General features: G+C 64.9%; 51 protein-coding genes, 4 tRNA genes and 2 pseudogenes (2 of these 57 running past the window's edge). 25 read left to right on the top strand and 32 right to left on the bottom strand.

The genetic code is table 11. The features are described from left to right. A protein-coding gene (locus THIVI_RS06650; protein WP_014777855.1) for a patatin-like phospholipase family protein crosses the window boundary here: on the bottom strand, positions 1–147 show its start. 912 nt of this gene lie to the left of the window's left edge; 147 of the gene's 1,059 nt are visible here — the first part of the coding sequence; its start codon is at positions 145–147; its stop codon lies beyond the left edge, outside the window. 438 nt (positions 148–585) lie between these two features. Between THIVI_RS06650 and THIVI_RS06645 the strand changes: the two genes are divergently transcribed. Further along, on the top strand, positions 586–1,887 hold the full coding sequence (locus THIVI_RS06645; RefSeq protein ID WP_014777854.1) for a DUF1576 domain-containing protein: 1,302 nt from the start codon (positions 586–588) through the stop codon (positions 1,885–1,887). 176 nt (positions 1,888–2,063) lie between these two features. On the opposite strand, the gene pstS is transcribed toward THIVI_RS06645, so the two are convergent. Further along, a complete protein-coding gene (gene pstS / locus THIVI_RS06640; protein WP_014777853.1) occupies positions 2,064–3,095 on the bottom strand; it encodes a phosphate ABC transporter substrate-binding protein PstS in 1,032 nt (343 codons plus the stop codon). A gap of 391 nt (positions 3,096–3,486) precedes the next feature. On the opposite strand from pstS, the gene THIVI_RS06635 reads away from it, so the two are divergent. Beyond that, on the top strand, positions 3,487–4,740 hold the full coding sequence (locus THIVI_RS06635) for a cation:proton antiporter (RefSeq protein WP_014777852.1): 1,254 nt from the start codon (positions 3,487–3,489) through the stop codon (positions 4,738–4,740). Between the two features lie 377 nt (positions 4,741–5,117). Beyond that, positions 5,118–5,690 (top strand): hypothetical protein, encoded by a 573-nt coding sequence (locus tag THIVI_RS24510; protein ID WP_014777851.1) that lies wholly within the window; start codon positions 5,118–5,120, stop codon positions 5,688–5,690. A gap of 68 nt (positions 5,691–5,758) precedes the next feature. On the opposite strand, the gene THIVI_RS06625 is transcribed toward THIVI_RS24510, so the two are convergent. From THIVI_RS06625 to THIVI_RS26285, 7 genes and pseudogenes are all read right to left on the bottom strand, one after another. After that, positions 5,759–6,193, bottom strand: a complete 435-nt coding sequence (locus THIVI_RS06625; protein ID WP_014777850.1) for a YcgN family cysteine cluster protein — start codon at positions 6,191–6,193, stop codon at positions 5,759–5,761. 2 nt (positions 6,194–6,195) lie between these two features. Next, positions 6,196–7,014, bottom strand: coding sequence for an undecaprenyl-diphosphate phosphatase (locus THIVI_RS06620; RefSeq protein ID WP_014777849.1), 819 nt, complete (start codon positions 7,012–7,014; stop codon positions 6,196–6,198). Between the two features lie 332 nt (positions 7,015–7,346). Continuing rightward, positions 7,347–8,048 (bottom strand): EAL domain-containing protein, encoded by a 702-nt coding sequence (locus tag THIVI_RS06615; RefSeq protein ID WP_014777848.1) that lies wholly within the window; start codon positions 8,046–8,048, stop codon positions 7,347–7,349. Continuing rightward, the gene (locus THIVI_RS06610) at positions 8,035–8,616 is read right to left on the bottom strand and encodes a PAS domain-containing protein (RefSeq protein WP_157174382.1); all 582 of its coding nucleotides are present in this window, start codon (positions 8,614–8,616) and stop codon (positions 8,035–8,037) included. The genes THIVI_RS06615 and THIVI_RS06610 overlap by 14 nt, the downstream gene beginning before the upstream one ends. 88 nt (positions 8,617–8,704) lie before the next feature. Next, positions 8,705–10,192 (bottom strand): cryptochrome/photolyase family protein, encoded by a 1,488-nt coding sequence (locus tag THIVI_RS06605; protein ID WP_014777846.1) that lies wholly within the window; start codon positions 10,190–10,192, stop codon positions 8,705–8,707. 268 nt (positions 10,193–10,460) lie between these two features. Then, positions 10,461–10,562, bottom strand: coding sequence for a hypothetical protein (locus tag THIVI_RS26290; protein ID WP_425358606.1), 102 nt, complete (start codon positions 10,560–10,562; stop codon positions 10,461–10,463). Further along, positions 10,523–10,606, bottom strand: a pseudogene (locus tag THIVI_RS26285) (hypothetical protein); the annotation flags it as partial. The gene THIVI_RS26290 and the pseudogene THIVI_RS26285, both read right to left, overlap by 40 nt. Between THIVI_RS26285 and ppsR the strand changes: the two are divergent. The 10 genes from ppsR to THIVI_RS06555 all read left to right on the top strand — a co-directional run bounded on the left by ppsR (position 10,605) and on the right by THIVI_RS06555 (position 16,921). Beyond that, positions 10,605–11,447, top strand: coding sequence for a posphoenolpyruvate synthetase regulatory kinase/phosphorylase PpsR (gene ppsR, locus THIVI_RS06600; protein ID WP_014777845.1), 843 nt, complete (start codon positions 10,605–10,607; stop codon positions 11,445–11,447). The pseudogene THIVI_RS26285 and the gene ppsR sit on opposite strands and share 2 nt — an antisense overlap. Positions 11,448–11,567: 120 nt before the next feature. Then, entirely contained in the window at positions 11,568–12,671 is a 1,104-nt protein-coding gene (locus THIVI_RS06595; protein ID WP_014777844.1) for a Re/Si-specific NAD(P)(+) transhydrogenase subunit alpha, read from the top strand. A gap of 134 nt (positions 12,672–12,805) precedes the next feature. Continuing rightward, positions 12,806–13,102, top strand: coding sequence for a proton-translocating transhydrogenase family protein (locus THIVI_RS06590; RefSeq protein WP_014777843.1), 297 nt, complete (start codon positions 12,806–12,808; stop codon positions 13,100–13,102). Between the two features lie 12 nt (positions 13,103–13,114). Continuing rightward, positions 13,115–14,515, top strand: a complete 1,401-nt coding sequence (locus THIVI_RS06585; protein WP_014777842.1) for an NAD(P)(+) transhydrogenase (Re/Si-specific) subunit beta — start codon at positions 13,115–13,117, stop codon at positions 14,513–14,515. Positions 14,516–14,701: 186 nt separating this feature from the next. Further along, positions 14,702–15,127 (top strand): coiled-coil domain-containing protein, encoded by a 426-nt coding sequence (locus THIVI_RS06580; protein WP_041447373.1) that lies wholly within the window; start codon positions 14,702–14,704, stop codon positions 15,125–15,127. Positions 15,128–15,143: 16 nt separating this feature from the next. Next, on the top strand, positions 15,144–16,394 hold the full coding sequence (locus THIVI_RS06575; RefSeq protein WP_014777840.1) for an AI-2E family transporter: 1,251 nt from the start codon (positions 15,144–15,146) through the stop codon (positions 16,392–16,394). A gap of 68 nt (positions 16,395–16,462) precedes the next feature. Next, positions 16,463–16,539: transfer RNA gene (locus THIVI_RS06570), tRNA-Pro, on the top strand. A gap of 61 nt (positions 16,540–16,600) precedes the next feature. Continuing rightward, positions 16,601–16,677 (top strand) — tRNA-Arg (locus THIVI_RS06565). Between the two features lie 25 nt (positions 16,678–16,702). Next, positions 16,703–16,778 (top strand) — tRNA-His (locus THIVI_RS06560). Positions 16,779–16,845: 67 nt separating this feature from the next. Then, positions 16,846–16,921, top strand: a tRNA-Lys gene (locus THIVI_RS06555). A 229-nt stretch (positions 16,922–17,150) separates the two neighbouring features. On the opposite strand, the gene THIVI_RS06550 is transcribed toward THIVI_RS06555, so the two are convergent. The 15 genes and pseudogenes from THIVI_RS06550 to THIVI_RS06480 all read right to left on the bottom strand — a co-directional run bounded on the left by THIVI_RS06550 (position 17,151) and on the right by THIVI_RS06480 (position 31,059). After that, entirely contained in the window at positions 17,151–17,372 is a 222-nt protein-coding gene (locus tag THIVI_RS06550) for a hypothetical protein (RefSeq protein ID WP_014777839.1), read from the bottom strand. A gap of 21 nt (positions 17,373–17,393) precedes the next feature. Next, on the bottom strand, positions 17,394–17,711 hold the full coding sequence (locus THIVI_RS06545; RefSeq protein ID WP_041446860.1) for a hypothetical protein: 318 nt from the start codon (positions 17,709–17,711) through the stop codon (positions 17,394–17,396). 3 nt (positions 17,712–17,714) lie between these two features. Beyond that, positions 17,715–18,230, bottom strand: coding sequence for a hypothetical protein (locus THIVI_RS06540; RefSeq protein ID WP_041446859.1), 516 nt, complete (start codon positions 18,228–18,230; stop codon positions 17,715–17,717). A gap of 4 nt (positions 18,231–18,234) precedes the next feature. Beyond that, a complete protein-coding gene (locus tag THIVI_RS06535) occupies positions 18,235–20,088 on the bottom strand; it encodes a hypothetical protein (protein ID WP_014777838.1) in 1,854 nt (617 codons plus the stop codon). Next, positions 20,081–20,464, bottom strand: a complete 384-nt coding sequence (locus tag THIVI_RS06530; protein WP_014777837.1) for a hypothetical protein — start codon at positions 20,462–20,464, stop codon at positions 20,081–20,083. The genes THIVI_RS06535 and THIVI_RS06530 overlap by 8 nt, the downstream gene beginning before the upstream one ends. Before the next feature lie 12 nt (positions 20,465–20,476). Next, complete coding sequence (locus tag THIVI_RS06525; protein ID WP_014777836.1) at positions 20,477–21,421, bottom strand: hypothetical protein; 945 nt, start codon at positions 21,419–21,421, stop codon at positions 20,477–20,479. Beyond that, complete coding sequence (locus tag THIVI_RS06520) at positions 21,421–22,422, bottom strand: hypothetical protein (protein WP_014777835.1); 1,002 nt, start codon at positions 22,420–22,422, stop codon at positions 21,421–21,423. Before THIVI_RS06520 ends, THIVI_RS06525 begins: the two co-directional genes overlap by 1 nt. A 13-nt stretch (positions 22,423–22,435) precedes the next feature. Then, on the bottom strand, positions 22,436–22,813 hold the full coding sequence (locus THIVI_RS22595; RefSeq protein ID WP_014777834.1) for a hypothetical protein: 378 nt from the start codon (positions 22,811–22,813) through the stop codon (positions 22,436–22,438). After that, entirely contained in the window at positions 22,810–23,715 is a 906-nt protein-coding gene (locus THIVI_RS22590; protein ID WP_014777833.1) for a CAP domain-containing protein, read from the bottom strand. Before THIVI_RS22590 ends, THIVI_RS22595 begins: the two co-directional genes overlap by 4 nt. A 145-nt stretch (positions 23,716–23,860) precedes the next feature. After that, a complete protein-coding gene (locus THIVI_RS06505; RefSeq protein WP_014777832.1) occupies positions 23,861–24,826 on the bottom strand; it encodes an ExeA family protein in 966 nt (321 codons plus the stop codon). Between the two features lie 5 nt (positions 24,827–24,831). Beyond that, entirely contained in the window at positions 24,832–26,469 is a 1,638-nt protein-coding gene (locus tag THIVI_RS06500; protein ID WP_014776774.1) for an IS481 family transposase, read from the bottom strand. A gap of 25 nt (positions 26,470–26,494) precedes the next feature. Next, a complete protein-coding gene (locus tag THIVI_RS06495) occupies positions 26,495–27,097 on the bottom strand; it encodes a recombinase family protein (protein ID WP_014776775.1) in 603 nt (200 codons plus the stop codon). Positions 27,098–27,608: 511 nt separating this feature from the next. Then, positions 27,609–28,283, bottom strand: a pseudogene (locus THIVI_RS06490) (ABC transporter ATP-binding protein); the annotation flags it as partial. Beyond that, entirely contained in the window at positions 28,267–29,934 is a 1,668-nt protein-coding gene (locus tag THIVI_RS06485; RefSeq protein ID WP_014777830.1) for an ABC transporter permease, read from the bottom strand. The pseudogene THIVI_RS06490 and the gene THIVI_RS06485, both read right to left, overlap by 17 nt. A gap of 75 nt (positions 29,935–30,009) precedes the next feature. Further along, the gene (locus THIVI_RS06480; RefSeq protein ID WP_014777829.1) at positions 30,010–31,059 is read right to left on the bottom strand and encodes a Fe(3+) ABC transporter substrate-binding protein; all 1,050 of its coding nucleotides are present in this window, start codon (positions 31,057–31,059) and stop codon (positions 30,010–30,012) included. A gap of 180 nt (positions 31,060–31,239) precedes the next feature. Between THIVI_RS06480 and THIVI_RS06475 the strand changes: the two genes are divergently transcribed. The 5 genes from THIVI_RS06475 to THIVI_RS06455 all read left to right on the top strand — a co-directional run bounded on the left by THIVI_RS06475 (position 31,240) and on the right by THIVI_RS06455 (position 35,187). Further along, entirely contained in the window at positions 31,240–32,031 is a 792-nt protein-coding gene (locus THIVI_RS06475) for a hypothetical protein (RefSeq protein WP_014777828.1), read from the top strand. Next, positions 32,028–32,396: a magnetosome protein MamC family protein gene (locus tag THIVI_RS06470; RefSeq protein WP_014777827.1), complete on the top strand. Its 369-nt coding sequence runs from the start codon at positions 32,028–32,030 to the stop codon at positions 32,394–32,396. The genes THIVI_RS06475 and THIVI_RS06470 overlap by 4 nt, the downstream gene beginning before the upstream one ends. Continuing rightward, positions 32,393–32,554, top strand: coding sequence for a hypothetical protein (locus THIVI_RS06465; RefSeq protein ID WP_014777826.1), 162 nt, complete (start codon positions 32,393–32,395; stop codon positions 32,552–32,554). The genes THIVI_RS06470 and THIVI_RS06465 overlap by 4 nt, the downstream gene beginning before the upstream one ends. 25 nt (positions 32,555–32,579) lie before the next feature. Next, a complete protein-coding gene (locus THIVI_RS06460; RefSeq protein ID WP_014777825.1) occupies positions 32,580–32,954 on the top strand; it encodes a hypothetical protein in 375 nt (124 codons plus the stop codon). 127 nt (positions 32,955–33,081) lie between these two features. Beyond that, complete coding sequence (locus tag THIVI_RS06455; RefSeq protein WP_014777824.1) at positions 33,082–35,187, top strand: heavy metal translocating P-type ATPase; 2,106 nt, start codon at positions 33,082–33,084, stop codon at positions 35,185–35,187. Between the two features lie 150 nt (positions 35,188–35,337). Here THIVI_RS06455 and THIVI_RS22585 read toward each other — a convergent pair whose 3' ends face one another. From THIVI_RS22585 to THIVI_RS06430, 5 genes are all read right to left on the bottom strand, one after another. Further along, complete coding sequence (locus THIVI_RS22585; RefSeq protein ID WP_014777823.1) at positions 35,338–36,402, bottom strand: HD-GYP domain-containing protein; 1,065 nt, start codon at positions 36,400–36,402, stop codon at positions 35,338–35,340. A 231-nt stretch (positions 36,403–36,633) separates the two neighbouring features. Then, positions 36,634–36,891: a nucleotidyl cyclase domain-containing protein gene (locus tag THIVI_RS06445; RefSeq protein WP_342610610.1), complete on the bottom strand. Its 258-nt coding sequence runs from the start codon at positions 36,889–36,891 to the stop codon at positions 36,634–36,636. Positions 36,892–37,118: 227 nt separating this feature from the next. Further along, complete coding sequence (moaA, locus tag THIVI_RS06440) at positions 37,119–38,105, bottom strand: GTP 3',8-cyclase MoaA (RefSeq protein WP_014777822.1); 987 nt, start codon at positions 38,103–38,105, stop codon at positions 37,119–37,121. Between the two features lie 16 nt (positions 38,106–38,121). Continuing rightward, on the bottom strand, positions 38,122–39,015 hold the full coding sequence (gene asd, locus THIVI_RS06435; RefSeq protein ID WP_014777821.1) for an archaetidylserine decarboxylase: 894 nt from the start codon (positions 39,013–39,015) through the stop codon (positions 38,122–38,124). 12 nt (positions 39,016–39,027) lie between these two features. Beyond that, on the bottom strand, positions 39,028–39,630 hold the full coding sequence (locus THIVI_RS06430; RefSeq protein ID WP_014777820.1) for a hypothetical protein: 603 nt from the start codon (positions 39,628–39,630) through the stop codon (positions 39,028–39,030). A gap of 182 nt (positions 39,631–39,812) precedes the next feature. Between THIVI_RS06430 and msrB the strand changes: the two genes are divergently transcribed. From msrB to THIVI_RS06405, 5 genes are all read left to right on the top strand, one after another. Continuing rightward, complete coding sequence (gene msrB / locus THIVI_RS06425; protein ID WP_014777819.1) at positions 39,813–40,220, top strand: peptide-methionine (R)-S-oxide reductase MsrB; 408 nt, start codon at positions 39,813–39,815, stop codon at positions 40,218–40,220. Positions 40,221–40,483: 263 nt separating this feature from the next. Next, on the top strand, positions 40,484–41,494 hold the full coding sequence (sohB, locus tag THIVI_RS06420) for a protease SohB (protein ID WP_014777818.1): 1,011 nt from the start codon (positions 40,484–40,486) through the stop codon (positions 41,492–41,494). Positions 41,495–41,983: 489 nt separating this feature from the next. Then, positions 41,984–44,137 carry an alpha-amylase family glycosyl hydrolase gene (locus THIVI_RS06415; protein ID WP_014777817.1) on the top strand — a complete coding sequence of 718 codons (2,154 nt, stop codon included), beginning with the start codon at positions 41,984–41,986 and terminating at the stop codon, positions 44,135–44,137. 45 nt (positions 44,138–44,182) lie between these two features. Further along, a complete protein-coding gene (locus THIVI_RS06410; RefSeq protein ID WP_014777816.1) occupies positions 44,183–48,001 on the top strand; it encodes a DUF1631 family protein in 3,819 nt (1,272 codons plus the stop codon). Positions 48,002–48,022: 21 nt separating this feature from the next. After that, complete coding sequence (locus THIVI_RS06405) at positions 48,023–48,907, top strand: alpha/beta fold hydrolase (protein WP_014777815.1); 885 nt, start codon at positions 48,023–48,025, stop codon at positions 48,905–48,907. Between the two features lie 21 nt (positions 48,908–48,928). Here the strand turns inward: THIVI_RS06405 and THIVI_RS22580 are convergent, their stop codons facing one another. The 3 genes from THIVI_RS22580 to THIVI_RS06390 are packed head-to-tail and all read right to left on the bottom strand — an operon-like array spanning position 48,929 to position 54,596. Next, positions 48,929–52,261 carry an EAL domain-containing protein gene (locus THIVI_RS22580; protein WP_014777814.1) on the bottom strand — a complete coding sequence of 1,111 codons (3,333 nt, stop codon included), beginning with the start codon at positions 52,259–52,261 and terminating at the stop codon, positions 48,929–48,931. Positions 52,262–52,265: 4 nt separating this feature from the next. Continuing rightward, positions 52,266–53,099 carry a response regulator gene (locus THIVI_RS24500; protein ID WP_014777813.1) on the bottom strand — a complete coding sequence of 278 codons (834 nt, stop codon included), beginning with the start codon at positions 53,097–53,099 and terminating at the stop codon, positions 52,266–52,268. Between the two features lie 3 nt (positions 53,100–53,102). Beyond that, positions 53,103–54,596 (bottom strand): PAS domain S-box protein, encoded by a 1,494-nt coding sequence (locus THIVI_RS06390; RefSeq protein ID WP_014777812.1) that lies wholly within the window; start codon positions 54,594–54,596, stop codon positions 53,103–53,105. Positions 54,597–54,818: 222 nt separating this feature from the next. On the opposite strand from THIVI_RS06390, the gene THIVI_RS06385 reads away from it, so the two are divergent. Then, positions 54,819–55,706 (top strand): HDOD domain-containing protein, encoded by an 888-nt coding sequence (locus tag THIVI_RS06385; RefSeq protein ID WP_014777811.1) that lies wholly within the window; start codon positions 54,819–54,821, stop codon positions 55,704–55,706. A 3-nt stretch (positions 55,707–55,709) separates the two neighbouring features. Continuing rightward, positions 55,710–56,903 carry the 5' portion of a TOL_0244 family TonB-dependent receptor gene (locus tag THIVI_RS26025; RefSeq protein ID WP_157174379.1) on the top strand. Its footprint extends 864 nt past the window's final position, so only the first 1,194 of its 2,058 coding nucleotides appear in the window; its start codon is at positions 55,710–55,712; its stop codon lies off the right edge, out of view.

The raw sequence follows: 56,903 nt of genomic DNA, 5'->3' as shown, positions 1-56,903 counted from the left end.
CCGCAGCCAGGGTTCTTCGAGGAGGCGGTCGAGCACGCCCCAGGCAAAGGCGCCATGGGCACCGCCGCCCTGCAGGGCAAAATCCACATGGACGGGTGCACGGTCCACGCTGGACACCGAGTTTGAATCTGGGGTGAAAGCGGCCATCCTGCCTCCTGAAACCTGTTGGGTACGGGTCGGTTAACGGATCCGCTCGGACAAGCCGCGGCCTGATCGGCGAGGGATTGGGGCATGTTTCTGGGAAAACACCTTACCACAGAGGGCCTGCGTGCCAAGCTTCTGGCCTTCTATATGGCCGTTGAAAACGGCGGAGCATCGTGGGCTGTGTGGGCACCTAGACTTACTCGCGTTGCCTATTCTAGGTTTCAAGTGTGACAATTCAGGAACCCCTGAGAGGCAGGGGGCGTCGGCGCAGGCTGGGGGGCTCGCCGATGCGGATCGGCGCTGCGGCGTACAGCAGGACTCGCTAGTCCGGGGTTCATGGTCAACGCCGATCAGATCTACCTTGCCCGAGGTATCATCGCCACGCGCGCTTGCTCGCCAAGAGCTGGATCCTCATCCCGCAGCCCCCCCACGGTCATCTCAATGCCATCGACAGAGACGCCTGACGACGCGACGCATGGGCCGACCCGGCCAGCACGAGAGACCTCGGACCGGCTGATCCTTCTCGTGATCAGCGGCTATGCCGCCCTGTTCGTCGTTTTCGGTTTTCTCGTCTCCAGTCCCACCGAGATCGGCGAGGGGTTGGTCGCGATCACGACGTCGCGCGACACCCTGTTGAGCGATTATTTCGGCGTCGGCGGGGTGGGCGCCGGGTTCGTCAATGCGGGCCTGCTGACCCTGAGTGGGTGTCTGGTCTACTCCCTCGTGGGAGCGAGGATCACTGGTGCGGCGGTGGCCGCGCTCTTCCTCCTGTTAGGATTTGGTCTGTTCGGCAAGAACCTGCTCAATATCTGGTTCATCGTCCTCGGCGTTGCCTTGTACGCGCGTTTCAAGGGACAGCCATTCGCGACCCACATCAATGCCGCGTTTTTCGGCGTGGCGCTGGCGCCGGTCACCTCGGAGATCCTCTTCAGCTCCCTCTTGCCGGTTGGGATCGCCGTGCCCCTCGGCATCGGAACCGGAGTCCTGATCGGCTTCATCCTGCCGCCGGTGGCGGCTCAGGTGTTCAAGGCCCATATGGGCTTCGCGCTCTATAACATGGGGTTTGCCGCCGGCCTGGTCGGGGTCTTGATCGTTGCCTTGTTCAAATCTTATGGGTTCGTACCGGACCCCGTGCTCGTCTGGACATCCGGGAACAATGCTCTGCTGGGAGGTTTCCTCGGGATTGTGTTGGCAACGATGCTGGCGATCGGAATCCTACTGGATCGAGAGGCGCCGTCCGGACTTCAGCGGATCATGCGCGAATCTGGCCAGGCGCCGAGCGATTTCATCGCCATCGGCGGATTCGGCGCGACCTTGGTCAATATGGCGCTGAGCGGGGCGATCGGGTTGGCCTATGTGCTGGCCGTGGGCGGTGACCTGAACGGCCCGGTGATCGGGGCCATTCTATCGATCATGGGGTTCGCGGCGTTCGGCAAGCACCCCAACAATTTCGTGCCGATCATCATCGGCGTCTTTCTCGGCTCGCTGGCAAAACCCTGGCACTTGGCTGATCCATCGATCCTGCTCGTCGCGCTCTTCGGCACCAACCTGGCGCCGATCGCCGGCCGCTTCGGTTGGGGCTGGGGCATCGCCGCAGGTTTCTTGCATTCGTCCACGGCGCTCAGCGTCGGTGTGGTGCACGGCGGTCTGAATCTATACAACAACGGCTTCGCGGCCGGGATCGTCGCCGCCGTCCTGGTCCCAATCATCGTCGCGATACAGTCCGACAGGGCGCGGGTCTAGCCGTCGCTTCGCCAGCCATCCGGCACCTCGGGACGGCCCGCCGATGACGGCCACCGACTGCCGCGGCCCGTCTTGTGATGGCGGCGAAGTGTGGCTCGCCCGAGGCTCAAGGACTCCCTCTGCCAAAGGGAGTTTTGATGGCTAAACGCCGTGACAGTCGGTGCCTCGGACCTGTACTAGCGTATATTGGGAATCTCTGCCTGAACACGTTCGACGACAGTCTTCGGCATCGGGATATAGCCGAGGTCGGAGGCCATATCCTGACCGTCCGCGAGCGCCCAGGTGACGAAGTCGCGCAAGGCGGCACTGATCCGCTCGTTGCCGTGCTCGCGGAAGAACAGCATCCAGGTGAAGGTGACGATCGGATAGGCGGCCGGATCGGCGGGGTCGGTCACCCAGATGCGCAGATCCTTGCCGGAGAGGTCGGCGCCAGCCAGGGCTGCTTGACCGGACGCGTCACTGGGCGCGACGAACTGCCCGGCGGCATTCTCCAGCATCGCCACCTGGGCGCCGGTCGAGGTGGCAAAGAAGTACTCGATGTAGCCGATCGAGCCCTCGGTCTGGTTGACGGTGGCGGTGACGCCATCGTTGCGCGGGGCACCGATGATGTTCGGCTGGTTCGGCCAGGGCACCGAGGTGCCGGTCCCGACCCGGGTGCGGAAGGACTCGTTGATCGCGCTCAGATGTTGGGTGAAGACGAAGGTGGTGCCGGAGGAGTCGGAGCGACGCACGACCCGGATCGTCCGGTCGGGGATGGACGCGCCCGGATTGGCGGCGACGATCCGCGGATCGCTCCAGTTCGTGATCTCACCGGAGAAGATCAGCGGGTAGACGGCACGCGGCAGGCGCAGGTTGTCGACACCGGGCAGGTTATAGGCCAGCACGATCTCGCCGGCCGTCATTGGCAGGATCAGGGCGCCGCCGCGCACCTGGGCGATCTCCTCGTCGGTCATCGCGGCGTCACTAGCGCCAAAATCGAAGGTGCGATTGATGAAGTTGCGCACACCGGTGCCGCTGCCGACCGACTGGTAGTTGATCCGCACGCCGGCGGTTTCCCGGTTGAAGTGACGAAACCAGGCCGAATAGAGCGGGAACGGGAAACTCGCCCCGCCGCCGGTGATTCGGACCTGCTGGGCCTGGGCCGGCAGGCTGAGCAGTAAGGTGAGGGCCACGGCGAACGCGGCGACGCCAATACGGTGCGTGTGCATGCGGTGTGCTCCTGAGTGAAGTTAAGGGTTGGGACGGGATCGGACGCGACGCCCGAAGCGTCGCGTCAGGATCATCCCACAGCACAGTGACAGGGCCGTGAACCCGGTCAACCCAAATCGATCTCCGGGATGCGATCCGGCGTTTCGAGGAACGAGGAAGGATAACGAATGGTTTCACGCAAGCGCCGCGACCTCCAAACTGGATCAGGATCTCTGCCAAGATATTGATATTTTAGGCATGCATACGATGAGCAGCATTAGATTTCGTGAGGATAATTATAAAATAGCGCTGGTACTGGCAGTGGCAGATCCGCGATCATCGATGCGCCGCGTGGGTGAACCTGCTATCCCTCACGACCGACCGAACTATCAACCTGGAGGATTCCACAACATGCGCCTGTTCGACATCCTGGCCCTGCTGATCGGACTTTCCGCCGTCTTCAGTTGGCTGAACGATCGCTTCCTGAAGCTCCCGAACGCGATTGGCCTGATGCTCGTCGCCCTGGTCTTTTCGCTGCTGCTCCAGTTGCCGCTGCCCTTCGCGCCGGGGCTGGGGATGCAGGTCGCGCACATGATGGAAAGCATCGACCTGACCGAGGCGTTTCTCCATGGGATGCTCGGTTTCCTGCTGTTCGCGGGCGCGCTGCATGTGGATCTGAGCGAACTCGCCCGACAGAAATGGGCCGTCATCACGCTGGCTTCCGCCAGTGTCCTTGGCGCCACCCTGCTGATCGGCATCGGCAGCTATCTGCTGTTTCTGGCCCTTGGGATTCCGGTGCCCTTTCTCTACTGTCTGGTCTTTGGCGCCTTGATCTCGCCCACCGATCCCGTCGCCGTGCTCGGCATCCTCAAGAGCGCCGGGGCGCCCAAGGCGTTGGAGATGAAGATCACGGGAGAATCGTTGTTCAACGACGGGGTCGCGGTGGTCTTGTTCATGGCGCTGCTGACCCTCGCCGCTGGCGAAACGACGCTGGCCTTCGGCGAGACGCTGTTCCTGCTGATCAAGGAGATCCTCGGCGGTCTCCTGTTCGGGTTCGTGCTCGGCTGGATCGCGCTCCAGATGATCCGGCACACGGAGAACTATCAGGTCGAGATCATGGTGACTCTGGCGCTGGCCATGAGCGGTTACGCGATTGCCGCCCACGCCCATGTCTCCGCGCCGATCGCGATCGTGATCGCCGGTCTCATCATCGGCAACCACGGACGCGCCACCGCCGTCACCGAAGCGACCCGGCATCGGCTGGACGATTTCTGGGAACTGGTGGACGAAGTCTTGAACGCTGTCCTCTTCGTCCTGATCGGGCTGGAGGTGCTGGTCATCGAGGTGACCGGCGATCTGCTCCTCGCGGGCGTGCTCGCCATTCCGCTGGTGCTCATCGCCCGGCTCGTCAGTGTCGGCCTGCCGATTCATCTGATGCGCCGCTCGCGCAGTTTCGAGCCTGGAGTCGTGCCGATCCTGACCTGGGGCGGGTTGCGCGGTGGCATCTCGGTGGCGCTGGTTCTGTCGTTACCGAAAGGTCCGGTTGCTGACATTCTGTTGACCGTGACCTATATCGTCGTGGTCTTCTCCGTCCTGGTGCAAGGTCTCACGCTCGGACCCCTAGTGCGCGCGGTCGCCGCGCGGACCCAGCGCGAAAGCGTCTGAGCCCCTCGAACCGATCCAGCCTGCGCCGGGGGCGTCGGGCGGGTTCCGATATCGCACGCCATGCCGGCCCGATGATGCGAAAGCGACCTGACCGGTAAGACTGTATCTAGGCGCTATACAATCTTGACAAAATTAGATTGGTAACGTAGTGTTTACTCTGGCGCATAGTCGAACGGCAAGGTGTCAAGTCCGTTTAATCTCTATTCTGCAGTGGCTTCCCGAGGCTTGGGGGTAACGACTGTAGGGACTGTGCGTACAGATGAGTGTCAGGTATGGCTGTTTCTACGGGCTACGCTTCCGAGAGCGTCCAGTAGAGTGTTTCTTGAGAGCGAGATAAGGTTTCCCCGAATCCAAAATCGATACGGAGCGAACATAACATGTCTAGCAACCTGTGTTTTGACTCGGCGCGCGCCGTCCTGAGACTGAGCCTCGGACTCGCGATTCTCTGTGTGTCAGCCCCAAGTGTCCATGCCGGGACGGCTGGACCCGACTTCGTCTATACCATTTCGCCCTGCCGCGTCCTCGATACGCGCTTCGCCTCCGGGGTATTCGCTGGGAAGCTCAATCCCAGCGAGCAGCTTAGTATTCGCGTCAGCAACACGGCTGGCACTATCGTTCTTCAGGGTGGTAATCCTTCGGGTTGTCTTGACATTCCGAATGATGCAACCGGGGTTTTTATTAACGTCATCGCGGTCGAGGCCAGCGGAGCGGCGAACAACGATCTCGGCATCCAACCTTCGGGATCCTCTGTTTCGGGTACAGCCATAAACTATAACCCTGGCACATTCGCACTTAACAATGGCCTTCTCGTCGGAACCTGTTACGGGCAATTTTTGTACGGCTTTCCACCGTCCCCGAGCAATTGCACCTCGGATCTAACCCTTACAAACGGGGCGGGAGCATCGGCGCATATCGTGATCGATGTCACCGGATTCACTAGGAATTTCTGACGCCTATCTGTCTCCAGTCATCCATTAAGACTTGGTGCGCGATGGCGTACGCATCGCGTACCGTTCCGCTAGCGAATCCAGTCGATAAGATTCATCAGCGGATTTTCGCCCGACTCGGGGCCGATCACGCGTCCCTGGATACTCTGGCCGGCCTCGACGACCGTTTCCGGATCGCCGGTGATGAGCGGATGCCAGTCCGGCAGCGGCTTGCCCTCGGCGAGCAATCGGTAGGCGCAGGTCTCGGGCAGCCAGGCGGGCTTTTTCAGCACCTCTGGAATCAGGGTGATGCAATCCGGCATCTGGCGGGCGCGGTTCGGGTAGTCGCGACAGCGACAGGTCTCCAGATCCAGCAGGGCGCAGGCAATCCGCGAGTAGACGATCTGTCCAGTGTCCTCGTCTTCGAATTTCTCCAGACAGCATTTGGCGCAGCCATCGCAGAGCGCGTCCCACTGCTCCGCGGTCATCGCCTTCAGAGGGATGGTTTCCCAGAATCGTTCGGACATCCTCACCACTCCACCAGTCCGGTATAGGCTGTGATCAGCACCAGCAGGCCGAACCCGATGCGATACCAGGCGAAGACCTCGAAGCTGTGGTTGGAGACATAGCGCAGCAGGGTCTTGACGGTGAGCGCGGCGGCGACAAAGGCGGCGGCGAAGCCGACGGCGAACACCGACAGATCGTCCATCACCAGCAGGTCGCGGGCCTTGTACACATCGTAGACGGTCGCGGCCAGCATGGTCGGGATGGCGAGGAAGAAGGACAGTTCGGTCGCCGCGCGCCGCGACAGTCCGAACACGAGGCCGCCCATGATGGTGGCCCCGGCGCGCGAGACGCCTGGAAACATCGCGAGCGTCTGGGCGAAGCCGACCTTGAGCGCCTCGCGCCAAGTGATGTCGTCGACCGACTCGAAGCGCACTTTGCGCGGGCGGCGCTCCACGTAAAGGATGATGAGTCCGCCGACGATCAGCGCGCCCGCGACCGTGAGCGGATTGAAGAGATAGGTCTTGATGGCGTGATGGAAGAACACGCCAAGCACCAGGGCCGGTAGGAAGGCGATCAGGATATTGATCGCAAATCGCCGTTCCGGTTCGCGGTTCCACATCCCGAGCGTTACCTGCACGATGCGTTTGCGGTAGAACCAGCACACCGCCAGGATGGCGGCAAGCTGGATGACGATCTTGAACACCTTGCTCTGCTCGTCGGTGTAATCGAGCAGGCTGCCGACGATGATCAGATGTCCGGTCGAGGAGACCGGAAGAAATTCGGTCAGACCCTCGACGATGCCGAGGATGAGTGCTTTTAATAAGAGTGGCCAATCCAGCATGTTTGGTTCCTAGTGGAGCGCGGCGCATTCCGCGGCAGGCTGATCGCGGGTTCGGGGCCGCGACACTAGCATCTTCGAGGGATCCAGTGAAGCGGGCGCGGTACCCGGCCGCACTTTGCATTTTGGCGTAGGAGCCGCGCTTGCGGGCGACGAGTGGGCAAACCTAAAAGCGTTTGGCGGATCATGTCGCCTGCAAGCGAGTTGGGGAATCGGCTCGGCGAGTTTGTCGCGCATCTGGTCGCGCCGGCCGTGGTGCGTCTGTTTCGTGCCCAGTTCGAGGGTCTCGCCACGAACGACTGGAAATACGGTTTCAGGAGATGTCGAGTACGGCGCTACTCATCGCCTGAATCGCTCGCCAGAATTCGTCCCTGCGTCCATGCCGGCAGTTTCTCTGGCGGCATTGGTCGGGCATAGAAATACCCCTGGCCGAAATTGCAGCCCTCGGCGAGAAGCAGGGCGCCCTGGTCCGGCGTCTCGATGCCCTCCGCCAGTACCTCCAGTCCGAGCGTGGCCCCCAGGGTGAGGATGGCTCGTACGATGTCGAGGTCGCGCCGGCTGGCGCCGATGTCGCGCACGAAGGAGCGATCGATTTTGAGCTGGTCCACCGGGAGTTGTTTCAGCCGGGATAGCGACGAGTAGCCGGTGCCGAAGTCATCGATGGCAAGACTGATCCCGTCGGCTTTGAGTCGCTCCAATTCCTCGATGATGTGGTGGGCGCCGTGTTCCATGGCGACGCCCTCCGTGATCTCCAGCCCCAGATGTCCGGCGGGCAGGCCGGTCTCGGCGAGAATCCGTTGCGTGACGCGATGCAGGTCGCCGCGATGGACTTGCGAGTGGGCGATGTTGACATAGACTCGCCCAAACGCGATGCCCGCGTCGAGCCACTCCCGCGCCTGCGCGCAGGCACTGCGTAGCGCCCATTCGCCGATGGCCACGAGACTGCCGCCTTCCTCGGCGATCTCGATAAAATACCCCGGCAGCAGGAATCCCAACTCGGGATGCTCCCAGCGGACCAGGGCCTCAAGCCCGCTCAACTCCCCGGTGTCGAGCCGGAATCAGATCCTCGATGCGTCGTCCAATGGCTTCTTCACGGCGGTAGCCATAGATGCGTTCGTTGGCGTCGTGCCAGAAGGTGACGCGGCGTTCCTCGTCATACCCCTGCACCGAGATCGCGGGCAGTTGCTCCAGAATGCCGCGAAAACGCGCCTCGCTCTCGTGCAGAGCGGCCTCCGCGCGCAGGCGCTCGCTGGGGTCGTTCAGTGCGATCAGCAACAACTCGTTATGGCCCACCGCCAGCCAGCGCGTGCGGATCTCCAGGGTGTTGCCGTTGTGCACCGTCACGAAATCGATCCCCTTCCCGGCGTCCTCGCGCAATGTCTCGCGCGGGACTCGCAAGGACCAGTCCGCGGGCCAGAGGGGCAGGGAGTCGACCGGCTCGCCGAGTAGACTGTCCTCGTCGGTCGCGAGCAAGGCGCAAGCGGTGGCATTGGCCAGGAGGATTCGACCGTCGCGGGCGTCCGCCGCGAGCAGTCCCTCGCGACTCGCGTCCAGCAGGCCGCGCAAGAGCCGCGAACGCGCGTCGAGCGCCGCGGAAGTCGTCACATCCATCCTGATCCGAGACTGCTTCATCGCTGCGATCCTTTAGGCTGCGTGGACGGTCGTGCTCCGTCGAGACGGGGGAAGCGTCTGTCTACTCGAACTCCGTGACCGGTGGATTTGGCCGGTTTCCCTTGATAGTGCCCCAGGCAGCGAGCGCCTCCTGGCGAGAGGTGGCAAGGTCCACGATAGGTAGAGGATAGTGACATCCCAGCCGGATGTCAGCCGCCATCAGAATGGGCGGTGGCGCTGTCCAGGGCTGATGGATGTATTGGTTCGGTAGACGCGCCAGCTCGGGGCACCAGCGGCGAACATAGCCGCCATCCGGATCGAAGCGCTCGCCCTGACGCACCGGATTGAAGACGCGGAAATAGGGGGCCGCGTCGGCGCCGCAACCGGCGGTCCACTGCCAGCCCTGCGTGTTGCTTGCCAGATCCGCGTCCACCAGCGTGTCCCAGAACCAGCGCGCGCCCACCTGCCAGGGGAGCCGCAGATTCTTGGTCAGCAGGGAGGCCGCGACCATCCGCACCCGATTGTGCATCCAGCCCGTGTGCCAGAGCTCGCGCATCCCAGCGTCGACCAGCGGGATGCCCGTTCGGCCGCGCTGCCAGGCGTCGAGCCGTTCCGCCACGCCTTCGGTGCGCCAGGGGAAGTCGGCGAAACGCGGGTCTAGGGGCTCGACGGGTGTTCGGGGGAAATGGTAAAGCAGGTGATAGGAGAACTCGCGCCAGCCGAGTTCGCGCACGAAGGATTCGGCGGGGTCGGCGGCGGGGTCGCCGAAGCGATCAAGAATCATGGCAAGCAGGCGACGCGGGCTGATCTCGCCGAAGTGCAGATGCGGGGAAAGTCGGGAGGTGCCGGGCGCGTCGGGCCGATCGCGCGCTACGCTATAGGCTCCGATGCGGGCATCGAGAAAGGCAGTGGCGCGCGCCAGCGCGGCGGACTCGCCGGGCGTCCAGGTCGCGCGCAAGCCCTGATCCCAGGGAATCGTCGGCAACAGGCCCAGATCGTCCACCGTCAGGCCGTCAACCGGCGCGAATCCGGCGGGGAGCGACTCCGGAGCCGGATCGGGTCGGATGCCGGACAGTTCGCGGACGCAGGCGCGCCAGAAGGCGCTGAAGACCCGGTAGGGTTGGCCGGTTTTGCTGGCCGAACGGGTTTGCGATGCGATCTCCCAGGGCTCGAAGAGCAGGGTCGAGCGATGACTTTCGCAACGCAGACCATCGGAGCGCAGCGCCTGTTTGATGTGGGTATCGCGTTCGCGCGTGGCCGGATCGTAGAGACGGTTCCAGGATACCCCGGTCGCGCCGGTGGCCGCGACGATGCGCCGTAGTTCGGTCAGGCTGTCCCCGCGCGCGATCCAGAGACGGCTGCCGAAGCGTTGCAGCGATGCGTCGAGCGCGAGCAGGCTGCCATGCAGCCACCAGCGGCTGGCCGCGCCTGGCGTCCAGGGCGCTTCCTCGTCGGGCGCGTGGATGTAGACCGGCACGATCGGCGCGCCAGTCGTCAGGGCGTGGATGAGTGCCGGATTGTCGTCGAGACGCAGATCGCGGCGGAACCAGAGGAGTGTGATTCGAGACATGGTTCAGAGAGTCGAAGCGCGCTTTTCGAGGCTTTGGTGCATCATGATGCTTGGACTTTGGGAAGATCGGTAGCGACAGCGAGGTCGCTGGATGGTACGGCAGGCTATCCACCCGGCGTAAGCCCGTTCCAACTCCCTCAGATCCAACCAGCCCCATCCTTTATCGACATCAGCCGCGCGGGTTTATCCCGTTCAACCTCCTGGGAATCAACAAAAACAACGGTTTCGCGGCAAGGAACATTGATCGGTAGACCGTTTCCCGACACACTCACTGACCACTGACCACTGACCACTGACCACTGACCACTGACCACTGACCACTGACCACTGACCACTGACCACTGACCACTGACCACTGACCACTGACCACTGACCACTGACCACTGACCACTGACCACTGACCACTGACCCCATGAACCGAACCGTTTTTTTCGTCTCCGAAAGCACCGGCATCACCGCCGAGACGCTTGGCCACAGTCTGCTCTCCCAGTTCGATACCATCGACTTCGAGCAGGTCTACATGCCCTACATCGACACCGACCTGCGCGCCAGGGCGCTGACCCAGCGCATGCAAGAGGCCGCCGACCGCGACGGGGCGCGGCCGATCGTCTTCGCGACCATGCTCAATAACGAAATCCGCGAGATCCTAAAGGGCGGCAACTGCTTCTACATGGAGTTGTTCGAGGGCTTCGTCGAGCCGCTCTCCGCCGAATTGGGCGTGCCACCAAGCCGCAAGGCGGGCCAGAGCCACGCCATCACCAAGCCGAGCTTCTACACCAAGCGGATCGAGGCCATCAATTTCGCGATGGCCAACGACGACGGGATTCGTCCGGACAACTTCCACCGCGCCGATGTGGTGCTGACCGGGGTGTCGCGTTCCGGCAAGACACCGACCTGTCTCTATTTGGCGATGCACTATGGTCTGCGTTCGGCCAACTATCCCATTACCGAGGAAGACTTCGAGCGCGGCGACGTGCCCCAACTGGTCTGGGATTGCCGTCACAAGCTGTTCGCGTTGACCATCGATCCGCAGCGACTGCAACTCATCCGGGAGGAGCGCCGCCCCGGCAGCCCCTACGCCTCCATGGCGCGCTGCCAGGATGACATCCGGATGGCACAGCAGATCTACAAGCGGTTGCAGGTGCCGGTGCTCAATACCACCACGCAGTCCATCGAAGAGATCGCGTCCCACATCATCAAGATCCTGAAAGATAACCTCGACGGCTGGTCGGAACCGCTCGCCGAGCATCCCTAAACCAGACCGATCCATGGACGCCGACATTGATCGGCGGTTGCGGGGATCGGGATCGGCCATGATAATGCGCCGATTTCGCCGCCCTCCGGGTGGCGACACCGAAATAGAAGGCGATCCAACATGAAGATCGGTATCCCACTGGAGACGCGGTCCGGAGAGACGCGCGTCGCGTCCACGCCGGAGATCGTCAAAAAGCTGGCCGGCAAGGGCTTCGAGATCCTGGTCGAGTCCGGCGCCGGCGCGCGCGCCGGTTATCCGGACGCGGACTACGCGCAGGCTGGCGCGCAGCTCACCGACCGCGCCGGGGCCTATGATGTCGACCTGCTGCTGAAGGTGCGGCGTCCTGACGCTGAAGACGTGGAGGCAATGCGTCCGGGCGGGCTGTTGATTAGCCTGCTGGAGACCTGCGGCGAGGATCCGCTGCTGTCAGCCATGCTGGCGAAAGGTATGCGTGTGCTTGGAATGGAACGCATGCCGCGCACCTCGCGCGCCCAATCGATGGATGCGCTCTCCTCCCAAAGCAACCTCGCCGGTTATCGCGCGGTGATCGAGGCGGCGGCGCGCTACGGCCGCTTCTTTCCCATGATGATGACCTCGGCGGGTTCGGCCAAGCCGGCGCGCGTGGCGGTGCTAGGCGCGGGCGTCGCGGGTTTGCAGGCGATCGCGACCGCGCGCCGTCTGGGCGCCGATGTCCATGCCTATGACGTGCGACCCGAGACCCGCGAGCAGATCCTGTCGCTCGGCGCCAAGCCGATCGTGCTGGATCTGGGCGAAAGCGGAGCGGGGGAGGGCGGTTACGCCCGTGAGTTGTCGGACGAGGCCAAGGCGCGTCAACAATCCGCGCTCGGCGACGAACTGGCGAAGGCGCATGTCATTATTACCACCGCGCTCATTCCCTGCCGACCGGCGCCGGTGCTGGTCACCGAGGAAGTCGTCGCGCGTCTGCGTCCCGGCTCGGTGATCGTTGATCTAGCGGCGGCCAGCGGCGGCAACTGTCCGCTGACCGTGGCGGACGAGATCGTCGAGCGCCACGGCGTGACCATCGTGGGCATCACCAATTTCCCCGCCCTGGTGCCGGCGGACGCGAGCGCCTTCTATGCGCGCAACCTGTTCAACCTGATCGAAATCATGGTCCAGCCGGGCGCGTCCGGGCCGGAACTGAAGGATCTGACTCAGGATGACATCACCGCCGCTATGCTGGTCTCGGCGCGGTCGGGTGGGTAGAGCGAGAGCGAAACCCACCATTCGGCGTTCTGACACGATTGAGTGTGTGGTCAAGCTCCGTCGGTGCTGGATTCGATGGGTTTCGCTGCGCTCTACCCATCCTACGATACTGACTATTTTCTAGGAGTTTCACCATGCCCGAGGCACTCGACCCCTCGATCGTCGCCCTTTATGTTTTCGTTCTTGCCTGCTTCATCGGTTACTGGGTGGTCTGGGGCGTCACGCCCTCGCTGCACACCCCGCTGGTGGCCCTGACCAATGCCATTTCCGGCATCGTCCTGATCGGCGCCCTGCTGGTCGCGGGCGATCCGGAATCCGGGATCCTGATCCAGTTCATCGGCTTCATTGCCGTGCTGCTGGCCTCGATCAATGTCTTTGGCGGCTTTCTGGTGACCCACCGGATGCTGTCCATGTTCAAGAAGAAAAAGTAAGGACGGATCGCGATGGATTTCACGGTTAATCATCAGGCGCTGGCCTATCTGGTCTCGGCGATTCTCTTCATTTTCGGTCTGAAGGGTCTGACCCATCCGGCAACCGCGCGGCGCGGGAATGTCTACGCCATGCTCGGCATGCTGATCGCTATCGTGGCGACCCTGCTCGGGCGCGAGGTTCAGTCCTACGGCTTCATCGTCGCCGGTATCGCCGGGGGCGCCGTGATCGGCACCATCGTGGCGATGCGCATTCAGATGACCGCCATGCCGCAATTGGTCGCGGCCTTGCACAGCTTCGTCGGTCTGGCTGCGGTGCTGGTCGGCATCGGCACCTTCCTGCACAAGCAGGATGCCGGTCTGCTCAACGCGGTGCTGATGGGCGAGATTTCCGCGGGCGTCGTCATCGGCGCCATCACCTTCACCGGCTCCATCATCGCCTTCGGCAAGCTGCAAGGTCTGCTCAGCGGCGCACCGGTCAAGTTCAGGGGACAACACCTGCTCAATGCCCTCATCGCGCTGGCGGTTGTCGGACTCGCGGTGCATTTCGCGATGACCGGGAGCCTGCTGTCACTGCTGCTAATGACCCTGCTCGCCTTCACCCTCGGCGTGACGCTCATCATCCCGATCGGCGGCGCCGACATGCCGGTCATCATCTCGATGCTCAACAGCTATTCGGGCTGGGCGGCGGCGGCGACCGGCTTCACGCTCCACAACGATCTGCTGATCATCGTCGGCGCACTGGTCGGCTGCTCTGGCGCGATCCTCTCCTTCATCATGTGCAAGGCGATGAACCGCTCGATCCTGAACGTAATCTTCGGCGGCTTCGGCTCCAGCAGCGGGTCAGGTGACAGCGCCGGCGCTCAGGCCGCCGAAAAGGGTGTCAAATCCGCCGCTGTCGAAGATGCGGTCTACTGGATGGAAGATGCCAACCGGGTCATTATCGTACCGGGGTATGGCATGGCCGTCGCCCAGGCCCAGCATTCGCTCAAGGAGCTGATGGAACTGCTGGAGGCGCGCGGGGTGGAGGTCAAATTCGCCATCCATCCGGTCGCTGGACGCATGCCGGGGCACATGAACGTGCTGCTCGCCGAGGCGGATATTCCTTATGATCGGGTGCTGGAGATGGACGAGATCAATCCCGAGTTTCCGAGCACCGACGTGGTGCTGGTCGTCGGCGCCAACGATGTCGTCAACCCGGCCGCCAAGGAAGACAAGACCAGCCCCATCTACGGCATGCCGATTCTGGATGCCGGTCGCGCGCGCCAGGTCTATTTCCTCAAGCGATCCATGCGTCCCGGCTACTCGGGCGTCGACAACCTGCTGTTCTATCAGGACAACACCTCGCTGGTCTTCGGCGACGCCAAGGAGACGATCGACGGCATGAACAGCGCGTTGAAGGGCGGGGAACACTAACCCGGCGCGCGGCCAGCGCGGGTCGTCTCTGGGGAGCGCCAACAGGCTGTCGGCGTCTCCAGGGTCGGCAGCATTCGAGGTCAGCCTCGTTTCGCCCCAAAGGCCGGATTGCCCAATGGCGACTTGTACGCCGGGCTGGCCCCGACTACCCTCATGGCCTGTGCCAAGCAACCGAAGAGTCCTGCCATGAGCGCCGCGCTGCAACTCTACGAGCAACTCACCGAAGCCCCGGACGACAAAACCCGCGCGCGCCTGATCGCCGAGGCGTTCGACGTGCTGGAGGCGCGTTTTCCGCAGATCGGCGATCTTGCCACCCAAGGGCATGTCCGGGAGTCCGAGCTGCGCTTGCTGAAAGAGATCGAGCAGGTTCGCGCGGCGCTGCGCGAGTCCGAGCTGCGCCTGCGGAAGGAGATCGAGCAGGTTCGGAACGAGCTGCGCGAGTCCGAACTGCGTCTGCAGAAAGAGATCGAGCAGATTCGCGCCGAATTGAAGCTCGACATCGCGCAACTGCGCGCCGAGGTCGAGCGTATGAAGACCGATCTGCTGAAGTGGATCGTGCCGCTGATGTTCGCCCAGGTGGCCGCGATCGCGGCGCTGGTGAAACTGCTGTGACCCGCCGGCGGCTTCCATGAACCAAGACACCGTCAATAAATCCGTCGTCCTGCTGATGACGCTCGGGATCTCGGCGTTGTTTTTCGCCATGATCCAGCAGTTTCTGATGACCCTGTTCCTCGCGGGGCTCTTCAGCGCCCTAGCGCGTCCCCTGTTCCTACGTTTTCAGGCGCTGCTCGACGGCAACCGTCACCTGGCATCCCTCTTGACCCTGCTGCTGATCGCGGTGGTGATCCTGATCCCATTGATTCTGCTGGTCGGCGTCCTGATCGGTCAGGCGCTCGATGTGAGCCAGATGATCACGGTCTGGTTCAAGGGGGCTTTCACCGATCCCGGCGCGGTCGACACCTATCTGCGGCATATACCGTTTTACGACCAATTGAGCATCAATCGCGACCAGATCATTCAGCAGGCCGGCGCGCTGGCAACCGTGATCAGCCGGCTCCTGGTGGAATGGGTCTCGTCCGTGACGCTCGGGACCGCGAATTTCGTCTTCATGGCGTTCGTGTTTCTGTACAGCATGTTTTTTCTGCAGATGGATGGGCCGAAGCTGCTCGAAAAGGCGCTTTACTACCTGCCGCTGAAGACCAGCGAAGAGCGGATGATGCTCGCCAAATTCACCTCCGTGACGCGCGCGACCCTGAAAGGTTCGCTCCTGATCGGTCTCTTGCAAGGTAGTCTGGCAGGCATCGCCTTTGCCGTCGCGGGTATTCCCAACGCGGTCTTCTGGGGGACCGTGATGGCGCTGCTGTCGGCCATCCCCAATGTCGGGGCCGCGCTGGTTTGGATTCCCGCCGTGGCGATCCTGATCCTGCAGGGCGATGTCGGCGCCGGCGTCGGGCTGGCACTCTTCTGCGGCCTGATCGTCGGGAGCCTGGACAATGTCCTGCGGCCGATCCTGGTGGGCAAGGACACCAGGATGCACGAGCTGATGATCTTCTTGAGCACCCTGGGCGGCATCCTCATGTTCGGGCTGCCGGGAATCTTTATCGGCCCCGTGATCGCCTCGCTCTTCATCTCGATCTGGGAGATCTACGGCGTCGAGTTCGCCGCGATCCTGCCGGATGTGCATACCGTCCTGAGCGATTCTGCGGATCGCTGCGATCGCGCCGACATTCGCGATACTTCCGCGCCAGATGGACCGGATTCGAACGCCGTCACGGAGAGCGACCAGCAGGGACAGGCTGCGGGAACTTCACTTTCCGCGGGGCCGGCTTCCGCAAGCACTGAGGCAAACAATCGGAGCGGCATTTCGGAGGTTGACTGAAAAGGCGTTCGGGCGTATATTTCCGCGTCTTCGTAACGGGTCGCGCGATCTGAGCCCCGATCCGAAGCCGGGGTATAGCGCAGTCTGGTAGCGCGCCTGCTTTGGGAGCAGGATGTCGGGGGTTCGAATCCCTCTACCCCGACCAACATGCGAAACAAAACAGGTAATGCGTTCGCTGTACATTGCCTATGACGCGCCCGAATTAAGCGCCCGTAGCTCAGTTGGATAGAGCAACGGCCTTCTAAGCCGTGGGTCGCAGGTTCGAGTCCTGCCGGGCGCGCCAATAGAACGAAGATCGATTTTCAATGGTGGACGTAGCTCAGTCGGTAGAGCGCAGGATTGTGATTCCTGTGGTCGTGGGTTCGATCCCCATCGTCCACCCCAATATAGAAGCGGTTGTGTCAGCCAAGGTTCTATCCTCATGGCCTCTCAACCTAAATCCCGAGATATCGGGTCGTTAGCTCAGTTGGTAGAGCAGTGGACTCTTAATCCATCGGTCGTAGGTTCGAATCCTACACGACCCACCAAATAAAACAGAGGGTTAGCCGAAAAGCTAGCCCTCTTTTTTTGTCTCTGGCACACTCACGGCACACTTCGCCCCAACAGACGGCAATCAATACTGCCTGTTGGTGTGCCATGACTGTAGCGGCGCGCGCCATTTGGCACCATTTCGCAAATGTTTTGGCACTTGGCGGATTTGTGATTTTTTGCGCTTCATTTGGCATCACTGACAAATGAAGCGCAAATTAACGGAGACTAAACCGCATACGCCTGGGTCGGGTTAGCCGCCGGAAAGGCGGCTCCGTCGCGCACGTTCACCGACTGCCCGACACTCAGCGCCCCAGACGCCTGCGCACGGACGAGCCCGCTCGCGGTGGCGACCTGCACCGCCGTCGCCGAGCAACGCACGACCACGCCGCGGCGCGCGGATGAGGTGCGCAGCAACGCTCTTAGCGTGTGCAATGGATAGCTAGACATCCGCGTCGACTCCGCTTGACATCATGGCATCAAACTCCGCTCGACGGTGAGGACGCTCGGCGCCTCGCCGGGCGCCAGCGTGTGGCGGATGCCGACAATCTTGCCGCGCCACTCTTCCCCTTGTGCCGGGTCGCTCACGGCAATCAGATCGCCCAGGCGCAGATCCAGGCGCGGGGCGACCAGCTCCAACGTGGTGGCGACGCGGGCATGGGCGCTGGCGTCCAGTTCCCCGCGCCCACGAGCAAGCGCGGCCTCCAGGCTATCGCCCAGCAGATCCTCGCGGATTTCGTCGCCCGGACGGTCGCCCCCATCCCGGTAGACTTCGATCGCCAGTGACATCGCTTAGCCCTCGCCGGCTAGGTGGCCGAGGATAAAGACCAGGATCGAGAAGTCGGTCAGGCCGGCGAGCGTGGCCGGACTGGTCAGGCGGTAGGCGTCGGCGCGGCAGGCGTACTTGACGCGCGCAACCGCCACGCCCTTGGCGCCCGCTTTGACCGTCGTCTGGTCTTGCAGGGACAGGCTGCCCAGACTGCGCCCCAGCCAGGTGACCGAGACGATTCCGGTGGCAGGCGTCGAGAGCGAGGCGGTATCGCTGTCGGCAAACGACAGATCGTCTTCTTTTTCGACCGTGAGGCCAGAGCCCACGCCCGCGACGGAGCCAGCGCTGGCGACTGGGGCGTCATAGGTGACGTTGCTCGATTTGTAGACCAGAAAGGCCGCGCTATCGCCAGGGGCAAAGCTGGTGACGCCGTTGTTGAGCCCATCGGGACGGCTGTCGATTTCGGCGGACAGGTGGCCAGAGGCGCTGCTGGCACTTTGATCGCCGAACGAGACGGTGATATTGGCGGTGACGGCCATCGGGTTACTCCACGGCAAGAAATTGGATGGTTTCGGTCCGAGCGTTGGTGGCGCGCCACTGCCAGGCGCGCGCCCGATACTGGAGCGACAACAGGCTGTAGTCCGCCTGGGCCGTCGTCAGGTCGCGCCCCACGACGCTGACGCGGCCCAGATCCGCGTAGCGGTAGGACTGCGCCCGGATGTCGGCCAGCGGATAGGCGAGCGTGGCGGCGCCGGACTGGATGACCACGAGTTCATCCTGTTCGGTCAGCACCTCGGTGCGCGGGCCGATCTGGGTGGCGGCGTCGCCGGTGTGCACGAGATCGACCGGGCGCCAGGGATGGGGGTAAGCGCGAATGGTGTAGGCATGCGGATCCTCGGGATCTTGCACGCTGTCGATCTGGATCTGATCGGCGGTCGCGGACGGGTCGCCGCTGGCGATGACGAAGCGGTTTTCGCGGCTCGCGGCCTCGGCTTGGTCGCGATGGGCAAGGAGGTCGCGGTCGGTGAGGGTGGCGACGGGCGTGGCGCTCGAATACGCGGGTGGCGAGACCGGATAGCGCGGGCGGGCCACCAGACTCCCGTCAGGGAGCGAGTCCAGTTCGCCCGCGACGGCGCCGACGATCTGGCGGGCCAACTCCAGCGGGGTGCCCTGGAGCGCGCCCGCGCTGTCGGGGAGGCGCCAGTTGGGCAGCTGCCAGGCGACGGGCTGTCCGAGCAGGCGTTCGACGACCGTTTGCGCCAGCTCGACGGCGCCCAGCGCGACCGGCACGGCCCAGGGCGTGCCCAGTAAGGCACCGGGACTGATGGCACTGAGGACGACACTTGGCGCGGCGTCGGCGCGGCTGAAGCGGCGCCCGTCGCAGATCAGGGCGATGGGTTGGCCCCAGAACAGCAGGGTGAGCGGATCGCCCAGCGCGATGCGGGCGTAGTCGTCTTCGTGCAGCACATCGAGCGCGGCGATCCACACCGGGGAGCCTTCGTCGGCGCTCAGTTCGGTGCCCTCGCCGAGCGGGACCACGCGACCGTCATGCAGGAGGTGGTTGGGGCCGGCCAGGATCTCGACGCGGGCATCCGGACAGGAGGACGCGGCGCGATGGCGGGCGGCCAGGGGGTTGGCGCTCAGCAGGCGCGCGGGAGAATGCTGCCAGGCGCGGACGGCGGACAGGATGGCGTGCAGCGAGACGTGACGGGCACGGGCCTGGACGGTCGGACCGAAGGGCGCGACGTGACGGGCACAGGCTTGGACGGTCGGACCGAAGGGCGCGACGTGACGGGCACAGGCTTGGACGGTCGGACCGAAGGGCGCGACGTGACGGGCGGCGCGCTGGCCGAATGGCGCCCATGCAACGGCATGATGAGCGGCGATCTTGTCGAGCCGAAGCTCGGACGGACTGGCGTGGCGCGCCGCCAGCGGCGCGCGCAGGGCGGCAGGCGACTGCCAGCGCGCGGCAACCGAGTCGCCATGCACCCAGGCGGGCGAGATGTGGCGCGCCGACAAGCGGGCCAGATCGCCAGCCGGTGCGGTATGGCGGGCAATCGCGGCATAACGCAGCGCGGCGTCCGCCCGATGGCGGGCGGCGACCTCGGAGCGACGCAAGCGCGCCGGGCTCGCGTGGCGACCGGCAATCCGGAGACGGACGGCGCTCGTCGCGGTGTGCCTGGCGCTCGCGATTGGCAGATCGCCAGCCGACGCCGTGTGCCAGGCGCTAACCGGACGGCGCAGCGCGGCGTCCGCCCGATGGCGGGCGCGCACCGGCACAGTGACGCCGGAGGCGGCGAAGGCGACGTGGATTGCCGCGCCGTCCGGCAGATCGCACGGCCCGCCGGCGAAGGCGACGTGGATTGCCGCGCCATCGGGCAGTGTGCACTCAGTCATCGACCGGCGTCCGCTCCGGCAGATAGATGTCGCAGCCGTCGCCGGCATCGGCGCGGATATGCAGATCGACGGCCAACCCGGGCGGTACGCGCAGCGCAAACGCGCCGCTGCCGGACGTGCTCAGGACGCGATTGAGCATCCGCCCGCTGGCGCGATGGCGGGCACTGACCCAGCGGGCGACGCCGGCGGAGCTTGCGTTGTTGATCGAGCCGGCGAGCGCGAGCCAATCGAGTTCCAAGCTCGCGCACAGATCCATGTCATGGATCAGGCAGGCGCGCGCCGGATAGCGCGTGCGGCTGATCACAACGTCCTCGCGCCCCAGGCTGAACATCAGCGGCGGCGCCTGTAGATCTCCAATGCTGCCGAGATCAGCCATGAATCAGTCCTCTCATGTCGGCGTGACCCAATCGGCGGAATCCAGGCTGAACGCGAGACGCCCAGCCGTGCCGCCCTTGTAGAGCAACAACAGATCCTTGCCGGCGAGCGCGCCGCGTCCCGCCAACGTATCCAGATGATTGCCTGGGAGCGGATGGATCGGGTTGAAGATGCCGGGCAAATGCCCGCGGACCAGTTTGGCGCTGGATCCGCCCTCACAAATGCGCAGATAGTCGAGCAGCAGGCTACCTGTGATGGGGTCTGGATAAGTCGGCCCGGACGTACCGGCGGAGGCATTGGCCGCTTGCGCCGTTTGCAGACAGCCGCACGGGTAGCCGTTGCCATCCTGCAAATAGGACGAGGCCAGATAATGCCCGGGGATGTCGGCACCCGTATCGATCAATGCGTTGGCTAACGATGTCGTCGAGGCCGCCGCCGTGGCCGCCTGCCGCCCGATCAAGATCGTGTGCATGGCATCGGATGGCAGATAACTGATGATCTCGCCAAATAGCCAGACATCCGTTGACGTGCTCGGCGCACCAATGTCTGTTACGGCATAGGCGACCCAGACATAAAAGGCGCGCGCATCGGCGATCACGATCCAGGGTCGCGCCGTGGCATCGGTGCCGTTGCTCTTGATCGGTCGAATCCCGCCAGCCAGTTGGGCCACTGTCGGAAACGCCCCGGTGCCGGTATCGGCCGCCGCGGTCATCGCCCGATAGCCGCGCGCGAGGCTGTACTGGGTCGGCGAATCATCGATATAGAGGTAATGCCGATTCCCCGACGCGGCACGGTAGACCGCTTTGTTGGTATCGTTATACGGCTTGCCCCAGCCCGCCGCCGCCTTGGCCCCGTAGCCATTAACCAAACAGGCATCCAGCAGGGCGATCAGGTCGCCCGCCGCCGCTGTCAAGACCGGGGCGCTGGCGTCGTCGGAGCGGTAGACGGTGACGCTCATCAGGCGCTCTCCCCTTCCACGCACACGCTGACCGGATCGCTACTGATCGCCGCCGCCCCGGCGGGCACGATGCGCCGATACCACAGCGGGCAGACGGCGGGGGAGGTGGTGAAGACCAGGGTATCGCCGGTGGCCGGCGTGCCGCCCCAGCCGTCGGCGTCGAGGGTGAAATAGGTGCCGCCGTTGGGGTTTGATGGGGACAGGTTGACGCCGGTCGAACCGGTACCGACCGCCCCGATCAGATCCCCGGAGACGCTGAGCGCGCCGGTGGCGTGGTCGGTGACGGTGACGGTCCAGGTCTGGTAGATGCCGCCGATCTGAGGCACGGCGATGGGATAAGCCGTGTCGTCATAGGTGACGCCGCCGGTCATGCTCTTGCCGCTCACGGCGGTCGCCAGATCGCCCGGCTCGATGACGCTCGCGATCTTTGCCCCGGCGCTGTAGGCGTTGGCCAGACCCGCCGTCAGGCCGATCGTGAGGGCGGTACCGGTATAGGAGATGCTGTCGATCTCGACGTATTCGGAGAGCCCGGTGTCGAGCAAGGTCGCGCGCGCGTCGATCCGGACCAGATCGCCGACTTGAAAGGGCTTCGCGGTCATGGCCGAAAAATCGGCCTCGGTGGTGACGCTGATCTCGGTGTCGGCGGCATCGGCGGCGCTGGCCAACGTGCCGTAGCCGTAGGGTCGCGCGGTCACCTGATCCTGGGTGTCGACCAAGGTGCCGGAATAGAGCAGCACATGACTGTCTCCCGGGGTGCCGATCTCGATCGAGAGCTTGGGATCGACCAGGGTCAGGTTGTCGGCATTCTTGACCGCGACGAAGACCTTGCGCCAGTGTTCGACGCCCGCCGCGCGCTGGGCGGCGCTGACATCGGGGAAGAGGTTGTTCTTGACGCCCGAGACGATCAGGGCCTCAGTGCAGCGCCCGCCATTTTGGGCAGGCACGGTATCGGATTGCAGCGCGGGGCGGAACCATTGAAGTTCGGCGGTCAGGATAGACATCGGGCCTCCAGCATTAAACGGTGAAGAATTTGACGGTGCCAACGACGAAATCGCTGTCGATGGGATCGGCGTAATCGACCAGCGGGGACAGGTCGAGCGCGGGGGGATCGTGGTGGCGGAACATGACCTGGAAGACGGCGCCGCGTAGGGTCAGGGGATAGCTGGCGCCGACGACGGCCGCGAACGCCTCCAGCGCGAGCGCCTGGGCGCGGATGAGCGGGTGGTCGGCCGGGGCAACCAAAGTGATCGAGCGCCCGGCGGCGAGTGTGCGCGGGTAGACGACCAGCCCGCCGTCGAGACGCCGGCGCACGCTTTGGCCGATGACGCCGGTGTCGAATTCGTCAGGCCAATCCAGGCCGTCGGGGAGGATGAGGGTGTCGAGTTGGATCACGTGCGGTCTCCGAACAGCGCGCCCCACCAGAACCCGGCGGCATCGTCGATCGGCAGGATGGCGACGCCGATGTCTGCCCAGTCGGCGTGGACGAGATTGGCGTAATGCGCGGGGGAATTCTCCCAGGCGGCCATGACGAGCGCGACGGTCGCGTGCCCGAGCGCGAGGTTTTCGCCCGCGCTGGTGGCGCCAGCACCCTCATAGCCTGCGGCAATGGCGCGATCGAGCGGCTGGCTGCCGCCGTCGCCCGTGTGCGAGATGCCGCTGTTCTCGGCCTTGAGCCAGGCGAGATGACCCGCGATGGCGGCGGTCAACTGGGCGTTTTGCGCGAGCGCGCCGAGACCATGCGCGGCGCGGAACTGGTTGTGGGCGGCGATCAGTTCCGCCTCGGTCGGGGTCGGTCCGGTCGGCACGGTACCGCCGCCGGCGCAACCGCCGGTCTCTGGTTTGACGCTCTCGGGGTCGGGCGCCAGGAGGCAGGCGCGCGGGGTCAGGACGCCTAGGTTATCGAGCAGATAATCGTCGAAGGCGAGCCCGGTTTGACTGCTGCCTGACGCGACGGCATAGCGCGAGCGGTACGGCGGGAGCGCGCCGGTGCGGTCGTCATGATCCCATTTAAGGACGGTCAGGCGGGTGTCGCCATCGGGCGCGAGGACGCTGCGGGTGTCGAGGTCGAACCAAGTGGTGGCCTGGACCGTCGAGGGGCGCTTTAAAACGTTGCGCAGGTTGTGGCACATGGCGCGGTTTAATTCAAGAATGGCACCGGCATCATCGGCGATCTGCTCGCCATTGGCGTCGATCCCGTCGGGGATCATCCAGTTGCGCGCGGTGGCGTCCGATTCGTCGGGGACTTCCAGTAGCTGTAGCGGCCTGCAAACATCCGCGGCCCGACCTGCAAACATCGCAATTTTCGACCCGAATTAACTGCAAATATCGGGGGTCCAGGACCCGGATTATTTGCAAATGAGCCGACATTAACTGCAAACAGCCTGCAAACATCCGCGCCGGCCCAGATTAACTGCAAACGGCTGAATGAGCCGGCCACACTCACACCGGCAGCCCCGCAGCCAGTAACTGGCCATGCAGTTCCTGGGTCCGCCCCGGTGCCAACTGGCCGTGCAGAAAGGAGCGAATCTCCGCCGGGCGGACGTTGAGTAGATCGGCCAACGCCCGGGTGTTGTAGCCGTAGCGGGTCAGGGTCGCCTCCAGGGCATCAATGTCGGCCGCCAGGACGGCTTCGATGACCTCCAAGGTCACCGGCTTCTGCCCGACCTGATAGGCCGCCTCCAGCGCGAGCGTCAGGTACTGCTCGATCTGCAACGGGGTGGACAGTGCTGCGGCCAGGCGCTCGCGGGCCTCCGCGGTCAGCAGATCGGCCGCCGTTGCGGGGGCGCATTGCTCCAGCAACCAGTCCAGATAGGCCAACTCCTGCCCTTTGATCCCGTCCAGCCAGAACAGGGTGGTCCGGGCGCCGATCTCCTCCAGGGCTGGCCGGCGCAGATCGTTCCTGAGCTTGGGGTGACCCACCAGGACCACGGACAGGGTGCCGCCGTTGTTCTGGACCAGTTCGATCAGGCGCTTCAGCCCGACCAGGGTCTTGGGGTGCAGGTCGTGCGCCTCATCGACGAACAGGGCGACCGGCTTCTTGCGCTTGGCGATGACCTCGATGAGCTTGCGCTCGCGCTTCTCCGGCTGGGTGGGGACCTTGAAGTCCTTCTCGGTCAACAGGTCGTAGAACAGGGCCAGCATCAGGGTGCCAAGGTTGATCCGATGTTTGTCCACCGCGAGCGACTGGGAGACCAGGATCTCGCGCTCGTCCTTGAGGGCCTCGGTCAGCCGGTGCAGCGTGGTGGTCTTGCCGCAGCCGACCAGTCCGACCAGGGCCAGGAGTTGACCGCCATGGATGGCGATCTTGATATCGTCGAAGACCCGGCGTTGCTGGGCGGTTTCGAAATAGCCGGCGCGCGGCAGTCCGCGGGTTAGCCCAAAGTGCTTCATCACCTCGCTCTGCATGCCGGTCAGCCTCCGCGCAGGGGTTTCAGATGGGTCCGCGCGTCGTCGATGACGTCGACCTTACGCAGTGACTCGGCCAAGGCGACATCAAGCGCGGCCAGCGCCTCTGCCGGCAGCTTGGCCAAGGGGGTGCCCAGGTACTCAGCGATGGCGCGTTTTGCCGCGACCGCCGTAGGAAAGGCCAGATCTTGGAACGGGTCCGGATCGACGAAGGGCGTCTGCGCGACGACGGGCCCTGGCGCCAGTCCTACCGAGGCGGCTGGACCGCCCCACACGGACCCTGGCAGGGCCAGTTGTTCAGCCAAGGCTGCGATGCGCTCAGCGCGTTGCTGGGTCTTGGTCTTTTTGAACGAGCGGTAGCGATGCAGGGGAATCGGCCCGCCGACCGGGTCGTAGGGGCCAAAGCGCCGCTCACCGTGCTCGACATAGAGGGCGTTGTCGAACAGTCCCCACCACAGAATCACGTCCTCGCCGGCCAGATCAGGGTCGACCTGGTAGAGGGTCCCCTCTAGGGAGACCCGGGCGTCGACCCCGACCTTGCGCCGCTCGGGCTCGCGGGCGAAGGTGCCGAAACGCTCCCAACTGCACATGGCGCGCACCCCATCCGGGGGCAGGTTGGCCAGCCAGTCATCGATCCGCGCATGGGGCTCGCGGCGGTGGGGCATGCGGTTGTAGTGGATCAGGAAGCGCAGCAGCCAGGCGTTCGCCTCGGCCTCCGTCTCCGGCGCGTGCAGGTGGTAGAGGGTCTCATGCATCTCCTTGACGCTGCGAAAGGGCCGCTCGACCTTCCCCTTGGCCCGGGCCGTCGGACGCCGCCCGTCGCTGTCCTTGGGCATGTGGGTGCGCACCTCGATCCCGAGGTAGTCCATGACGCGGTGGAAGATCAGGCTCTTGCCGATCGGCCCAGAGTCCATGTAGAGCATGGCCGGGCGTCCCTGGAATGGCAACTCGGGGTCGGACTTCGGGGCCATCGCGTTGAACAGGAAGCGCAGCGCCGCCTCCACATCCTCGCCATAGACGCCGTGGTACTCCTGGTAGGCGACCCCGCTGCGGTCATCGACCACGCTGTAGAGCATCAGCAGCGGATGCCCGCGGCCCTCCTCGAACCAGGCCGGGCGCGCGACCTGTTTCAGATCCGACGGGCTCAGATCGAACTGCCAGCAGTCGTTGCTGTGGCGGGCCTCGAAGCGCACCGCCGGCGGGACCCGGGTCAGGGTCCGGTCGTCGAAGCCCCACTGCTTGAGGTAGTGATTCACGGTGCTACGGGTCAGCACCGCGGCCGGGGCACGCAGCAGCCCCGCGGGGGTCTCCACACCATGCTCTTCGAGCAAGCGGATGGCCTGGACGGTGGAGAGGTGGCGCCCCTTCTTGTTGCTGGTGCGGATCTTCAGCGCCGCAATCACCTCGCAGTCGTGCTCAAGCTCCGCCGGGGGCAGGACCCGCGGCACCCCGCGGTCGGCGCGGTTCAGGGCCTTGGGCCGGGCGCGTGCGCGCAGTGCCCGATAGAGCGCGTCCTCCGAGACCCCGTACAGAGCGGCCGTCTGCTGGATCAGCGCCCGGCGCTCCGGGCTGCGCGGCGCCAATGCGGCGCGCCGACGGCACAGGTCCAGCAGGGCTTCCGGCGGGAGTTGGTGACGCGTCATGGACGCACCACTCCCGGGCGACGCCCTAACGGCCCTGCGCGGCCGGGCCCGGGGTGCCGATCGGCACCCCGCGGTGGCGCAGGTAGTCGTAGAGGGTACTTTTGGCGATGCCAAGCTGGGCGGCGATCTCGCGCACCGATAGGCGCCGCTCGCGGTAGAGGGTCTCGGCGGCGCAGGCGGTTTTCTCAGCCTCGGGCGGTAGGCCCTTGGGGCGCCCGCCCAGGCGACCGCGAGCACGCGCAGCGACCAACCCGGCCTGGGTGCGTTCGCGGATCAGATCCTTTTCAAATTCAGCCAGCGCGGCGAACAAATTGAACACCAACCGACCCTGGGAGGTGGTGGTGTCCAGTGGATCGTTGAGGCTCTTGAGCCCGACCTGCTGTTCCAGCAGTACGCCAGCCAGTTCGACCAAGTGACGCAGGGAACGCCCGAGACGGTCGAGTTTCCAGATCACCAGCACGTCGCCCGGGCGCAGCTCGCCCAGCAGGGTATCGAGGACCGGACGCGGGACCTTGGCGCCGCTGACGACCTCCTGGTAGACCTTCGCGCACCCGGCGCGGCGCAAGGCGTCGACCTGCAGGTCCAGGCTCTGGTCTTTGGTGCTGACACGGGCATAGCCGATGTCCATCTGCCGCTCCGCGAGGGGCTGGTGGTTTGATTTACTCGTCGTAGCTTAGGAAAAGCGGTCGCAGATTTCCACAACCGGTTATCCGGACCGTGAGACCGGGGTTTCAGGCGGTGCAGTCGGGTGGCACTGGCGGTCTGCTGACGGTCCGGAAAAACCCTCGTTTTGCCGAACCGATAGTGGCCGGCGAGTGCGGCTCAATGCAGGGGCGGCAGGACTGCGCCCGCCCGCCGCGCCGGCGGCCAGACGGTTTCACCTGGATCCTGGATGACCGTGCGGCGGCGACTGATCCTCCAGCGACGGCGGCCGATCAGCGCCAACCCGTTGGTCAAGAAAGGCGCGGGCGTCGTTTGCAGATAATCTGGGCCGGCGCGGATGTTTGCAGGCTGTTTGCAGTTAATGTCGGCTCATTTGCAAATAATCCGGGTCCTGGACCCCCGATATTTGCAGTTAATTCGGGTCGAAAATTGCGATGTTTGCAGGTCGGGCCGCGGATGTTTGCAGGCCGCTACAGGTAGAGACCGAGCGCGCTGTCCCATTGGCGCAATCCGCCGTCCGCCAGGACGCCGATGCGGTCGGCCATGGCGAAGGTTTCGATTTGATCGTGGGTGACCAGGATGGCGGTGACGCCCTCGCGGCGCAGTACCTCGCGCACCTCGCGCGCGAGCTGTTCGCGCAGGGTGGCGTCCATGCTGGAGAAAGGTTCGTCGAGCAGGAGCACGGCGGGGCCTGGGGCGAGCGCGCGGGCGAGTGCGACGCGCTGCTGCATGCCGCCGGAGAGCTGGTGCGGATAAAGCGCGGCGGCGTCGGCGAGACCGACCAGTTCGAGCAGTGACTCGACCCGCGCACGACGCGCGCGGCGCGGCAGGCGGCGAATGCCGAAGGCGAGGTTGCCGACGACCGAGAGGTGCGGGAAGAGCGCGAAGTCCTGAAACACCATGCCGACCCGTCTGGACTCCGGCGGCAGCGAGTGGCCGACGGCGGCGACACGCTGTTCGGCAAGCCGGATCTCGCCGCGGCGCAGGGGCTCGAAGCCGGCGATGGCGCGCAGCAGGGTGGACTTGCCGCAGCCGCTCGGCCCGATCAGACAGCCGATGGCGCCGGGTTCCAGGGTCAGGGAGATGTCGCGGACCACCGGCGGTCCGTCGTAGGCGACGCTGACGTGATGCAATTCAAGTGGATTGGACATGGCGTGACCGGGTGATGGAACGGCTGAGCAGAACGACCGGCAGCAGTCCGGCCAGGACGATGGTGAGCGCGGCCGGGGCGGAGTCGGCGAGGCGCTCGTCGGAGGCCAGCTCGAAGGCGCGCACCGCCAGGGTGTTGAAGTTGAAGGGGCGCAGGATGAGCGTGGCGGGCAGTTCCTTGAGCCCGTCGACGAAGACCAGCAGCAGGGCGGTGAGCAGACTGCCGCGCAGCAGGGGGATGTGGATGCGCCACAGCACTTGCGCGGGGGGCAGGCCAAGCGAGCGCCCGGCTTCGTCGAGCGAGGGGCGGATCTTGCCGAGTCCGGCCTCCACGGTTTGCAGCGAGACGGCCAGGAAGCGCACCAGATAGGCGAACAGCAAGGCGGCGAGGGTGCCGCTCAACAGCAGTCCGGTGGAGATCTGGAACTGGGCGCGCATCCAGGCGTCCAGGCTGTTGTCGAGCCAGGCGAAGGGGATGATGACGCCGATGGCGATGACGCTGCCCGGAATGGCGTAGCCGAGACCGGCGAGCCGGACCGAGGCGCGCACCGGGGGGCTGGGGTGCAGGCGCCGGGCGTAGCCGAGCAGCAGGGCCGGGACGAGGGCGAGCAGGGCGGCGGCGGCCAGTCCCAGGCTGTTGAACACCAGGCCGAGGAAGCGCGCGTCATAGGCGTCGCGGGCGATGGTGAGCGCCCAGACGGCGAGTTGCGCGGCGGGGACGAGGAAGCCGAGCAGCAGGGGCAGGGCGCAGAGCGCGATGGCCGCCAGCGCGTGGCGTCCGCGCAGCGGGTGGCGGCGCAGCGGGCGGTGGCGCTGACTGGTCTGGTGATAGCGGGCGCGGCGCCGGGAGTAGCGCTCCAGGGTGACGAGCACCAGCACGAAGCCGAGCAGCAGCGCGGAGAGCTGGGCCGCGCCGACCGGATCGCCCAGTCCGTACCAGGTGCGGAAGATGCCGGTGGTGAAGGTTTGGAGGCCGAAGTACTGCACGGTGCCATAGTCGGCCAGGGTCTCCATCAGGGCCAGGGACAGGCCGGCGGCGATGGCCGGACGGGCGAGCGGCAGGGCGATCAGGAAGAAGGTGCGCCAGGGTCCGTTGCCGAGGGTGCGTCCGACTTCGAGCACGCACACCGACTGACTGAGAAAGGCGGCGCGGGTGAGCAGGTAGACATAGGGATAGAGCACCAGGGTGAGCATGGCGACGGCCCCGCCGAGCGAGCGTATCTCGGGAAACCAATAGTCGCCGTGGCGCCAGCCGGCGAGGTCGCGCAGCCCGGGTTGCACCGGGCCGGCGAAGTCCAGCAGGCCGGTGTAGGTGTAGGCGATGATGTAGGCTGGCATCGCCATGGGCAGCAGCAGCGCCCATTCGAAGAAACCGCGGCCGCGGAACTGGCAGAGGCTGGTGAGCCAGGCGGCGCCGACCCCGATGAGCAGGGTGCCGACGGCGATGCCGAGCACGAGCAGGAGCGAGTTGGCCACGTAACTCGGGAGCACGGTGGCGGCCAGGTGCGGCCAGCTCCCGCCGCCGGGGAACAGCACGAAGCCGAGGATGACCAGCAGCGGCGTGGCCAGCAGCAGGGCGAGCGCCAGGCTCCCGAGCGTCCAGAGCCGGGAGGCGTGGCGGCCGGGCCGCGCCAGCGTCAGAGCCGGCGCCATGGGCGCCATGGCAGGGGCGAGCGGCGCCCCGCCCGCGGGCGCGAGGGCTGCGCCGGTGTCGATCCTGATGCCCGGTCAGCGCCAGCCGGCCCGATCCATGAGCTTGACGGCCTCGGCGTTCAGTTCGCCGAGCCGGGCGAGGTTCAGCGTGTCCGCCTTGAACTCGCCCCAGGTGGCGAGCGTCGCGCTCGGCGGCACGTCCGCGCGTACCGGGTATTCGCCGTTGGCCTCGGCGTACCAGGCCTGGGACTCGGGACTGGCGAGGAACTCGATCAGGGCGACGGCGGACTCGGGATGCTTGGCCGACGCGGTGAGGGCGGCGCCGCTCACGTTGACGTGGGTGCCGCGATCCTCCTGGTTGGGCCAGAAGACGCCCATGAGTTCGGCTGCGCTGCGATCCGCCGCCGATTCGCCGGTCAGCATGCCGGCGAGGTAGTAAGTGTTGGCGATGGCGAGCGTGCATTCGCCGGCGGCGGCGGCCTTGATCTGGTCGCGGTCCCTGCCCTTGGGCGGGCGCGCCAGATTGGCGACCAGGCCGCTGGCCCAGGCTTCCGTGGCCGCGACGCCGCGCGCGGCGATCATGGAGGCGACCAGCGACTGGTTGTAGACGTTGTCGGAGGAGCGGATGCAGACACGACCCTTGAAATCGGGATCGGCGAGCGCTTCGTAGGTGGAGAGGGTTGCGGGATCGACCTCGCTCTTGACGTAGAGGATGGGGCGCGCGCGCATGGTCAGGCCGACCCAGTGTCCCTCGGGGTCGCGGTAGGTCTCCGGGATCGTCCGAGCGAGGCTGTCGGAGGTCAGGGGCTGGGTCACCCCGGCGGCCTTGGCGCGGTGCAGGTTGCCGGCATCCACCGTGACGAGCACGTCGGCGGGCGAGTTGGCGCCCTCGCGTCGGAGTCGCTCAAGCAGTTCCTCGGGCTTGCCGGTCACCAGGTTGACCGGGGTGCCGGTCTGTTCGGTGAAGCGGTCGAGCAGGGGCTTGATCAACTCCTCTTTGCGGGATGAGTAGACATTGACTTCCGCGTCGGCGGCGAGGGTCGAGGCGGCAGGCTGGCGAGGACGGCGATGACGGTCAGGGCAGGGAAACGTGGTCTCACGAGTATGATCTCCAGTTGGGGGCAATTGGCGCGCGCCGCGGTCGAGCCGGGGCGCTTGGTTTGCAGATGATAATGCAAACGACTAACATTGCGAATATTCTCATCCGCAATCCATGCTCAAGGTGCGTAAGCTTATGGCCGGGGATGCGGGTGAGCAGGCAGGGTTTCCTGGAGTGTCAACCATGAAGATCATCGGAGAAATCGAATGAGTGAGCACCAAAGCGACGCGTCGGAACGCGGTCCAGGGATGGGAGCCGGAGGCCGGGGCGGCTCGCCGGACGCGGCGGCGCAGGGCACGGTCGGCGGTTACGGCGAGGCGTCGTCCGGATCGGCCGGCGGACAGGGTCAGGCCCAGGGCAGTGCTTACGCCTACGGACAGGCCGGCGCTTCCCAGGGGCGACAGGCCGAGGGTGCTGTCCGGGGCGGGCAGGGCGAATGGTCGACGTCGGGGCAGGGCCAGTCCATGCACGGCGCCGCCGGTGCGATACCGCCGGGACAAGGTCAGGCGCAGTATCCCCCGCTGGCGCCGGATCCCTGGGCCGGCGCGCCCTATCAGGGCTACGCCGCGCCTCCCCCTTTCGCGGTGGCTCCGCAAGCCTGGACCCCGCCCTACATGGCTCCACCGCCCTACATGGCTCCGCCGCATGCACCACCCTACAGCGCCTACGCCGGTTATCCACCACCGCCCCCTGGCGCCTATCCGCCCGATGCCTTTCAGGCGATGCCCCAAGGGCATGTCCATGGCGCTGCTCAGGGTGCCGGACAGGCGCATGGCGCCCGGATGACCGATCTGGTGGAGGAAGTCAGCAACGGCGGCAACGGGCTGACCACCCTGTCCAAGATGCTGAATGTCGACGATCCGGATTTCTGGAAGGGCGCTCTGGTGGGAGCCGCCGCCGTGTTGCTGCTGACCAGCGAGTCCGTGCAGCATGCCCTGTTCGGCTCCGGCGGGGATGGTAACGGCAACGGCAATGGCGGCAAGGAGTCGGGCACATGAGCGTGACCTACGAAACTCGGAACGATCCAGTACCCATGAGACCCGCCTATCCGGCGCAGCCCCATGCCGCGCTCGATTGTGCCGCCTTGATGCGCCTGGCGACCACGGGGGCCATCGTCGGCGGCAGCGCGGCCGCCGCGCACCAGGTGCGGCGGTTCCGGTCCGGCACCCAAACGCCGCAGGGCGCGCTGGCGGAGACCGCCAAGGCCGCCGCGATTGCGGGCGTCGCGACCGTCGCCGCGGGGGCCGTCGCCTCCAGCGTCGCGGAACAGGGGTTTGGCCGGCTGGGGCTGATGTTCCTGGTCGGCACGGCCGTCGTTTACGGTATCCAGACCCGCCTGGCGGGCAGCGAGGGCGAGTCATGAGCAGTTCGTCCCAGCAGCGCCACCGTCATGGGGTCACCAAGAACCTGGTCGAGGGCATCGGCGGCGTCCTGGTTGGCGCCGCGCTGGTGCTCCTGATGCGTGGTATCGTCAAGCGGCGCGCCGCCGAGAAGCCTGCGGCGGACCGGAAAAATCCATGATTTCAGCTACTTCGGGAGATTCGGAATGAGCCAGAACAATTATCAGCAGTACCCCGGCGCCGGCCAGTATGCCGCCGGACAGGCCGCCGGCGGCTATCAGGGCCAGGGCGCCATGCAGCCCGGTCTGCAGCAACCCTACGCTTATCCCGTCTACTACCAGCAACAGCAACAGCAGCCGGTTCGCTCGCTGTTGAGCATGCCGAACGACCGCTTTGTCAAGGGGCTGCTGATCGGTGCCGCCGTTACCTATCTGGTGACCAACGAGCAGGTGCAGCGCACGCTGATCAAGGGCGTGGTCAAGACCTGGTCGCTGCTGCAGGGCGGCGTCGAAGAGGTCAAGGAGCGCTTCGGCGACGCCGCCGCGGAGTTGCATCACGGCAGCCAGAACAAGGAGGGCTGAGCGGGCGTTCAGCTTCCAGCGTTCGGCCGCCAGCCAGGAACGGCATCGCCGTCGCGGCGGCGCGTGCCGACCTGCGGGCATCGGGTCGCCGATGGCTGGTCGCTGGCGGCCGATCGCCCGAGTCATCATGACTCCCATCTCCTATCGCCTTCTGCATGCGCTGCCCGGCCGGTTGCGTCTGCGCGTCCCCGCGCTGTCCGAGGTCGGTGTCGGCGAGTCGCTGCGCTACTGGCTCGATGCGCAGGACGGCGTCGAGGACGTGCGCATCAATCGCGCGGCGCGCAGTCTGGTCGTCGACTATGACCCGCGCCAGCTCGCGCAGGCGCGACTGCTGGCGTGGCTCGACGCCTTCGGGCCGCGGGCTGGCGCGAGTCAGATGCGCGACGCGCCCGACGATCCTTCCATCGCGCCGCTCGTCAGGAATGTCCTGACCCTGTTGCTGCTGCCCCTGCTGCCGCGCCCCGCGCAGCATGTGGCAACCTATCTGAATATCGGCTCCAAGCTGCTCAAGGGAGCGGACACCCTGATCCACGAGGGCGTCAAGGTTGAGGTGCTGGACGCCCTGGCGGTCGGGCTCTCGGCGAGTCGCGGCAAGCTCTATACCGCCAATATCACCGATTTGCTACTCACCCTGGGCGAGTACCTGGAGGAGCGCACCCAGCAGCAGTCCGACCGGCTGCTGCGCCGGCTGCTGCGCCCGGCTCCCGCCACCGCCTGGGTCGAGCGCGACGGTCAGCTCGTGCAGATCCCCGGCGATCAGGTGCTGGCCGGCGAGCTTCTGGTCGTCGGCGTCGGCGAGACCATCCCGGTCGACGGGCGCGTCGTCGAGGGCGTGGCCATGGTCAACCAGGCCGCCGTCACCGGCGAGGACATGCCGATCGCGCGCGAGGCGCCCAAGCGCGTGGTCGCGGGCTCGGTACTGGTCGAGGGACGGCTGCGCATCGAGGCGACCCGGGTCGGCGACGACACGACCACCGCGCGGGTCGCTCGCTTCATCCAGGAGTCGCTCGACAAGACCTCGGAGACCCAACGCATGGCCGACGAGCTGGCCGACACGCGCGTCTATCTCACCCTCGGCTCGGCCGGCGCCGTCTACGCCCTGACCCGCGATCTCACGCGGGTGCAGTCGGTGTTCCTGGTCGATTATTCCTGCGCCCTCAAGCTCGGCACCCCGGTGGCCTTCAAATCCGGGCTCTATCAGGCCGCCAATCACGGCGTGCTGATCAAGGGTGGGGAGGCCATGGAGCGTCTGGCCGGGATCGATACCCTGGTGTTCGACAAGACCGGCACCCTGACCCACAGCGAACTGGAGGTCACGGATGTCGTGGTGCTCGATCCCCGGTGCGGAGAGTCCGAGGAGGTGCTGCTCGCGATGGTCGCCTCGGTCGAGGAGCATGCCACCCATCCCCTGTCCCAGGCCGTTGTCGAGGCCGCGCGCGAGCGCGATCTGCAGCACATCTCGCACGGCGAGGTGGACTACATGGTCGCCCACGGACTCAGCGCCAGGCTGGATTGCTGCCGCATCCTCGTCGGTAGCCGCCACTATCTGGAAGAGCACGAGGGCGTACGCTTCGAGTCGCACGAGGCGCGGATCGCGCGTCTGCTCGACGAGGGCAAGACACTGCTCTACGTCGCCAGCGAGCGCGGACCCATGGGCCTGATCGCGCTGCGCGACACCCTGCGCGAGGATGCCGAGGAGACCCTGCGGCGATTGCGCACACTGGGCATCGAGCGGCTGGTGATGATTTCGGGGGATCGTCAGGAGAAGGCCGAGGCGCTGGGCCGCACCCTGCGTCTCGACCAGGTCCACGGCGAGGTTCGCCCCGAGGAGAAGGCGGCTCTCATCATTGCGTTGCAGCGCGAGGGTCGCAAGGTCGGCTTCGTCGGCGACGGTATCAACGACGGTCCGGCACTGGTCGCCGCCGATGTCGGCATCGCCATGTCGCGCGGGGCGGATCTGGCGCGGGCGAGCGCCGACATCGTGCTGACCGACGACCGGCTGATCGCTGTCGCCGATGCCCGCGAGATCGCGCTCGGCACCATGAGCATCATCCGCACCAACTTTAACGCCACGGTTGGCATCAACACCGCCATCATGGCCGGCGCCCTCCTGGGCTGGCTTTCGCCCGTGGCGAGCGCGCTGCTGCACAACGGCACCACCCTCGGCGTGCTGGTCCATGCGCTGCGGGGCGCGCGTCCTGCCCAGAGGGAGAAAGCGATCGAGGTCGAGTGAAGGGGCTTGGTGAGTGTGAGAGCGCACCTTCGCCGCGCCGGGGCAGCGCTCCCACAAACAGTTTCCGCGGCGTCAAGCCTCAGTGGGTGATCGGCGGAGTGTCCGCATCGGCATCCTGTTTGGTCTCGGGATGCAAGGCAGGGCTGACGGTCACTGGCTCAAGGGCTTGACTCGGGTTTTCGATTCGCCGCGCTCAGGGAGCGCGCGCGCCGTCTTATTGTGCACGCTGGTCCGACTGCTCTTCGTGGTCGCGGGCTTGAAGCGCATGGTGTCCTGACAATAACCCAGCCGTCTGCCGCGTGCGTCGATCCGCTTGAGATCGAAGTCGAAGCGGTAGGTCCGCGGGTGATAGTCCCCCGGGGCGACGACGGCGAGGGCGGTCAGGAAGTCGGCGAAGCTGCTCCAGTGAAAGGGCACGCCCTTGCGGCTGGCGTTGTGCTGGAGGGCGTGATAGCGGCTGTAGAGGTTTTGCGTCCAGTCGCGTCCGAAGAGTGTCGAGGGGATGGCGCGACGCACCGGCCGCTCGTCCTCCACGAAGAACCCCGCGTTCTGCACGATGCGCGAGTGCATGAGGTCTTCGTGCCCGACATAGGCATGGTGGCCGCCATTGACCGGATCCAGGCCATTGCTCAGGTGCTCGCAAAGCGGGTCGCGCAGGCGGCTGAAGATCGCGACGATCTCCGAGTCGAATTGCTCGCCGGCGTGTCGGTTCAACTCGGCGAGGGCCGCGTCGGCGGCCAGCGCCTTACGGTAGGGCCGGCTCGAGGTCATGGCATCGAAGGCGTCGGCGATCCCAATAATCCTGGATTCCAGCGGGATCGCGTCGCCGGCGAGCCGCTCCGGGTAACCGTCGCCATCCACCCGTTCGTGGTGATGAAGCACGATGGTCGCGACCTCGTGGAAGGTCGGCAGCCGGCTGAGGATGTTGAAGCCGATGCGCGGGTGGCGCTGAATCTCGATCATTTCGTCGCGATTGAGCCGGCCGGCCTTGTTGAGCACCTGGTCCGCGATGGCGATCTTGCCGATATCGTGCAGATAGGCCGCGACCTCGATCCGCTGCCGGAGCACGGGGGAGAGCCGCAGCTCCCGCGCCATCATCTCCGAGTAGAGCGCGACCCGGAAGGAGTGTTCGTAGGTGTAGGGATCGCGCGCGTCCAGGGTGGTCAGCACGACATCGATCACTGCATGCAACTCAACGCGGTCAGGTATCGTCATTATTCCGTCCTCGTATGCTCCAGTGTGCCAAGTGGCTCCAGATCGAATGGGGTGGCCGCCCTGATAGGTAATAATAACGATTATTATCCGCTTTCGACAGATGATCTTCACCCCTGTAGGGGCAAATTCAATCGCGACTTGGGTGCACGGATGCGGGGGATGCGGGGGCGAATGAATTCGCCCATACAGGTCGCTCGGGAGATCTTTGTCGAACCATGAACGGCTTCAATATCAGCCTGCCGGTCGCGGATTCTCGGGTGATTCGGCAAAGTTCGGGGTGTGGCGTTGCTCGGGATAGTCCGCGGCAAGCTCGTGCCAGGCCATGATCCCGTTGCGTCCATTGTTCTTGATCAAGTAGAGGGCGTCGTCGGCGCACTTGACAATGTCCTGGGTTGTGCGCGGGTGCTCGTCGACCGAGGTTCCGGATCGCTTGGCGATCACGTAATAACCGATGCTGACGGTGATCTGGACACGGGTTTCGGAGTCCAGTTTGATGTGCTGCTTGCGCAGCCGTTCATGGAGCCAGCTCAGATGATTCTGGGTGTCGCTCGGGGAGGTGACGCAGGATCAGGGCGAATTCCTCCCCGCCGATCCGCGCGGCGACATCGGTTTTGCGGGTGTTCGCGCAAGAACCTCTGGGAGCGGATGAACCGCCATGGAGATGGAGCGGGATCCCGCCCAGGCCAACGCGCAATCCTTCTAGGGCGGTGTCCCGCTCAGCCGCCGGTCATCGACATGAAGCGGATGATCTGCTCCGGGCGCTCCTTGAACTCATGGCGCTCCGGCTTGAGCGCGATGGCGCGGCGCAGATGCTCGATCAGCTCCGCGTCGCCGATCCCTTCGCGCAGCAGCGGCAACAGCGGGTAGCTGCTGTCCTGGCCCAGACACAGATAGAGAGTGCCGTCGACGGTCAGGCGCACCCGGTTGCAGGTCTCGCAGAAGTGCTGGGAGATGGGAGTGATGAAGCCGATGCGCGTCTCGGTCGCGCCGACCCGGTAGTAACGGGCCGGGCCGCCACCGGGGAGGATGTCCGGGATCAGCGCGAAGCGCTGTTCCAAGCGACGCTTGATCGGTTCCAGATCCCCGAAGGCGCTCGCCGCGGCCTGTCCGGTGGCGCCCATCGGCATGGCCTCGATCAAACGCAGGGTGAAGCCGCGCGCGGCGCAGTAATCGAGCAGATCCTCGATCTCCCCGTCGTTGACCCCGCGCATCACCACGGCGTTGACGCGGATCGGATTCATGCCGACCTCGTGCGCCGCCGCGATGCCGCGCAGCACCCGGTCGAGATCGCCCCCGGTGATCTCGCGGAAAACCTCGGGGCGCAGACTGTCCAGGCTGACATTCAGGCGCCGTACGCCCGCGCGTCTAAGCGGTTCGGCGAGCGCGTCCATCTGGGTGCAGTTGCTGGAGAGCGAGAGATCTTCCAGGCCGGGTAAGGCGGACAGACGCCCGGCCAGTTCGGGCAGGTGGCGCCGCATCAGGGGTTCGCCGCCGGTTAGACGGACGCGCCGCACGCCCAGGGCCGTGAAGGCGCTGACGACGCGCTCGATCTCCGCGAAGGTCAGCCAATGCTCGGGTTCCTCGAAGCCCTTGAAGCCCTTGGGCAGGCAATAGCCGCAGCGCAGATCGCAACGATCGGTGACCGAGAGGCGCAGATAGTCGATGCGGCGGCCGAAGGGATCGGTCAGTGATGGGTGGCTCATCTTCGGGTGTCCTCTCTTAAATTGACGACTGTCGAATCCCAATCCGCTCACCCAGCCGAACCTGCTGCCCGGGAGCGAGGTTCGTGTCCCATGCGACCCGTCCGGGGGGAAACAGCAGAATCACGGTCGATCCAAGATTGAAGCGCCCCATCTCGGCGCCGCGTGCCAGGCGGATGGGGTCGGCATCGTTGCGATACTCCCAATGCTGAAGCGCGCGCCCCGAGTGCGGCGGCGTGATCGCGCCCGCCCAGACGGTCTCGATGCCACCGACGAAGATCGCGCCCACCAGCACCATGGCCATGTCGCCCGCCTCGGTCGCGAAGCGGCAGATCACCCGCTCGTTGCGCGCGAACAGCCCCGGCACGAGCTTGGCCGTGCTGTTGTTGACGCTGAAGAGTCGACCCGGCGCATAGGTCATTTCGGCGAGCGCGCCGGCGAGCGGCATGTGAATCCGATGGTAATCGCTCGGCGACAGATAGATGGTGGCGAAGACACCGCCATCGAACGGATGCGCCGCGCCGTTCGCCAGCCCCAGCAGCGCGTCGGCCCCATAGTCGTGTCCCTTGGCCTGGATCAGCCGTCCCGCCGCGATTCGGCCGATCTGGCTGATGGTGCCGTCCACCGGGCAGAGCACCGCGTGTGGCGCCGGGTCGAGCGGTCGGGCGTCCGGGCGCAGCGCGCGGGTGAAGAAGGCGTTGAAATGGGGATAGGCGGACAGTTCGGGCTCCTCCGCCAGGCTCATGTCGATCCGATAGAGTCGCGCGAAGGCGCGAATCAGGAGCGCCTTGAGCGGCCGCCAGCGCACGCGCGCGAGCCGGTGCATCAAGGTTGAAAGCCCGTGCTGCGGCAGGAGATGCTGAAGCGCGACGAACAGGCGTTCGCGCGGCGATGGGGTAGAGTGGTCGGTCATGAGTTTTTTAGATCACTGCGGTTCGTGTGCGTAAAAGAGCGCCTTGAGATCCTCGGCCATGGCGGCGCCCGTCTCCGTGTCCGGGAGCAAGGCCAGCAACTGGGCGCCAGGGCCGATGACATAGAGCGTCGGTGTTTCGTCCTCCAGCGAACTCAAGGCGTCGCGGAGCGGTGTGATCCGCGATGACTCCCCGCCAAGGATGAAGAGCGCGGTTGCAAGACCGGCGAAGTCGCGCGCCAGCGTCGGAGTCTCGGCGGTCGCGATCAGCACCAGCCGCAGCGCCTGTCCGAGCGTCGCCTGATCGGCGACCCGATTGCGGACATCGATCAGACGCTGCACGGCGAGCTGGCCGGATGCGCGCGAGAGATCGCCGAAGGCGAGCAGGCTCCAGCCGCTCTCCAGGGTCTTGCGGTCGAACGCGCGTCCGAATGGATCCTTCAGTTGAAAGTCAGGCAGGGTGACGGGCGGTCGCACCAGTACGCCGTCGATGGCGAGCGTTTCCGATGGTTGCTGTCGATAACGATTGCCCCATTGATACCCGAACATGAAGAGCGAGATGGCGCCCAACACGAAGACGATACGAATCCACAGACGGTGCCGGTTACGCAAAAACATCCGTTTGGTCCTCGACAAAGAACCGCTTGCGCGGCGTGTGCAGCATTCGCCCGTGGCTGGACATCAGCGGAACCAGTCCCCATTAAGAAGCGATGGAAGCGATCGCGCAGTATAGGGGCCGCGACCGACGCGGCTCAAGACGACGCTGAATTTTGTCCGATCGGATTCGAGAGAGAAGCGAAATGCGCGGGAAAATCGAAAAAACAGACGCAGAATGGCGGGCGGAACTCACTGGACAGCAATACCACGTCTGTCGCGAGAAAGGCACCGAGCCCGCCTTTACCGGCCAATATCATGCCTTCAAGGAGCGGGGTGTCTACCGTTGCGGTTGTTGTGGCGAACCGCTGTTCAATTCGGACGAGAAATTCGATTCGGGCACCGGCTGGCCGAGTTTCTGGCAACCCGCCAATCCCGAGGCGGTCGCGGAGAAGGTGGATGCCAGTCATGGAATGCGCCGCATCGAGGTCGTCTGTCAGGGGTGTGGCGCGCATCTTGGTCATGTCTTTCCGGACGGTCCGCGTCCGACCGGACTGCGTTACTGTATCAATTCGGTCGCGCTGGCGTTTCAGCCCGAACCCGAGCGATCCTGAAAAACGCCTGACCCGGCGGGTTGGGTATTCGACACCGCCCGCCCGCGGATTCTCCCTGAATAACCCGCGCCTCGTGCGAAACGCTTTCGATGCGCGCGGTTTCGTCACGCGATTTCTCCGTCCGAGAAGACGCCGTATATTATGATCCATCACGCGGGCGCCCGACCGCGCATCCACGATGCCCGCCTGAACGCGCGGGCGTGCATTGGCTCATGTTCGCCGCGCGTTTTGGATTTCACGCTTGACCACTGACCGGGATTGTTATGATGGATCTGCTGTTTGCCTCGCTGTTCGATTACGGTCTGTTCCTGGCCAAAACCCTGACGCTGGTTCTCGGGATCGCCGTGCTGCTGATCCTGGCGCTGCGCGCCCGGCAGGAGGGCGATCATGGCGAGCATCTGGAGATCACGGATCTCAACGAGCGCTACCGTGCGCTGACCCAGGCGCTCAAGGAATTCTCGCTACCGAAAAAGGCCTACAAGACCTATCTCAAGGCCGAACGCAAGCGCGAGAAGGAACGCGAGAAGGCGGCGGAGAGCGACCGCCCGCGTTTGTTCGTCATCGAGTTCAACGGCGATATCCGGGCCAGCGAGGTCGCCGCGCTCCGGGTGCTGGTGACCGCGCTGCTGCTGGAGGCGCAGCCGGGCGACGAGGTGCTGGTGCGGCTCGATAATGCCGGCGGCATGGTCAGCGAACACGGACTCGCGGCATCCCAGTTGGCGCGCATTCGGGCCAAGGGCATCCCGTTGACGGTCGCGGTCGACAAGGTCGCGGCCAGCGGCGGGTATCTGATGGCCTGCGTGGCCGACCGCATTCTCGCCGCGCCCTTCGCCATTCTGGGCTCCATCGGCGTGCTCGCCGAGTTGCCCAACTTCCATCGTCTGCTGGAGCGTCACGGGGTCGATTTCGAACTGCACACGGCGGGCGAGTACAAGCGCACCCTCACCGTTTTCGGCGAAAACACCGACGAGGGCCGCCAGAAGCTGCGCGAGCAGTTGGAAGAGACGCACGATCTGTTCAAGAGTTTCGTCGCCGAGTACCGTCCCGGCCTCGACCTGGAGCGGGTGGCGACCGGCGAATATTGGCATGGCCAGCGCGCCGTGGAGCTTGGCCTGGTGGATGCCATCCAGACCAGCGACGACTATCTGCTGGCGGCGAGCGAGGGGAAGGATCTGCTGAAGCTCAAATACCGGGTCCACAAGAAGCCCATCGAGCGGTTGCTGTCGAGCATCCAGGCGAGCCTGGATCGCGCCTTTGCGACCTGGCGGGGCTGATTTGAGCGACACTGTCCGGCAGCCATCGGGACGTCGAAGATAGACAGTTGCTAAATGACGATCTAACGCGGAGGCGCGGAGTGCGCGGAGAAAGACCGGATGAATGATGGGGACGGCCTCCAAGGGGTCTCCCGATGGCAATCGCTCGGCGTGAGCCGTGGGACCGCTTCCGACTCTCCGCGGCTCCCTGTCTCCGCGTGAAACAATAGAAAGTGTCCATCAACGGTTTCCCGACTTGAGCGATTCCTTAGGCGATTTCCGGAAAAGTTCATACCCACTTTCGTGGTGACATTGCATCCGTTCGTGGTGAGCTTGTCGAACCATGAACGGATGCAATGTCGGCCTCGGAGCACGATTTCCGCCCGTCCTTCGACAAGCTCAGGACGAACGGAAATCGGTAAAGTCATTCCCGTAAATCACCTTGACTTAATGGCAGTGTGGCTGACGCCTGAAAGCATTTTTAACAGAGTGGTTTGGAGAACGTTCACGATGCCGGATTTGATTGTCCATTTCGAGCGACCCGCGGACTGGGCCGACACCATCCATGTTCATTACTGGACCGGTCATCCGGGCGGCGTCGAGAGCGCTTGGCCCGGTATCGCCATGGAGCCCCAGAGCGACGGTTGGTACAGCATCCGGTTTCATGGCCTGAAGTCGCTCTACCTGGTTTTCCACGACGGCCAGGGCCGACAGACGCAGGATCAGTTCCGCAGCGTGAATGGCTGGCTGAGCGCCGGCGGACATTGGTCCGCGAGCAAGCCCGAGCGTCGATCCGAGCCGGTCATCCCCTCGGCGCCACCCCGATCCCTGGTTTCCAGCGCGCCACGCCCACTGCATGAGCGCACCGATTTTCGCGAGGAGACCATCTATTTTCTGCTGACGACCCGTTTCTACGACGGCGATCCCTCCAACAATTTTTTCTGCCGCGATCGTATTCAGTTCGACGAGTCCGGTAACCCGATCGATCCGCATTGGCGCGGCGATTTCAAGGGTTTGATCCAGCGTCTCGATTACATCCGCGATCTGGGGTTCACGGCCATCTGGATCACCCCGCCGGTGGAGAACCGCTCAGGTCTGGACTATCACGGTTATCACCCCTACGACTGGACCCGCATCGATCCGCGTCTGGAGTCGCCCGACGCCAGCTATCAGGATCTGATCGACGCGGCGCACGCCAAGGGCATCAAGATCATTCAGGACGTGGTGGTCAATCATTCCTGCCAGTACGGCATTCGCGGACAGGTCCATATCGACCATCTGCCGATCAAATACTATGTCCCGCAGGGTTCCGAGCCGGGCCGGGTGGATCACGGTCCCTATCAGGGCAGCCTCGGCAACTATGCCTGGCCCAATCGCGACGACATCGACAATCCGCTCGCGCCCGAGTGGTACCGCGAGCGCCACGCGCGCGACCCGGACGGCAGCGAGCCGCTGATCGACCCTAAGACCGGCGAGACCGTTCCCAAGCCCGGTTATCGTCCCGGACGCTTCTTCGGGATCGACCCCCAGGATCTGGACCCCGAGTGGTACCATCAGGAGGGATTCATCTGCGGCGGCGACTGGGAGAGCGCCCATCCGCTCCAGCACAAGCATCTGGCGGGCGACTGTATCGATCTGGCCACCGAGCGCCAGAGCGTCAAGGACTATCTCATCGGCGCCATCAATCGCTATCTGGACATGGGCGTGGATGCGCTGCGCATCGACACCGTCAAGCATGTCGAGCGCGACAATCTGCTCGAATACATCAATGCCTGGAAGGCCCACAAACCGGGTCTGTTCGTCTTCGGCGAGAATCTGGTCAAGGGCTATGGCTGGGGCGATCTGGGCGGCGGCGACAATGGCCCCTCCCAGATTCGGCCCTGGTGGTACACGCGGCTTGGGCACGATCCGCTGGATCCGGAGTCGGGCGGGGACTCGGGGTTTCCGCAGCTCGATTTCGGTCTCTTCTCGACCTTTCGCGATACCGTGAGCAAGGGCACCTATGCCGGGACCGCGCAGATCCTCGGTATGGACTGGATCTATGGTGACGTGACGCAGCTCGTCACCTTTTTGCAGAACCACGATGTCGGTCCGGACAACGATTTCAAATACCGCTTCAAGGGCGATCAATGGATGGCGGCGGCCGCCTATAATCTGATCTGGACCGCGCGCGGGATTCCTTGTCTCTATTATGGCGAGGAGATCGAGTTCATGAAGGGCGCGCCCCAGGATGTCGAGGGCGAGCGCGATACCTTGCATCAGACCGGTCGCGCCTATTTCGGCGATCATCTGACCGATGAGCGAATCGCCCAGACCCAGGCGCATCCGCTGTATCGTCACATCCAGCGTCTGAATCTGATCCGCCGGTCCATTCCCGCGCTGCAGAAGGCGCGCATGAGCCATCTCGCCGAATGGGGCAGCGGAATGCGCTTCGTGCGCGACGCTTCGGAGAGCGGGAGTTATGCCGTTGTCGGTCTGGCGATCGGGGCCGAGCAACGGATCGCGATCGAGGGCGTCAAACCCGGTGTCTATCGCGACGCCGTGACCGGGGCGGAAGTCGCCAGCGACGGCCGCCTGGGGTTCCACGTCAAGGCCAATTCGGCGGGGATTTATGTGCTCAATGGACCCGGTAAAATTGGTGAAGACGGGGTGTATTTACGCTGAGGTTTCCTTCCGGTTTCCGCCAGCCTAACGGGTGTTATCTCGGACATGACTGAACCGCCAAGATCGTCCAGGGAGCGTCGCATTCAGACCCGCCATCCGGTGGATCTGCACGCGAAGGTACGTGGCCGCAACCAGCTTCCGACCAATTGCAGGGTGTTGAATCTCTGCAATGGCGGTCTGCTTCTGGATACCTCCGCGACCGAGCCGGCACTGCCTTTCGTCTCGGGCGAGCATGTCGATCTGCATTTCGACCTTCCGGACGCGCAGAGCATGGATCCCGTCCAGGCCGTGGTCGAGATCGTCCATCGCGTCGATCGCGGTCTGGGCGCGCGCTTCATCCGGCTGGAGGGGGACGGCAGGGCGCGTCTGGCCCGCTTTATCGGCGAGGCCGCCGCGGCGAGTCAGCCGGCGACGGAAATCGAACCGCATCCCGGCAGGCTACAGGCGCGCGAGGTTCTGCGGGACGTGGGACAGCGCAACCTGGGCGGCCTGCTCGATTCGCTGCTGGAAACCCTGGTGGAGGATCTCTGGTCGCACAGCGAGCGGGCCATGAGCGATGCCGAGCGCGCGCGTTTGACGGGCGAAATCGGTTTGTTGGCCAGGGCGGTTCAGGATGAAAGCATCCCGCGCCGGATCCGTCAGGAGTGGCTCGACGCACTCCAGAATCTTGGCCAGGCGCGCGCGACGCCCGCCGCCAGTGCGGGAGCCGCTCCCTCGGCGGACGGTTTGCAACTCATCGACCCGGATGAGTTCGAGATCTGGCTGGCGAAATCGGAGTTGGCCAACCGTTTGGAGGAGGAGTTGCGCGAGCCGCTGGATGCACTGCGGGCTCAGTTATCCGCGATTTTCCAGGAAACCGCGCTCCCGATGGAACCTTTGGCGCTGGCTGAAGCCATTGAACAGGCGCTGAGCGAGGTTGGCGTTGGGAAGGAACTGCAAAAAATTTCCATGCGGATGATCGCCAACCATTTATCGAGCAATCTGGGCGCCTTTTATCGGGAGGTGTCGCGGGCCTGGGCCTCCTCGGGGCTTGCGGACATCGAGACGTCGCCGCGAACGACGGGCACTGACGCATCGACCGCGGACGCTTCGGGGTACGCAGCCGATGTGCCGGATTCCGCGTCCCCTCTGGACCGCGTCACGACCGCGCCAGTCGGGGCGGCGTTCCAGCCCGCTCCGTCAGAGGCGATCCAGGGCGCGCGGGCCGTTGGTCTGATGGCCGACTCGCTAGCTCGGTCTCCCGTCGCGTTGGCCGGCCGGACACGACCGGCGCGCAATTACGCGGGCGGACGGCGTGTCACGGATCTGCTCTCTCAACTACCCGTTGACTTCCAACTCCCCGAGGCGGACGCCAACCGCCCGCTGCGGGAACTGCTCGCCCAATGGCTGCGTAGCGCCGAGCCGAATCAGAAAGAGAGTCATCCGGAGCCCCAGCCGGTGCTGTCGCCGCAGGTCGAGGAACGGGTCGAGGTCACCGACCGGCTTCTGTCGCACATGCTGGCGGACCCCGCGACCCCCGCGCGAATCAAGTCGCTCATCAAGCCATTGTCCCGGCGTTTTCTGTCCATGGCGATCGCCGAGCCGGGCGCGATGGCCGATGCCAGCCAGCCGTTGGTCAATCTGATCAATCATTTGGAACAACTTTCGCTGTATCTGCTGAACCAGGAGGGCGATGATCGGGGGCTGCGCCGCGAGTTCGAGGACGTGGCTCAAACGCTGGTCTCCAGCGAGGCTCGGGATCCCGCCGCCCTGGACGCACTGTCCAAGCGTCTGGGCTCCATCGAATCCAAGGCAGGTCGCGAATATCAGGGCAATGTTGTCAACTGGGTGACTGTCTGCGAGGCGAAAGAGCGGGAACGCCTGGCGCGCGAGCAGGTCCGGGAGCGTCTGAACGGCGCCCTGGGCGGACGTCGGATTCACCAGGTCGTCGACGAATTCATCCAGACCGGCTGGCGGAATCTGCTGGAGTTGGCGTGCGCCAATGGCGGTCTCGAAGGGTCGCGCTGGCGTCAGTACTGGCGTCTCCTGGCGAGCCTGCACCGGATGACGGGCGGCGAGGGCGCGGCCGAGGATCCGGAGCCCATCTCACTCGCGGCGATGATCGCGGAGATCCGCACGGGCCTGAGCTACATCGGGGTCGATGCGATTCCATGCGATGAACTGCTGGGACGGATCGAAACCGCCGTGCGGCGCGCGCGCGCGTCACTGTCTCGGGACGAGGATTTTTTGATTTTTTCTCCCTTGGCGGCGGATGCCGACAGCGAGCCCGAACGGATTCCGACGGATCTGCCCGCCGCGGACTGGGAGCGCGGGCTAGCGCAGGTCAATGCATTGCCGCTGGGCGCGCTGCTCTGGATGCGGACCAAGGACGACAGCAAGGCGTTACGACTGATCTGGCGCAACGAAGAAGGCTCCCGTCTGGCGATCGCCGATACCCTTGGCAAGAAGGTCAAGGTGCTGCCCCGCCAGCGTCTGGCGGAGGCCTTCGCGCGCGCTCAGGCGCATGCCGAGGCGCCGACCGCCAAGCGGGCGGTCACCCGTGCCGCCGATGCCGCGTTGACGGAGATGCAGGAACGTCTCGTTTATCACGAAACGCAGGATCCCTTGACCGGCCTGTCCAATCAGCGGCGGCTGCTGGGTTCGCTCACCCAACTGCTGCTGTCGGATGACGCTTCGGCATCCGCGCATGCGCTGGCGTTTCTGGAGCTGGATCGTTACGACACGCTCACCGGAACCTTTGGCTATTCGGCTGGCGAGCGGATTCTGGTCGCGGTTGCCAAACTGCTGGAAAACGTGGTGCCGGACGCGGTCTGTCTCGCCTATCTCGGCGGCTGCCGCTTCGGTCTGCTCATGCCCGCGATCGATCGCGACCATGCCAGCGAGATTGGCGAGGCCATTCGCGCCGGGTTGACGGCGATGCCCAACGATCTGCAAGGCAAGCCCTTCCGACTGGCGGGGAGTCTGGGGATGGTCATGTTGGACGGCGACGCGACCACGCCGGAACAACTGATGTCCGCGGCCAGCGTGGCCTGTCTGGCCTCGCACCGCGAAGGCGGGGATCGCGTCATCCTCTTCCGCGAGGACAACGAGATCGTCGTCCGTCAGTTGGATCACCTGCGCGACTGGGCGCAGGCGGAAGAGATCATCGCGTCCAGACGCCACCGGCTGCGTTATCAGCGGATCGTACCGATCGATCCTAGTTCCGAACTGACGCCGCATTGCGAAATCCTGCTCAGCGTTTACGACGAACAGGGCGCTCCGCTTCCGCTGCAACCCTTTATCCTGGCCGCCGAGGCCTTCAATCGGATGCGCGAGGTCGATCGCCAGGTCATCGAGACGGCCTTGCGCTGGATCAACGCGCATCCGGATCAAGCCCGCGAGCTTGGCGGCATCGCCATCAATCTCTCGGGCCAATCGTTGAGCGATCCGGATTTGCTGACATTCATTCGCGCCAGTCTGAAGGGGTTGCAGGTGCCCGTCGATCTGATCAGCTTCGAGGTCACCGAGACGGTGGCCATCGTGAATCTCGACCAGGCGGCCATCATTCTGGGCGAGATCAAGGCCCTGGGCTGCCGTGTCGCGCTGGACGATTTCGGCTCCGGCATGTCGTCCTACAGTTATCTGAAACAATTGCCGGTCGACTACGTCAAAATCGATGGCTCTTTTGTCAAGGATATTCTGATCAGCCCCCACGACCGGCAAATCGTCAAATCGTTTAACGAGATTGCCCATTTCATGGGCAAAAAAACCATCGCCGAATACGTGGAAAACCTGGAAATCCTGGAACTGCTACAGGATATCGGGGTGGATTACGCACAAGGCTATGCCATCGAACGACCACAATTCCTTGACGAGATGCCCTAAACCGCCTCTCAGGAGTCACTCTTGACCAAGCCAGTACTTGCCGACGCCTTGACGGCGCCGAGATTCGATTTCGTCAGCGAACGCGCCGGGCGGATCGCCTATTACGTCGACGCCGGAGGCGAGGGACGGCCCCTGGTGTTGGTGCACAGTATCAATGCCGCGCCCAGCAGCTTCGAGATGCGGCCACTGTTCGAGCAGTATCGCGGCCAGCGGCCAGTGTACAGCCTCGACCTGCCGGGTTTCGGGCACTCCGAGCGCGGAGCGCGGCCCTATACGCCAGATCTCTATGCCAATGCCCTCGCGGACTTTTTGCGGCAGGTCGTCCAGCAACCCGCGGATGTTCTCGCGCTCTCGCTGAGCGCGGAGTTCGCCGCCCGTGCGGCCCTCGCGACGCCGGGGCAGGTCGCCTCGCTCGTCGTTATTTCGCCGACCGGATTTAGCCTGCGTCCGGTACCGAGCATGCGGAGCGCCAGGATCACACATAAGGCGCTGACCATCCCGCTCGTCAGTCAGGGGCTTTATGACCTGGTGGCATCGCGTCCCAGCATCCGCTATTTTCTGGGCCGCTCCTTCGTGGGCGATGTCCCCGCCGAGGTCATCGACTATGCCCATGCCACGTCCCATCAGCCGGGCGCCCGGCATGCGCCCCTGACTTTCCTCTCCATGCAACTCTTTACGCCCAATGCGACGGATCGGCTCTATGGCAAGCTGACGGATCTGCCGGTGCTGGCGATTGCCGATCGCGACCCCTACATCACCTTCGAGCGCCTGGATGACTTCGTCGCTAGACATCCCAACTGGCAGCGGATCCGACTCGCCCCGAATCTGGGGCTGCCGCATTGGGAGAGACTCCCGGAGACGGTCGCCACGCTTGATCGGTTTTGGTCGACGCCGCCCGCCGGCTGACCCCGCTTGCCCATGACGCCATCAACCGCGATGAGGCATGGGCGGCAAGGGCAAGCGCTTTCCCGCCCTGAGCATGGCCGCAAATTCTTCCAGCGGCACCGGGCGGCTGAACAGATACCCCTGCATTTCGTCGCAACCCGCGGCGCGCAGCTCGCAGAGCTGCTCGACCGTCTCCACGCCCTCCGCGACCACGGTCAGACCCAGACGCCGCGCCATGGTGATGATCGCGCTGGCAATGGCGGCGTCTTCCGGGTTATGGACGATGTCGATGATGAAGGCCCGGTCGATCTTCAGTGCGTCGAAGGGGAACCGCTTCAGTTGGGCGAGCGAGGAATAACCGGTACCGAAGTCGTCCATGGAGAGACGGACCCCCAGTGCGCGCAGGGCGTTCAGGATGCGCACCGCTTCTGCCGGATCCTGCATGATCAGGGATTCGGTCAGCTCCAGTTCGAGATAGCCGGGCGCCAGCCCGACCGTCGCCAGCGCGTCCTGCACCAGTTCCAGCACCCGCGTCTCGCGAAACTGGACCGCCGAGAGATTCACCCCCACCGGAACCGTGCGCAGGCCCTGCTTCAGCCAGTCGGCCTCCTGGGCGCAAACGGTGCGCAGCACCCACTCGCCAATAGGGACGATGAGCCCGGTGTCCTCCGCCAGCGGAATAAAGCTCGCGGGGGAAACCAGACCCCGGGTCGGATGGTTCCAGCGCAGCAGCGCCTCGGCGCTGACGATCGCGCCGTCGCGCAGACTCACCTTGGGCTGGAGATGAACCGCGAACTGCCGCGTTTCCAGCGCCTGCCGCAATTCCTCTTCCAGCACCAGCTTGTCGGCGACTTCGGCGTTCAGGGCCGAATCGAAATAGAGATGATGCTTGCCGGAAGTCTGAGCCTGTCCGAGCGCGGTCTCGGCATGCACGAACAGGGTTTCGGCATCGTCGCCGTCGCGGGGGTACAGGGCGATGCCAGCATGGAGACTGAGATGCAGGATCTGGGAGGCGATGGTCAGCGGGCGCTCCACGGGATCGACGATGCAGCGTCTCAAGATCGCCATGGCATCGGCTTCGGCGGGCAGCGCGGCGATCGCGACGGCAAAGGTATCCGCCCCCAACCGCGCCAGGCTGGAAGGTTCTTCCAGGGTGGCGGCGAGACGGTCTGCCACCGCCTGGAGCACGCCATCGCCGACATGACGGCCCAGTGTGTCGTTGATGCGTTTGAAATGGTCCAGATCCACCAAAATCACCGCGACCTGGGTGCCGTCGTGGTGGGCGCCTTGCAGCAATTGACCGAGCCTGTCCACGAAGAGACTGCGATTGGGCAACCCGGTGAGCGGGTCGTAGTAGGCCAGATAGTCGAGGCGCTCGGCCTTGGCGATGTATTGCAGGGCAAATGAAATATCTCCCGCCAGTTCGTCGAGCAGGCGCTGTTCTTCCGCGTCGAAAAAACCGGCCTCGCGCGCGTAGAGCATCAACACGCCGACCAGGGCTCCGTCCTGGCGCAGAGGGAGCGCGGCCCGCGACCGGACCTCAAGGTCCAGGGCAAGATTCAGTGGCCCGGCGGCGGCGAGATCCTCCAGACGCAGATCGTTGCAGACCGCCGCCCGCCCGCTCTCGAGCACCCGTCGCGCCTCGGCCTCGTCCGCGGCGCTGACCGCTAGTCCAATGGCTTGGGGGGGCGCCTGTGGATCCCGTGCCCGCCATGCACGCGGTCGCAGTGACTCGCCGTCCGGCAGACCGATCCAGGCCAGCGCGAACGTCCCTTCCTCGACCGCGATCCGGCAGACTTCCTCGAACAGCGCCTGGGGTTCATGAATCCGCACGATGGCGGAGTTGATTCCCGAGAGTACCGCGTAAACGCGGTTCAGACGGGCGATCCGGTCCGCGGCGCGTTTGCGTTCGGTCACGTCCTCGGCGAGACCGGCGATCCGGATCAGCTCGCCCCGCTCGTCGCGGATCGGAAAGCCGCGCGCATTGATCCAGCGCAGGCTGCCATTGGGACGGAGCAGCCGGAAATCGATGTCGACCTGGCCGGTCTCGCGCATTCGCGACACCGCCTCCAGGACCGCCCGCCGGTCGTCCGGGTGCACAGCTTCCCGCCAGGAATCGGGCTCGGCATAGAGGCTGGCGCGGCTTCTTCCCCAAATCTCCTCATAGATTGGACTGACATAGAAGAATTCCGACATGGTCGGATTGACCAGCCAGAAGACCTCCCGGATGTTTTCCGCCAGTTGGCGAAATCGCAACTCGCTCGCGCGCCGCTCGGTCACCTCCCGCTCCAGCTCGCGGGCGTACTCCTGGGCCTCCTCGAAGAGCGCGAGGTTTTCGCACGCCAGGGCGAGTTGGGCGGCGAAGGTGGCGGCGATCTGTTCGTCCTCGGTGGCGAAGGCGTCCGCGCCCAGCTTGTCGGCGAGATAGAGCCAGCCGTAGGTGCGCACTGCCGAGCGGACGGGCAACGCCAGCAGGGTCCGCAGGGACGGATGGCCGTCCGGCAGTCCCGGCGGCGGGGTCTCGCCGGACCAGTCCCGAATGCTTTGCGGGGTTCCCTGCCGCAGCGCTTGGGCGATCAGGCCGCTCGGCGGTTGGGTGGCCAGGGCATCATGCACCGCGTCCGGCAGCCCGCGGGTCGCCAGATGGACGACCCGGCCGCCCTGATCCATCAGACCGGCCGCCGCGTGGCGGACGTTCAGAATGTCCTGGGCGGCTCGCACGAACAGCTTCAGCAGACGGTCGGGATCGCGTTCGGAAGCCAGTTCCAGACCCAGTTCGATGAGGGCGGTCAGGCGCAGTCCGAGGACTTGCGCGGCGGCCAGCGACTGTTCCAGTTGTGTCGACAAGGCTTGCACCTGTCCGCCCTCGTTCAACAATGCCTGTCCCTGCTGGAACATCCGTTGCAACTGCCGTTGCAGCTCGGAGAGCCCCGTCAGGTTGGAGGCCATGCCACCGAGCAGACCGGGCGCGCTCATTTCCTGGGGTGGCAAGGCTTGCGGCCGTCCCAGCAGCGTCGCCACCGTCTCCAAAATAGCCCTGGGCGAGGACGGCTTGGCGATCACCAGCCGCGCGCCGCAGGAGCGCGCCAGTTCGCGCGCCTCCTCCAGGCGATAGGTGGCGGTGTAGAAGACGATCGGAATCGCGGCGGTGGCCGGGTCGGACTGGAGCTGGCGGGCCAGTTCGACGCCGTCCATGATCGGCATCAGTACGTCGGTGATGACCAGGTCTGGATGGGCATCCGCCACCAGTCTCAGCGCCTCGATACCGTCGGCGGCCAACTGAACCCGATAGCCCGCGTAGCCGAACAGCGAGGTTAAAAACTCCCGATTGATGGAGCGGTCGTCGACGACGAGGATGGTGGGGGCGGTGTCCACGGCCTCACTCCGGCGTCTCGGTCAGGCAGGAGCTGATCTCCGCCAGCAGCCGTCGCGGGTCGATGGGACGCAGCAGGAAGGCGGCGGCACCAAGCGCCAGGGCGCGTTTGCGATCCTGCGTGCCCCATACCGAGGAGCTGATCAGCACGAAGGGAAGCCGCCGCAGCCGGGTATCGGCCTTGAGCGTGGCGAGAAAATGAAAGCCGTCGTCGTCCGGCATTTGCAGATCCGAGAGAATCAGATCGAACGGCTGTCGCGCCAGGATTTCAAGCGCCTCGGCGACGCGCGCGGCCAGGGTGACGCGGTAGCCGAAGGGCTTCAGCGTCGCCTCGGCCAGACTGCGGTTGGTGGCGCAATCGTCCACCACCAGGATACGGGCGCTCTCGGTGGGCATTTCCGGGCGTGGATCCGACGCGGTCGCGGGCGGTTTCGCCGCCGCGCTGGCGAGACCCGCATCCTGGCCGGCTGGCGCGGCTGGCAGGAACGCCTCGACCTGACCGACGAAGGTACGCGGCGCGATGGGCTTGGCGAGATACCCGTCGAAGCCGGCGGCAAGCACACGTTCCCGGTCGCCTACCATGGCCAGCGCCGTCACCGCCACCAGCGGGATCTGGCGCAGCCGCGGATGGGCCTTGAGCCATTGCGCCACCGCGTAGCCGTCCATGTTGGGCAGATGCACGTCGCAGAGGATGAGATCCAGCCCAGTTTCCGCTTCGGCCTGCGCCACGCCTTCCTCGCCGTCCTGGGCCGCGAGGGTGTCGTGCCCGAAGGACTGGAGCAGATAGCGCATCAGCGCCAGATTGTCCGGGTTGTCCTCGACGATCAGAATTCGCGCCATGGCCTAGCCCTCCTTCAGGGTGAGGGTGAAGACGCTGCCCTGGCCGGACTCGCTGTGACAGGCGATGCGCCCGCCGATCAGGTCGGCCAACTTGCGCGAATGGTGCAGCCCCAGCCCCGTGCCCTCGTGACGGCGGGTGGTCGAGGAATCGAGTTGGGCAAAGGCGTGGAACAGCTTTGCCTGATCGGCCTGGGAGATGCCGATGCCGGTATCGGACACCGCGATCTCCACCTCGTGCTGGCCGTGCTCGCGGTGCCGGACGCAGGCGATGCTCACCTGGCCCTGCTCGGTGAACTTGATGGCGTTGTTGCAGAGATTGATGAGAATCTGGCTGAGTGCGCGCCGGTCGGTGTAAACCTGAAGGTTGTCGGGGATCGCCGCGACCTCGAAGCCTAAACTTTTCGCCGCCGCCAGCGGCCTGAGCGTGCCGACCACTTCCTCGATCAGGGCGCGACAGGCGATGGGTTGCGGATGGATCTCCAGCTTGCCGGACTCGATCTTGGCCAAATCCAGCAGATCGTTGATGAGCGACAGGAGATGGTTGGCGCTGGCTTCGATGGTGGTGAGCTGCTTGTCCTGTTCCGCGTTGATCGGACCGGGCAGGCGCATCAGCAGGGTGCCGGTAAAGCCGAGGATGGCGTTGAGCGGGGTGCGCAGCTCGTGCGACATGCTGGCGAGAAAACGGTCCTTGATCAGATTGGCCTTTTCCAGTTCGAGATTCTGTTCGCGCAGTGCACGCTCGATTCGCTTGCGCTCGGTCATGTCGCGGATGGCGCTGGAAACCAGGATGCCTTCCTCGGTTTCCAGCGGGCTCAGACTGATCTCCACCGGGAACTCGCTGCCATCGCGGCGTAGCCCGTACAGCTCCAGCCCCACGCCCATGGCGCGGGTCCGCAATTGCCCGAAATACTTGACGCGATGTCCGACATGGCCGGCGCGAAACCGCTCCGGGAGCAGCACCTCGATCGGTTGACCGCGCAGCTCGCCGTGATCGTAGCCGAACAGGGTTTCGGCCTGACTGTTCGAGAAGACGATCCAGCCGCTCGAGTTGACCATGACGATGCCGTCGGGCATGGCTTCCAGCAGGTCGCGGAAGCGCGCGTCCACCAGTTTGGCATCGCGCATGACCTTCATCCGGGTCACGTCCTTCTTGGCGAACAGCAGATATTCGAGGGTGTCGTCAGCGGCGCGGATCGCCTTGCCGGAGGTGGCGACATAGATCAGCGAACCGTCCTTGCGGCGGTGCGGGAATTCGCCGCTGGCCGATCCCTGCTCCAGGACGGCGCGCAGGATGTCGCGACCCACGTCGGCGCCCTCGCCGGGCGCGACCAGCGCGTTCAGCGATTGGTCGAGCGCTTCCGCGCGGGTGTAACCGAACACGCTCTCCGCGCCGTCGCTCCAGTAGATCACCCGTCCCCGCGCGTCGGTCGCGATCAGCGCGTCGGGCGATTCGTCGAGCAGGCGCGCGACGACCTCGGCGTTCATGAGTTTGGCCATGGGAATCGCCTCCGACTCGCGCCAGGATGGACTCTCTATCTTGAGATGGCGGAATGGTCTTATCAGTTCCGGAGAGATCGATTGCCATTTATGCGTTCGGGCACAGAGCACGGCTCAGGGATGTGACGGGGAAATCGCGGACGCGCCGGCCGTTTGGGTTAAGCTTCGCACTGGTGCCGAGTCCAGCAGCTCGTCATGACCAGTGCATCCAGGACTGAACAAATGACCATGCCTTTCCAGCGCCCCATCGCTTCCCTCTATCCGCCGAAAGCGGCTCTCGAAACAGCTTTCCAGGCCGTGCGCAAAGCCAGGGTTCCGCAGATCCCCGATGTGGTGCTCGCGTTGCGCGCGGAACTGAACCGATCGGAACCGAACGTTAAGGTCGTCGCCGATCTCATCGCGCAGGATCTCGCGTTGGCCGGGCAGATTCTCAAAAAGGTCAACGCGCCGATCTTTGCGCGTCGGGCTAAAATCGCCAGCGTTCAGCAGGCCGTCATGCTGCTGGGGATCGACCAACTGGTCAATCTGGTCACCGCCGCCGTGATCGAGCGCATGCTTGGAGACGCCAAAGGCTCGGCCCGCGTCGTGTGGGAATCCATCATGGAACAGGCCCGCGTGGCGACGACCATCGCGGGTCTGGTCGAGTGCATCAGCTCGGAAGAAGCCTATCTGTTCGGTCTCATGCACGATGTCGGCAGCCTGATCTTCGCCGATCTGCTGGAGAATTACGGTTACGAATGGGTGCTGCGTTTCGGCTCGCCCCAATCGCTGATGGAGCACGAACGCGCCGCCTTGGGCGTGGATCACGCCACCGTCGGCTTCCTGCTGGCCAGCACCTGGCAGCTTCCCGAGCATCTGGCGTTGGCGATCTATCATCGTCACGCCTTCGATTATCGTGGCCTGGAAGATTCCAGGGTGCGATCCCTGATCGCCGTCTCGCAATTGGGGCGCTATCTCATCGCGCTGGCGCTCGGGAACCATGAACAACCCGAACTGCTGACCTATCGGGATCACGCCCGGCAGGAATTGGCGCTGGACGAGGATGAGTGGGCGGCGCTCTGCAAACAGGCCCAGGAAGGCGGCTGGTCTCCACTAAACGGCATGGGTTGACGTATGACAAACGCCGATGATCGCGCTGCGGTGCGACGGGGATATTTGTGCGGTCTGGCAATGCTGGTGACGCTCGCGCCGGTGCGGGCCGCCGATCTTACATCGCTGAGCCTGGAGGAACTGCTCGATGTCGAGGTGACCTCGGTCGGCAAGAAATCCCAACCCCTGGCCGATGCCGCCGCTGCCGTCTTTGTCATCAGCAACGAAGATATCCGCCGCAGCGGCGCCACCTCGGTTCCGGAGGCCCTGCGTATGGCCCCTGGTCTCACGGTCAAACGCCTTGATGCCAACAAATGGTCGATCTCCGCGCGTGGCTTTGGCGGGCGTCTCTCCAACAAGCTGCTGGTGTTGATCGACGGGCGCACCGTCTATTCCCCTGCTTTCTCGGGCGTCTATTGGGAGCAGCAGGACGTGATGCTGGAGGACATCGAGCGCATCGAGGTGATTCGCGGTCCGGGAGCCACCCTGTGGGGTGCCAATGCCGTCAATGGCGTCATCAACATCCTCACCAAATCCTCCGCGGCGACCCAGGGCGGGCTGCTGGCCGCTGGCGGTGGCAGCGAGGAACGCGCGCTCGGTGCACTGCGCTATGGCGGCGAGCTGGCACCGGGCACCTTCGCCCGGGCCTATGTCAAGTACAACGAGCGGGATGCGCTGGTCACGGCGAGCGGCGAGGATGGCCGCGATGCCTGGGACATCGCCCAGGGCGGCTTTCGCGTCGATTCCACCCTGGCGGCGGGTGATCGCGTCACCGTGCAGGGCGACCTCTATCGAAGCAATCTGCGCCAGCAACTGCTGGTGCCCGATCCCTTCCTGCCGCCGGCCTTCATGTCCGCGATCGACGATCGGTTGAACGCCTCCGGCTGGAATCTGCTCGGGCGCTGGGAGCGCGCGCTATCGGTGACCTCCGATGTCTCGCTCAAGCTCTATTACGATCACGCCGAGCGCCACGAATACTACGCCGGTCAGCGCAACGACATCCTGGATCTGGAATTCCAGCAGCGGGCCAAGGTTGGCGAACGTCACGATCTGGTCTGGGGACTCGGCTATCGCAACATCGACGATCATTTCGACAATACCCTGATCACGAACGTCAATCCGGCAGCGGAGAGCCGCAACCTCTGGAACCTCTTTATCCAGGACGACATTGAATTGATCCGGGATCGTCTGCGTCTAACCCTGGGATCCAAGTTCGAG

Origin of the sequence: Thiocystis violascens DSM 198 (genome assembly GCF_000227745.2) — a bacterium.
GTDB classification, from domain to species: Bacteria; Pseudomonadota; Gammaproteobacteria; order Chromatiales; family Chromatiaceae; genus Chromatium; species Chromatium violascens.
This window is presented reverse-complemented; position numbering and strand designations above follow the sequence as displayed.

What these genes read in the sequence shown, in the direction of transcription:
- ppsR (WP_014777845.1), top strand. Translation starts at nt 10,605, where the DNA reads ATGAACCGAACCGTTTTTTTCGTCTCCGAAAGCACCGGCATCACCGCC.
- THIVI_RS22585 (WP_014777823.1), bottom strand. Translation starts at nt 36,402, where the DNA reads ATGACGATACCTGACCGCGTTGAGTTGCATGCAGTGATCGATGTCGTG.
- THIVI_RS06410 (WP_014777816.1), top strand. Translation starts at nt 44,183, where the DNA reads ATGACTGAACCGCCAAGATCGTCCAGGGAGCGTCGCATTCAGACCCGC.
- THIVI_RS06585 (WP_014777842.1), top strand. Translation starts at nt 13,115, where the DNA reads ATGGATTTCACGGTTAATCATCAGGCGCTGGCCTATCTGGTCTCGGCG.
- THIVI_RS06530 (WP_014777837.1), bottom strand. Translation starts at nt 20,464, where the DNA reads ATGGCTGATCTCGGCAGCATTGGAGATCTACAGGCGCCGCCGCTGATG.
- THIVI_RS06505 (WP_014777832.1), bottom strand. Translation starts at nt 24,826, where the DNA reads ATGCAGAGCGAGGTGATGAAGCACTTTGGGCTAACCCGCGGACTGCCG.
- THIVI_RS06495 (WP_014776775.1), bottom strand. Translation starts at nt 27,097, where the DNA reads ATGGACATCGGCTATGCCCGTGTCAGCACCAAAGACCAGAGCCTGGAC.
- THIVI_RS06625 (WP_014777850.1), bottom strand. Translation starts at nt 6,193, where the DNA reads ATGTCCGAACGATTCTGGGAAACCATCCCTCTGAAGGCGATGACCGCG.
- THIVI_RS06485 (WP_014777830.1), bottom strand. Translation starts at nt 29,934, where the DNA reads ATGGCGCCGGCTCTGACGCTGGCGCGGCCCGGCCGCCACGCCTCCCGG.
- asd (WP_014777821.1), bottom strand. Translation starts at nt 39,015, where the DNA reads ATGACCGACCACTCTACCCCATCGCCGCGCGAACGCCTGTTCGTCGCG.
- THIVI_RS06455 (WP_014777824.1), top strand. Translation starts at nt 33,082, where the DNA reads ATGACTCCCATCTCCTATCGCCTTCTGCATGCGCTGCCCGGCCGGTTG.
- msrB (WP_014777819.1), top strand. Translation starts at nt 39,813, where the DNA reads ATGCGCGGGAAAATCGAAAAAACAGACGCAGAATGGCGGGCGGAACTC.
- THIVI_RS22590 (WP_014777833.1), bottom strand. Translation starts at nt 23,715, where the DNA reads ATGTTTGCAGGTCGGGCCGCGGATGTTTGCAGGCCGCTACAGCTACTG.
- THIVI_RS06635 (WP_014777852.1), top strand. Translation starts at nt 3,487, where the DNA reads ATGCGCCTGTTCGACATCCTGGCCCTGCTGATCGGACTTTCCGCCGTC.
- THIVI_RS06550 (WP_014777839.1), bottom strand. Translation starts at nt 17,372, where the DNA reads ATGTCTAGCTATCCATTGCACACGCTAAGAGCGTTGCTGCGCACCTCA.
- THIVI_RS06545 (WP_041446860.1), bottom strand. Translation starts at nt 17,711, where the DNA reads ATGTCACTGGCGATCGAAGTCTACCGGGATGGGGGCGACCGTCCGGGC.
- THIVI_RS24500 (WP_014777813.1), bottom strand. Translation starts at nt 53,099, where the DNA reads ATGGCGCGAATTCTGATCGTCGAGGACAACCCGGACAATCTGGCGCTG.
- sohB (WP_014777818.1), top strand. Translation starts at nt 40,484, where the DNA reads ATGATGGATCTGCTGTTTGCCTCGCTGTTCGATTACGGTCTGTTCCTG.
- THIVI_RS06620 (WP_014777849.1), bottom strand. Translation starts at nt 7,014, where the DNA reads ATGCTGGATTGGCCACTCTTATTAAAAGCACTCATCCTCGGCATCGTC.
- THIVI_RS06575 (WP_014777840.1), top strand. Translation starts at nt 15,144, where the DNA reads ATGAACCAAGACACCGTCAATAAATCCGTCGTCCTGCTGATGACGCTC.
- THIVI_RS06415 (WP_014777817.1), top strand. Translation starts at nt 41,984, where the DNA reads ATGCCGGATTTGATTGTCCATTTCGAGCGACCCGCGGACTGGGCCGAC.
- moaA (WP_014777822.1), bottom strand. Translation starts at nt 38,105, where the DNA reads ATGAGCCACCCATCACTGACCGATCCCTTCGGCCGCCGCATCGACTAT.
- THIVI_RS24510 (WP_014777851.1), top strand. Translation starts at nt 5,118, where the DNA reads ATGTCTAGCAACCTGTGTTTTGACTCGGCGCGCGCCGTCCTGAGACTG.
- THIVI_RS06525 (WP_014777836.1), bottom strand. Translation starts at nt 21,421, where the DNA reads ATGAGCGTCACCGTCTACCGCTCCGACGACGCCAGCGCCCCGGTCTTG.
- THIVI_RS06590 (WP_014777843.1), top strand. Translation starts at nt 12,806, where the DNA reads ATGCCCGAGGCACTCGACCCCTCGATCGTCGCCCTTTATGTTTTCGTT.
- THIVI_RS06520 (WP_014777835.1), bottom strand. Translation starts at nt 22,422, where the DNA reads ATGTCTATCCTGACCGCCGAACTTCAATGGTTCCGCCCCGCGCTGCAA.
- pstS (WP_014777853.1), bottom strand. Translation starts at nt 3,095, where the DNA reads ATGCACACGCACCGTATTGGCGTCGCCGCGTTCGCCGTGGCCCTCACC.
- THIVI_RS06390 (WP_014777812.1), bottom strand. Translation starts at nt 54,596, where the DNA reads ATGGCCAAACTCATGAACGCCGAGGTCGTCGCGCGCCTGCTCGACGAA.
- THIVI_RS06475 (WP_014777828.1), top strand. Translation starts at nt 31,240, where the DNA reads ATGAGTGAGCACCAAAGCGACGCGTCGGAACGCGGTCCAGGGATGGGA.
- THIVI_RS06535 (WP_014777838.1), bottom strand. Translation starts at nt 20,088, where the DNA reads ATGACTGAGTGCACACTGCCCGATGGCGCGGCAATCCACGTCGCCTTC.
- THIVI_RS06460 (WP_014777825.1), top strand. Translation starts at nt 32,580, where the DNA reads ATGAGCCAGAACAATTATCAGCAGTACCCCGGCGCCGGCCAGTATGCC.
- THIVI_RS06385 (WP_014777811.1), top strand. Translation starts at nt 54,819, where the DNA reads ATGACCATGCCTTTCCAGCGCCCCATCGCTTCCCTCTATCCGCCGAAA.
- THIVI_RS06605 (WP_014777846.1), bottom strand. Translation starts at nt 10,192, where the DNA reads ATGTCTCGAATCACACTCCTCTGGTTCCGCCGCGATCTGCGTCTCGAC.
- THIVI_RS06580 (WP_041447373.1), top strand. Translation starts at nt 14,702, where the DNA reads ATGAGCGCCGCGCTGCAACTCTACGAGCAACTCACCGAAGCCCCGGAC.
- THIVI_RS06500 (WP_014776774.1), bottom strand. Translation starts at nt 26,469, where the DNA reads ATGACGCGTCACCAACTCCCGCCGGAAGCCCTGCTGGACCTGTGCCGT.
- THIVI_RS06430 (WP_014777820.1), bottom strand. Translation starts at nt 39,630, where the DNA reads ATGTTTTTGCGTAACCGGCACCGTCTGTGGATTCGTATCGTCTTCGTG.
- THIVI_RS06595 (WP_014777844.1), top strand. Translation starts at nt 11,568, where the DNA reads ATGAAGATCGGTATCCCACTGGAGACGCGGTCCGGAGAGACGCGCGTC.
- THIVI_RS06470 (WP_014777827.1), top strand. Translation starts at nt 32,028, where the DNA reads ATGAGCGTGACCTACGAAACTCGGAACGATCCAGTACCCATGAGACCC.
- THIVI_RS06645 (WP_014777854.1), top strand. Translation starts at nt 586, where the DNA reads ATGCCATCGACAGAGACGCCTGACGACGCGACGCATGGGCCGACCCGG.
- THIVI_RS06540 (WP_041446859.1), bottom strand. Translation starts at nt 18,230, where the DNA reads ATGGCCGTCACCGCCAATATCACCGTCTCGTTCGGCGATCAAAGTGCC.
- THIVI_RS06465 (WP_014777826.1), top strand. Translation starts at nt 32,393, where the DNA reads ATGAGCAGTTCGTCCCAGCAGCGCCACCGTCATGGGGTCACCAAGAAC.